This is a genomic window from Micromonospora sp. NPDC005220, from assembly GCF_040607895.1.
Lineage (GTDB): Bacteria > Actinomycetota > Actinomycetes > Mycobacteriales > Micromonosporaceae > Micromonospora.
On the sequence record NZ_JBEXHP010000003.1, the window covers coordinates 119153 to 176514 of the forward strand.

The 57362-nt window shown below is 71.0% G+C and carries 49 protein-coding genes, 1 tRNA gene, 1 other RNA gene and 1 pseudogene (1 of these 52 cut by a window edge); 39 read left to right on the forward strand and 13 right to left on the reverse strand.

Features of this window, described 5'->3' with window-relative positions; genetic code table 11:
* Window positions 1–77 precede the first annotated feature (77 nt).
* Together gabT and ABZU52_RS02515 are read right to left on the reverse strand one after the other, a co-directional pair.
* Entirely contained in the window at window positions 78–1349 is a 1272-nt protein-coding gene (gene gabT, locus ABZU52_RS02510) for a 4-aminobutyrate--2-oxoglutarate transaminase (RefSeq protein ID WP_354969325.1), read from the reverse strand.
* Window positions 1350–1415: 66 nt separating this feature from the next.
* On the reverse strand, window positions 1416–2852 hold the full coding sequence (locus tag ABZU52_RS02515) for a gamma-aminobutyraldehyde dehydrogenase (protein WP_354969326.1): 1437 nt from the start codon (window positions 2850–2852) through the stop codon (window positions 1416–1418).
* 144 nt (window positions 2853–2996) lie between these two features.
* On the opposite strand from ABZU52_RS02515, the gene ABZU52_RS02520 reads away from it, so the two are divergent.
* Complete coding sequence (locus tag ABZU52_RS02520) at window positions 2997–4436, forward strand: aldehyde dehydrogenase family protein (RefSeq protein ID WP_354969327.1); 1440 nt, start codon at window positions 2997–2999, stop codon at window positions 4434–4436.
* Here ABZU52_RS02520 and ABZU52_RS02525 read toward each other — a convergent pair.
* A complete protein-coding gene (locus ABZU52_RS02525) occupies window positions 4433–5680 on the reverse strand; it encodes an SUKH-3 domain-containing protein (protein ID WP_354969328.1) in 1248 nt (415 codons plus the stop codon). The genes ABZU52_RS02520 and ABZU52_RS02525 overlap by 4 nt on opposite strands.
* 80 nt (window positions 5681–5760) lie before the next feature.
* Here ABZU52_RS02525 and ABZU52_RS02530 point away from each other — a divergent pair, with 80 nt between their 5' ends.
* From ABZU52_RS02530 to ahcY, 14 genes and pseudogenes are all read left to right on the forward strand, one after another.
* Complete coding sequence (locus ABZU52_RS02530; protein WP_354969329.1) at window positions 5761–6183, forward strand: YbaB/EbfC family nucleoid-associated protein; 423 nt, start codon at window positions 5761–5763, stop codon at window positions 6181–6183.
* A complete protein-coding gene (locus ABZU52_RS02535) occupies window positions 6180–6512 on the forward strand; it encodes a hypothetical protein (RefSeq protein WP_354969330.1) in 333 nt (110 codons plus the stop codon). Before ABZU52_RS02530 ends, ABZU52_RS02535 begins: the two co-directional genes overlap by 4 nt.
* A gap of 15 nt (window positions 6513–6527) precedes the next feature.
* Window positions 6528–10943 (forward strand): toxin glutamine deamidase domain-containing protein, encoded by a 4416-nt coding sequence (locus ABZU52_RS02540; RefSeq protein WP_354969331.1) that lies wholly within the window; start codon window positions 6528–6530, stop codon window positions 10941–10943.
* The gene (locus ABZU52_RS02545; protein ID WP_354969332.1) at window positions 10943–11377 is read left to right on the forward strand and encodes a hypothetical protein; all 435 of its coding nucleotides are present in this window, start codon (window positions 10943–10945) and stop codon (window positions 11375–11377) included. The genes ABZU52_RS02540 and ABZU52_RS02545 overlap by 1 nt, the downstream gene beginning before the upstream one ends.
* A 120-nt stretch (window positions 11378–11497) precedes the next feature.
* A complete protein-coding gene (locus tag ABZU52_RS02550; protein ID WP_354969333.1) occupies window positions 11498–12073 on the forward strand; it encodes a tetratricopeptide repeat protein in 576 nt (191 codons plus the stop codon).
* 65 nt (window positions 12074–12138) lie between these two features.
* The gene (locus ABZU52_RS02555) at window positions 12139–12387 is read left to right on the forward strand and encodes a hypothetical protein (RefSeq protein ID WP_354969334.1); all 249 of its coding nucleotides are present in this window, start codon (window positions 12139–12141) and stop codon (window positions 12385–12387) included.
* A 128-nt stretch (window positions 12388–12515) separates the two neighbouring features.
* A pseudogene (locus ABZU52_RS02560) lies at window positions 12516–13172 on the forward strand (endonuclease V); the annotation flags it as partial.
* Between the two features lie 248 nt (window positions 13173–13420).
* Window positions 13421–14488: a hypothetical protein gene (locus ABZU52_RS02565; RefSeq protein WP_354969335.1), complete on the forward strand. Its 1068-nt coding sequence runs from the start codon at window positions 13421–13423 to the stop codon at window positions 14486–14488.
* A gap of 70 nt (window positions 14489–14558) precedes the next feature.
* Window positions 14559–15944 (forward strand): phosphomannomutase/phosphoglucomutase, encoded by a 1386-nt coding sequence (locus ABZU52_RS02570; RefSeq protein WP_354969336.1) that lies wholly within the window; start codon window positions 14559–14561, stop codon window positions 15942–15944.
* A 61-nt stretch (window positions 15945–16005) separates the two neighbouring features.
* Window positions 16006–16191 (forward strand): Trm112 family protein, encoded by a 186-nt coding sequence (locus tag ABZU52_RS02575; protein WP_354969337.1) that lies wholly within the window; start codon window positions 16006–16008, stop codon window positions 16189–16191.
* Window positions 16188–17384: an SIS domain-containing protein gene (locus ABZU52_RS02580; protein ID WP_354969338.1), complete on the forward strand. Its 1197-nt coding sequence runs from the start codon at window positions 16188–16190 to the stop codon at window positions 17382–17384. Before ABZU52_RS02575 ends, ABZU52_RS02580 begins: the two co-directional genes overlap by 4 nt.
* A gap of 67 nt (window positions 17385–17451) precedes the next feature.
* Window positions 17452–18459: a cation diffusion facilitator family transporter gene (locus tag ABZU52_RS02585; RefSeq protein WP_354969339.1), complete on the forward strand. Its 1008-nt coding sequence runs from the start codon at window positions 17452–17454 to the stop codon at window positions 18457–18459.
* Window positions 18460–18462: 3 nt separating this feature from the next.
* Window positions 18463–19626 carry a mannose-6-phosphate isomerase, class I gene (gene manA, locus ABZU52_RS02590; RefSeq protein WP_354969340.1) on the forward strand — a complete coding sequence of 388 codons (1164 nt, stop codon included), beginning with the start codon at window positions 18463–18465 and terminating at the stop codon, window positions 19624–19626.
* 280 nt (window positions 19627–19906) lie between these two features.
* Window positions 19907–21406 carry an adenosylhomocysteinase gene (gene ahcY / locus ABZU52_RS02595; protein WP_354969341.1) on the forward strand — a complete coding sequence of 500 codons (1500 nt, stop codon included), beginning with the start codon at window positions 19907–19909 and terminating at the stop codon, window positions 21404–21406.
* 218 nt (window positions 21407–21624) lie between these two features.
* Here the strand turns inward: ahcY and ABZU52_RS02600 are convergent, their stop codons facing one another.
* Window positions 21625–21771: a hypothetical protein gene (locus ABZU52_RS02600; protein ID WP_334497919.1), complete on the reverse strand. Its 147-nt coding sequence runs from the start codon at window positions 21769–21771 to the stop codon at window positions 21625–21627.
* Between the two features lie 137 nt (window positions 21772–21908).
* On the opposite strand from ABZU52_RS02600, the gene efeU reads away from it, so the two are divergent.
* From efeU to raiA, 8 genes are all read left to right on the forward strand, one after another.
* Window positions 21909–22814 carry an iron uptake transporter permease EfeU gene (efeU, locus tag ABZU52_RS02605; RefSeq protein WP_354969342.1) on the forward strand — a complete coding sequence of 302 codons (906 nt, stop codon included), beginning with the start codon at window positions 21909–21911 and terminating at the stop codon, window positions 22812–22814.
* Between the two features lie 22 nt (window positions 22815–22836).
* Complete coding sequence (gene efeO, locus ABZU52_RS02610) at window positions 22837–23970, forward strand: iron uptake system protein EfeO (RefSeq protein WP_354969343.1); 1134 nt, start codon at window positions 22837–22839, stop codon at window positions 23968–23970.
* 25 nt (window positions 23971–23995) lie between these two features.
* A complete protein-coding gene (gene efeB, locus ABZU52_RS02615) occupies window positions 23996–25273 on the forward strand; it encodes an iron uptake transporter deferrochelatase/peroxidase subunit (RefSeq protein ID WP_354969344.1) in 1278 nt (425 codons plus the stop codon).
* Window positions 25274–25499: 226 nt separating this feature from the next.
* Window positions 25500–26189, forward strand: coding sequence for an MtrAB system response regulator MtrA (gene mtrA, locus ABZU52_RS02620; RefSeq protein ID WP_030331519.1), 690 nt, complete (start codon window positions 25500–25502; stop codon window positions 26187–26189).
* A 111-nt stretch (window positions 26190–26300) separates the two neighbouring features.
* Entirely contained in the window at window positions 26301–27959 is a 1659-nt protein-coding gene (mtrB, locus tag ABZU52_RS02625) for an MtrAB system histidine kinase MtrB (RefSeq protein ID WP_354969380.1), read from the forward strand.
* Window positions 27956–29770, forward strand: coding sequence for an LpqB family beta-propeller domain-containing protein (locus ABZU52_RS02630; protein WP_354969345.1), 1815 nt, complete (start codon window positions 27956–27958; stop codon window positions 29768–29770). The genes mtrB and ABZU52_RS02630 overlap by 4 nt, the downstream gene beginning before the upstream one ends.
* A 4-nt stretch (window positions 29771–29774) precedes the next feature.
* Window positions 29775–30482: a ComF family protein gene (locus ABZU52_RS02635; protein ID WP_354969346.1), complete on the forward strand. Its 708-nt coding sequence runs from the start codon at window positions 29775–29777 to the stop codon at window positions 30480–30482.
* A 245-nt stretch (window positions 30483–30727) separates the two neighbouring features.
* Window positions 30728–31363, forward strand: coding sequence for a ribosome-associated translation inhibitor RaiA (gene raiA, locus ABZU52_RS02640; RefSeq protein ID WP_354969347.1), 636 nt, complete (start codon window positions 30728–30730; stop codon window positions 31361–31363).
* Window positions 31364–31419: 56 nt separating this feature from the next.
* Here raiA and ABZU52_RS02645 read toward each other — a convergent pair whose 3' ends face one another.
* Together ABZU52_RS02645 and ABZU52_RS02650 are read right to left on the reverse strand one after the other, a co-directional pair.
* The gene (locus ABZU52_RS02645; protein ID WP_354969348.1) at window positions 31420–32532 is read right to left on the reverse strand and encodes a GNAT family N-acetyltransferase; all 1113 of its coding nucleotides are present in this window, start codon (window positions 32530–32532) and stop codon (window positions 31420–31422) included.
* Window positions 32529–33680 (reverse strand): GNAT family N-acetyltransferase, encoded by a 1152-nt coding sequence (locus ABZU52_RS02650; protein WP_354969349.1) that lies wholly within the window; start codon window positions 33678–33680, stop codon window positions 32529–32531. Before ABZU52_RS02650 ends, ABZU52_RS02645 begins: the two co-directional genes overlap by 4 nt.
* 167 nt (window positions 33681–33847) lie before the next feature.
* On the opposite strand from ABZU52_RS02650, the gene secA reads away from it, so the two are divergent.
* Window positions 33848–36775, forward strand: a complete 2928-nt coding sequence (gene secA / locus ABZU52_RS02655) for a preprotein translocase subunit SecA (protein WP_354969350.1) — start codon at window positions 33848–33850, stop codon at window positions 36773–36775.
* A gap of 147 nt (window positions 36776–36922) precedes the next feature.
* Here secA and ABZU52_RS02660 read toward each other — a convergent pair whose 3' ends face one another.
* Together ABZU52_RS02660 and ABZU52_RS02665 are read right to left on the reverse strand one after the other, a co-directional pair.
* The gene (locus ABZU52_RS02660) at window positions 36923–37513 is read right to left on the reverse strand and encodes an Rv3235 family protein (protein WP_354969351.1); all 591 of its coding nucleotides are present in this window, start codon (window positions 37511–37513) and stop codon (window positions 36923–36925) included.
* Window positions 37514–37814: 301 nt separating this feature from the next.
* The gene (locus tag ABZU52_RS02665; RefSeq protein WP_030490852.1) at window positions 37815–38042 is read right to left on the reverse strand and encodes a helix-turn-helix domain-containing protein; all 228 of its coding nucleotides are present in this window, start codon (window positions 38040–38042) and stop codon (window positions 37815–37817) included.
* 218 nt (window positions 38043–38260) lie between these two features.
* Here ABZU52_RS02665 and ABZU52_RS02670 point away from each other — a divergent pair, with 218 nt between their 5' ends.
* Entirely contained in the window at window positions 38261–38770 is a 510-nt protein-coding gene (locus tag ABZU52_RS02670; RefSeq protein ID WP_354969352.1) for a hypothetical protein, read from the forward strand.
* A 68-nt stretch (window positions 38771–38838) separates the two neighbouring features.
* Here ABZU52_RS02670 and ABZU52_RS02675 read toward each other — a convergent pair whose 3' ends face one another.
* On the reverse strand, window positions 38839–39978 hold the full coding sequence (locus ABZU52_RS02675; RefSeq protein WP_354969353.1) for a hypothetical protein: 1140 nt from the start codon (window positions 39976–39978) through the stop codon (window positions 38839–38841).
* Window positions 39979–40269: 291 nt separating this feature from the next.
* On the opposite strand from ABZU52_RS02675, the gene pruA reads away from it, so the two are divergent.
* From pruA to ABZU52_RS02720, 9 genes are all read left to right on the forward strand, one after another.
* Window positions 40270–41898, forward strand: a complete 1629-nt coding sequence (pruA, locus tag ABZU52_RS02680; protein WP_354969354.1) for an L-glutamate gamma-semialdehyde dehydrogenase — start codon at window positions 40270–40272, stop codon at window positions 41896–41898.
* A 176-nt stretch (window positions 41899–42074) separates the two neighbouring features.
* Complete coding sequence (locus ABZU52_RS02685; RefSeq protein ID WP_354969355.1) at window positions 42075–42590, forward strand: PadR family transcriptional regulator; 516 nt, start codon at window positions 42075–42077, stop codon at window positions 42588–42590.
* Between the two features lie 121 nt (window positions 42591–42711).
* Window positions 42712–43833 carry a peptide chain release factor 2 gene (gene prfB, locus ABZU52_RS02690; RefSeq protein WP_354969356.1) on the forward strand — a complete coding sequence of 374 codons (1122 nt, stop codon included), beginning with the start codon at window positions 42712–42714 and terminating at the stop codon, window positions 43831–43833.
* 118 nt (window positions 43834–43951) lie between these two features.
* Window positions 43952–44632: a cell division ATP-binding protein FtsE gene (ftsE, locus tag ABZU52_RS02695; RefSeq protein WP_030331491.1), complete on the forward strand. Its 681-nt coding sequence runs from the start codon at window positions 43952–43954 to the stop codon at window positions 44630–44632.
* A gap of 67 nt (window positions 44633–44699) precedes the next feature.
* Window positions 44700–45575, forward strand: coding sequence for a permease-like cell division protein FtsX (gene ftsX, locus ABZU52_RS02700; protein WP_354969357.1), 876 nt, complete (start codon window positions 44700–44702; stop codon window positions 45573–45575).
* A 148-nt stretch (window positions 45576–45723) separates the two neighbouring features.
* On the forward strand, window positions 45724–46203 hold the full coding sequence (gene smpB, locus ABZU52_RS02705) for an SsrA-binding protein SmpB (RefSeq protein WP_354969381.1): 480 nt from the start codon (window positions 45724–45726) through the stop codon (window positions 46201–46203).
* 104 nt (window positions 46204–46307) lie between these two features.
* Window positions 46308–46683: a transfer-messenger RNA gene (gene ssrA / locus ABZU52_RS02710) on the forward strand.
* Between the two features lie 280 nt (window positions 46684–46963).
* A complete protein-coding gene (locus ABZU52_RS02715; RefSeq protein ID WP_354969358.1) occupies window positions 46964–47473 on the forward strand; it encodes a hypothetical protein in 510 nt (169 codons plus the stop codon).
* 45 nt (window positions 47474–47518) lie between these two features.
* Window positions 47519–48472, forward strand: a complete 954-nt coding sequence (locus ABZU52_RS02720) for a hypothetical protein (RefSeq protein ID WP_354969359.1) — start codon at window positions 47519–47521, stop codon at window positions 48470–48472.
* A gap of 6 nt (window positions 48473–48478) precedes the next feature.
* On the opposite strand, the gene mdlC is transcribed toward ABZU52_RS02720, so the two are convergent.
* Window positions 48479–50074 (reverse strand): benzoylformate decarboxylase, encoded by a 1596-nt coding sequence (gene mdlC, locus ABZU52_RS02725; protein ID WP_354969360.1) that lies wholly within the window; start codon window positions 50072–50074, stop codon window positions 48479–48481.
* 322 nt (window positions 50075–50396) lie between these two features.
* Between mdlC and ABZU52_RS02730 the strand changes: the two genes are divergently transcribed.
* The gene (locus tag ABZU52_RS02730) at window positions 50397–50987 is read left to right on the forward strand and encodes a YqgE/AlgH family protein (protein WP_354969361.1); all 591 of its coding nucleotides are present in this window, start codon (window positions 50397–50399) and stop codon (window positions 50985–50987) included.
* A gap of 88 nt (window positions 50988–51075) precedes the next feature.
* Window positions 51076–51148, forward strand: a tRNA-Ala gene (locus tag ABZU52_RS02735).
* A 98-nt stretch (window positions 51149–51246) separates the two neighbouring features.
* Here ABZU52_RS02735 and ABZU52_RS02740 read toward each other — a convergent pair.
* Together ABZU52_RS02740 and ABZU52_RS02745 are read right to left on the reverse strand one after the other, a co-directional pair.
* Window positions 51247–53322 (reverse strand): cellulase family glycosylhydrolase, encoded by a 2076-nt coding sequence (locus ABZU52_RS02740; RefSeq protein ID WP_354969362.1) that lies wholly within the window; start codon window positions 53320–53322, stop codon window positions 51247–51249.
* A gap of 409 nt (window positions 53323–53731) precedes the next feature.
* Entirely contained in the window at window positions 53732–53854 is a 123-nt protein-coding gene (locus tag ABZU52_RS02745) for a 50S ribosomal protein L36 (RefSeq protein ID WP_030490864.1), read from the reverse strand.
* Between the two features lie 163 nt (window positions 53855–54017).
* Here ABZU52_RS02745 and ABZU52_RS02750 point away from each other — a divergent pair, with 163 nt between their 5' ends.
* Complete coding sequence (locus ABZU52_RS02750) at window positions 54018–54929, forward strand: lytic polysaccharide monooxygenase (RefSeq protein WP_354969363.1); 912 nt, start codon at window positions 54018–54020, stop codon at window positions 54927–54929.
* A gap of 27 nt (window positions 54930–54956) precedes the next feature.
* On the opposite strand, the gene mgrA is transcribed toward ABZU52_RS02750, so the two are convergent.
* Window positions 54957–55952: an L-glyceraldehyde 3-phosphate reductase gene (gene mgrA / locus ABZU52_RS02755; protein WP_354969364.1), complete on the reverse strand. Its 996-nt coding sequence runs from the start codon at window positions 55950–55952 to the stop codon at window positions 54957–54959.
* Window positions 55953–56022: 70 nt separating this feature from the next.
* Here mgrA and ABZU52_RS02760 point away from each other — a divergent pair, with 70 nt between their 5' ends.
* Both ABZU52_RS02760 and ABZU52_RS02765 read left to right on the forward strand, forming a co-directional pair.
* Window positions 56023–57003 (forward strand): aldo/keto reductase, encoded by a 981-nt coding sequence (locus ABZU52_RS02760; RefSeq protein ID WP_354969365.1) that lies wholly within the window; start codon window positions 56023–56025, stop codon window positions 57001–57003.
* A gap of 5 nt (window positions 57004–57008) precedes the next feature.
* Window positions 57009–57362: the 5' portion of a hemerythrin domain-containing protein gene (locus ABZU52_RS02765; RefSeq protein ID WP_354969366.1), read on the forward strand. 144 nt of this gene lie beyond the right edge of the window; the window shows 354 of its 498 coding nt (coding positions 1–354); its start codon is at window positions 57009–57011; its stop codon lies off the right edge, out of view.

The following is a 57362-nucleotide window of genomic DNA, read 5'->3' on the forward strand; positions in this document are numbered from 1 at the left end:
CCCACCACCCCCCCCCCCGGTTATCGCAACCCGGCGCGTGGGGTGCCCGTGCACCGGGCCCCTCCGCCGCTCAGCACTCAGCCGAAGGCCGCGTCGAGCAGGTCCGCGCCCCGGTTGAGCTGCCCGTCGGAGATCACCAGCGGGGGCAGGAAGCGCAGGACGTTGCCGTACGTGCCGCAGGTCAGGGTGAGCAGACCGGCGGCGTGACAGGCCGCCGAGATCGCCGCGGTGGCGACCGGGTCGGGGGTGAGCGTGCCCGGCCGCACCAACTCCATGGCGAGCATCGCGCCCCGGCCGCGTACCTCGGCGACCCGGGGATCCCGCTCGGCGATGGCCCGTAGCCGCGGGGCCAGCACCGACTCGATCCGACGGGCGGCGCCCGCCAGGTCCAGCTCGTGCATGGTCTCGATGGTGGCCAGCGCGGCGGCGCAGGCGATCGGGTTGCCGCCGTACGTGCCGCCCAGCCCGCCCACGTGCACCGCGTCCATCAGCTCGGCCCGACCGGTCACCGCAGCGAGGGGCAGACCACCGGCGATGCCCTTGGCCAGGGTGACCAGGTCGGGTTCGACGCCCTCGTGCTGACAGGCGAACCAGTCGCCGGTCCGGCAGAAACCGGTCTGGATCTCGTCGGCGACGAAGACCACCCCGGCCGCCGTCGCCCACGCGCGCAGCGCGGGCAGGAAACCCGGCGCGGGTACGACGAAGCCACCCTCGCCCTGGATGGGTTCGATGAGCAGCGCGGCGACGTTCTCCGCGCCGACCTGCTTCTCGATCATCTCGATGGCCCGGCTCGCCGCCTGCTCGCCGGAGAGCCCGCCGTCGCGCAGCGGGTACGACATCGGCACCCGGTAAATCTCCCCGGCGAACGGCCCGAACCGGTGCTTGTACGGCATGTTCTTCGCGGTCAACGCCATGGTCAGGTTGGTCCGGCCGTGGTACGCGTGGTCGAACACCACGACCGCCGGCCGCCCGGTGGCGTGCCGGGCCACCTTCACCGCGTTCTCCACCGCCTCCGCGCCGGAGTTGAACAGCGCCGAGCGCTTTTCGAACCCGCCGGGCGTCAACGCGTTGAGCTGTTCACACACCGCCACGTACGACTCGTACGGCGCGACCATGAAGCAGGTGTGGGTGAACCGCTCCACCTGCGCCCGGACCGCCTCGACGACCCTCGGGGCGGAGTTGCCGACGCTGGTCACCGCGATGCCGGCGGCGAAGTCGATCCACTCCCGGCCGTCGACGTCGGTGATCGTCCCGCCGGACGCGGTGTCCACGTAGGATCCGATGACGCTGCCAACACCCCGGGCGACCGCGGAGCCGCGTCGCTTGTGCAATTCTTCCGACGATGTCATCGCCGCACCGCCCTTCGTTCGCGACTGCGGGGCTCGCAAACCCGGTTCACTCCTCGCGCTCACCGGTCAGCCCTCGATGTTGTGCATGACGTGCTTGATCCGGGTGTAGTCCTCCAGGCTGTAGACCGAGAGGTCCTTGCCGTGCCCGGAGTGCTTGAAGCCACCGTGTGGCATCTCGGAGACGAACGGGATGTGCGTGTTCACCCATACGCAGCCGAAGTCCAGCCGGCGGGTCATCCGCATGGCCCGGCCGTGGTCGCGCGTCCACACCGACGCGGACAGGCCGTAGTCGACGCCGTTGGCCCAGCGCACCGCCTCGTCCTCGTCGGAGAAGCGCTGCACGGTGATGACCGGCCCGAACACCTCGTCCTGGATGATCTCGTCGGCCTGGCGCAGCCCGGAGACCACTGTCGGCGCGTAGAAGTAGCCGCGCTCGCCCTGCCGGGACCCACCGGTCTGGATCTCCGCGTGGTCCGGCAGCCGGTCGACGAAGCCGCTGACCCGGGTGAGCTGGTTGGCGTTGTTCAGCGGACCGTAGAGCACGTCGGCGTCGTCCGGGGCGCCGGTCTTCGTGTTGCGGGCCTGCTCGGCGAGCGCCGCCACGAAGTCGTCGTGGACGCCCGGACCGGCCAGCACCCGGGTGGCAGCCGTGCAGTCCTGCCCGGCGTTGAAGTAGCCACCCAGCGCGATGGCCTCGGCGGCCGCCGCCACGTCCGCGTCGTCGAAGATCACCACGGGGGCCTTGCCGCCCAACTCCAGGTGGGTCCGCTTCAGGTCGGGAGCCGCCGCGGCGGCGACCTCCATGCCCGCGCGGGTCGAGCCGGTGATCGACACCAGCTGTGGGGTCGGGTGCGACACGAGGGTACGACCGGTGTCCCGGTCGCCGCAGACCACGTTGAACACCCCCGGCGGGAAGAACTCGGCGGCGATCTCGGCGAGCAGCAGCGTCGACACCGGCGTGGTGTCCGACGGCTTGAGCACCACCGTGTTGCCGGCGGCGAGCGCCGGGGCGATCTTCCAGACCGCCATCATCAGCGGGTAGTTCCAGGGGGTGACCTGAGCGCAGACACCGATCGGCTCACGCCGCACGTACGAGGTGTGCCCGGCCAGGTACTCCCCGGCGGACCGCCCCTCCAACAGTCGGGCGGCGCCGGCGAAGAACCGGAACTGGTCCACGGCCGGGGGAAGCTCCTCCTCGGCGGTGAGTTGACGGGGCTTGCCGGTGTTGCGTACCTCGGCGTCGACCAGTTCGGCGGCGCGGGCCTCCACGGCGTCGGCGAGCTTGAGCAGTGCCCGCTGCCGTTCGGCGGGGGTGACCTCCCGCCAGCTCTCGAATGCGGTGGCGGCGGCGCTCATCGCCGCGTCCACGTCGGCGGCGCCGGAGACCGGGGCCTGGGCGAACACCTCACCGGTGCAGGGGTCGACCAGATCGGCGTACCCGCCGTCGGCCGGTTCGACGTAGGAGCCGTTGACGAAGTTGCGCAGCTGCTGCTGGTCACTCATGACGGGATCTCTCCGAGGGGGGGCCGGGGATGCGGTGTGCGGAGGTTATCGCAATCTTCCTGCCATCTTCGCTACTGAATTCGCGGCAGACAAGGGTTATCGCGACTGTTTCCGTCGGCTGGTCGCTCGGCTACGCTGCACGGCGTGGAGCCCGCACCCTTCTTCGTCGCCTCCCGTCCCGCCTCCGGCGAGGGCGAGCTGACCGTCCACCACCCGTACGACGGCCGGGCGGTGGGGCGTACCACCTTTGCCACCCGTGACCAGGTCGACGCCGCCGTCGCGGCGGCGGCCGGGGTGGCCGCGCAGGCCGCGGCCCTGCCCGCGCACGCCCGCGCGGCGGCCCTCGACCACGTGTCGCGGCGGCTCGCCGAGCGCGCGGACGAGGTCGCCGCCCTGATCACCGCGGAGAACGGCAAACCGGTCAAGTGGGCCCGCGCCGAGGTCGGGCGGGCCGTGTCGACCTTCCGGTGGGCCGCCGAGGAGGCCCGCCGCTTCTCCGGCGAGCTGCAACGACTCGACACCGACCCGGCCGCCAACGGGCGGATCGCCCTGGTCCGGCGGGTGCCAAGAGGGCCGGTGCTCGGCATCGCGCCGTTCAACTTCCCGCTCAACCTGGTCGCCCACAAGGTGGCGCCGGCCATCGCCGTCGGCGCGCCGATCATCGTCAAACCCGCGCCCGCGACGCCGCTGTCCGCGCTGCTGCTCGGCGAACTGCTGGCCGAGACCGACCTCCCGGCCGGGATGTTCTCGGTGCTGCCGCTGCCCAACGACCGGGCCGCCGAGCTGGTCGCCGACCCCCGGCTGCCGGTGGTGTCGTTCACCGGTTCCGGGCCGGTCGGCGCGGCCATCCGCCGCGCCGCGCCGGAGAAACACGTGACGTTGGAGTTGGGCGGCAACGCGGCGGCGGTGCTCTGTGCGGACTGGACGTCAGACGAGGATCTGGACTTCGCCGCCCAACGCATCGCCACGTTCGCCAACTACCAGGCCGGCCAGTCGTGCATCGCCGTCCAGCGGGTGTACGTGCACCACGCCCGCTACGCCGACTTTCTGCCCCGGCTGGTGGCGGCGGTGCGCGGGCTGCGTACCGGTGACCCCGCGTCCGAGCTGACCGACGTCGGGCCGATGGTGTCCGAGGACGCGGCTCGCCGGGTCGAGACGTGGGTGGCCGAGGCCATCGCCGCCGGCGGCACCGTCGAGGTGGGTGGCCTCCGCGCCGGCGCGACCTACCCCCCGACCGTGCTCACCGGCGTGCCCGCGGACGCCAAGGTCGTGGCCGAGGAGGTGTTCGGGCCGGTGCTGGTGGTCGCCCCGGTCGCCGACGACCAGGCAGCGTTCACCGCGGTCAACGACTCGGCGTACGGCTTGCAGGCCGGTGTCTTCACCCGGCGCCTGGACGTGGCGTTCGCGGCGGCCCGTGCACTGGAGGTGGGCGGGGTGATCGTCGGCGACGTGCCGTCGTACCGCGCCGACCAGATGCCGTACGGCGGGGTGAAGGGCAGCGGCGTCGGCCGGGAGGGGTTGCGCAGCGCGATGGACGACTACACCGAGCCCCGGGTCATGGTGCTCACCGGTCTCGCGCTCTAGCTGGGGTCGGCCGGCCAGGTGCCGTCGTCGCGGACCCGGGCGGGGGCGCGGCCGAGCAGCAGGGTGGTCAGCGCGGCGTCGATGGTGTCACCGAGGAACCACTCGCCGGTCTGATCGAGCGCGAAGACCCGGCCGCGCTCGTCCACCGCCAGGATGCTGTCCTGCTGCTCGGTGCCGATCGGAAAGAGGCGTACGCCGAGCACCGCGCCGAAGTCCGCGAGGGTGTCGGCGGTGTGCGCGATGGTGTGCGGACGGATGTCGAAACGGGAGATCCACACCTGCTCGCCCCGACCACGCCGCGCCCCCACCAGACTGGGAAACGCGGTGAGCGCCTCCACGGCGGCGGGGAAGACCTCGTGCTGGTGGTTGCGCCCCGGCACCGCCGTGACGTCCCGTACGGCGGCGGCGGCCATGATCTGGTCTCCGATGTGGGGCCGCCACCCGGCCGCGACCAACGCGTTGGCGACCTCCGTCGGGAAGCGCCCAGGATCGGGGTCGGGTGCCTCCGGCGCGTTCCAGGTCTCGGTGTAGGCCCGAGCCGACTCCGGCAGCACGTTCGCCCGCACCAGGAAGGAGACGCACGAGTCGCAGGGCCGTTCGGCGGGCCCACCAGCGGGATCACCCGGCTCGCGGATCCGGAAGATCTCGAAACGGGCGCCTTCCAGCAGCGCGGCCGCCTCGGCCCGACCCATCGGCGCGATGCCCTCGGCGGCACGGCGGTGGTCGTACTCGTGCAGGACGTCGGAGACCACGATCAGCTCGGCATGAGCCTCCCCGCCGCGGACCAGCTCGCCGGGGGGCAGCTGATCGAGATAGTCGCGGACCAGCGGGTGATGGTTGAGCGGCACCTCGGCCCTGGTGCCCTGGGCCGTCCAGATCCGCCCGTCGATGGTCAGGTGCGCGGCGGTGTTCGGGGTTGCGCCCCGATGAATTTCCCGCACCAGCAGGCTCGACGGGTCGACAGTCCGGGGAGCGGTCGGCCCCGCGGGCTTGCTGCGCCGGTACAGCTCCGCCACCACAGTGCTCGGCACCCGGGGCCAGGTGGTGACGGTGCCGGTCTGCTTGTCGATGACTGTCGTCGGCAGGTCGCCCGGCACCGTGCGCACCTCGGTGGGCACGACGGAGGTGATGACCCACCCCAGGTCGAACTCGTCGACCATCGCGGTGCACTCGTGGCCGAGGCGCTGCGAGTCACGGCGGGCCCAGATGGCGGCGAGCTGCTCGGCCTGTTGACGGTCGATCACGCATTGAAACTACCGGACTACACGGATCGATGGCGGCCGGTATTGTCTCGCTCTACCGACGGTGACGGGAGGGGGCGGCGGTGGACGAACAGGCGGACCGGGGCGTCAATCGCGAGCTGCGGGCTCGATTCGACGACGTGTACGGGCAGTACCAGCAGCTCAGATCCGGTTTGGACACGCTCCAGGCACGACTCGCCGCGCTGCGGGTGACCCGCCGGTCGGCCGACGGGCAGGTGACCGCGACCGTGGGCGCCCAGGGCCAGGTGGTCGAGGTCGAGCTGACGCCGGCCATCTACCGGGACCGGGACGCCGGCGCGCTCGGCCGAAAGGTCACCGAAACGATCCGGGCCGCCGCGACCGCCGCCGCCGACGCCACCCGCGACCTGGTCGCCGAGACCATGCCAGCCGGCAGCGGAACCACCGACTTCCTCAGGACCGGCGATTACGCCGCGCTGCTCGGCCGGGCCGACGCCGTACTCGGTAAAGGTGAGGCGAAGGCATGACCGACGGGCAGCTCTGGCTTGATCCGTCCCGGGCCCGCCGGGGTGGTGCCGACCTGGCGCTCGCCGGCGAGGCGGTGACGGCCCGTCGCGCGGCGGAGGGGGGCGCGATCGAGGCCGCCAGCGGTGCCCGGCCCTGGGGTCGGGACGACATCGGCGCCGCCTTCGAGCGCAACTACCGTGGGTTCGAGCAGACCGTGCTGCGAGCCTGGGCCGGCGTCGGGCACCGGCTCACCGAGCTGGGCGGCGACGTGGTCGAGGCGGTGGACGCGAGCGTGCAGACCGACGGGGCCAGTGCCGCCCGGGTCGGTCGGGCCGCCGACCGGCGCTGACGGCAGACGATACCCATGAGCGTGCTGCCGAGTCCCGTCCCGCATCCACTGGACTACGCGCCGTGGGACGTGCCCGGCTGGATCTACGAGGCCCTCGACTGGGTGGTCGGCGTGCAGTGGCCGGAGGGCGACGAGCGGGCCGTCTGGGATGTCGCCGACCAGTGGTACGCGGTCGCCTCCGTGCTCGCCGGGCCGCACGCCGACGCCGCCGCGGCCGCCGTCGAGGTGCACAACGGGTACGGCGGTGTCGGGTCGGTCGACGCGGCGTTCGAGGCGGCCTGGCGGGGGATCGCGGAGGGCGCCGACGCCCCGCTGCCGGTGCTGCTCGCGGTCACCGCCGACCTGGGCCGACTGGTCGAGGAGTGCGGTTGCGACATCGAGGGCGCCAAGCTGGAAGTCTGGATCGAGCTGGGCATCCTGGTCATCGAGCTGCTCTCCGTGGCGGTGGCGGCGGTGTTGACCGCCGGAGCCGCCACCCCCGCCGCCGGCGCGGCGATCACCGCGACGCGGTTGCTGGTCCAACAGATCTTCAGGCGGCTGATGGGCCAACTGGCCAGCAAATCCCTCAAACACGGGCTCAAGGAGGCCGGCGAGCGGGCCGCCAAGGAGGTCGCCCGAGGCGGGGCACGCGGGCTCGCCAAGCGGGCCGCCCGCGAAGGGCTGGAGGAGGCCACCGAGGAGGCCGGGGTCACCCTGGCCACCCAGGCGTACCAGAACTCCACCGCGCGGGCACACGGCCTGGACCTGACCGATCTCGGTGCCTCGGCGGTCGGCGGGCTGGCCGGCGGGGCGGTGGCGCCGCTGGCCAGCCTGGGCCGGCGCGCGACCGGGCGAGCGGCCAAGGTCGGGGAGCACCTGGGGCGGGAGATGACCGGCGAGGTGCTCGCCGAGAGCGCGGCGGGCCTGGCCACCGGTCAGGGTCTGACCTCGATGGAGGACGTGGCCCGTGCCGCCGCGTCCGGGGCCACCGGTTCGGCGACCGGCCAGACCGACCACGCGCTACGCGCCCGGCTCGACGCGCAGGCCAACGCCCTCGCCGGAGCGTCGTTCGCCGGGCCGTCCCTTCCGCCCGTGCTGCCTGTCGCGGGGGACCCGGCCGCTGCGGGGGCGTCCTCCTCCCTGGGGGTCCCGTCTGCGGCGGTCCCGTCTACGGCGGTCACGCCTGCGGCGGTCTCGTCTGCGGCGGTCCCGCCTGCGGTGGGGGCTGGATCGGTGGGGGCTGCCGGTGGTGTGGCTTCGGGTGATCTGGTTCCGTCTGCGGGCGTTCCGGCGCAGGCGACGGAGGCCGTCGTCGCGTCGTCGCCGGACCAGCTGGGCGCGCCGGGCATCGAGCAGTCACGGGGAGCCGGTCCGACGTCTCCGGTCGACCCCGACGCGCACACGTCGGCACCGATGCCGGTTGGCGCGGTGTCCGACCTGGACATGGTCGACCATTCGGTACGCCCAGCCGAGGCGACACCGTCGACGGACGGGCCGCTCGGCGAGAGAGCGGCCGCAGCGCAGCCGGTCACGGTCGACCCCACGCTCTCGGCGGCGACCGCCGACCCGGCCACGTCGGCGTTGGGCGCAGATCCGAGCCGGTCGGCGATGGGTGCTGATCCGAGGCTCTCTTCGGCGGCCGTGCCGGTGGCCGGTCCCCTCGAACCGAGCGGCGGGCCGGCCGCCACCGGTGTGCCGCCGGCCCACCCAGGCAGCTCGCCGCACGCCACCAGCTCCGGACCGACCGCCTGGACCCCGGCGACCGGCCCCTCCACACCGACGACCGCCCCCGGCCTGGCGACGCCGGTCACCTACGGCATCCCGACCGCCACCAACGGTTCGCCGCCGGTCGCCCCCACCCCACCGGTGGTGGGTCGATTCGCCGTACCGCCGCGTGTCCCGACGCGGGAGACGCCCGCACCGGTGCGGGCACCCCACCACCCGGCCCGGGGAAGGGCGCCGATCCCGGTCGACGTGGCCGCGTTCGGTGCCCCGCCGGTGCGCGAGCCCGACACCAACGACGCGTACGCGGCACAGTGGGCCGCCGCTGCGGAAGCCGCCGAACGGCGGCGCTACCAGGACCACTACGAATCGCTGCGAAGCGGGCTCGAGACCAACCGCAGGCAGGCCGAGGCCGCCCGACTGCGCACCCGTGCCGTCGAGCACGATCGCCGAGCCGTCGAGTACGCCAGCTACGCCCGGCAGTTGCACCAAGCCGGCAACCGGCAGTGGGCCGACGGCTGGCAGCGCGCCGCGAACGAAGAGGCCCGCGCGTACGCCGAATGGCGTGACCTGGCCGACGCGGTGCTGGCTGGCACCACCGCCCCGCCGGTCGTGGACATCAGCGTCACCTTCGAGCACGCCAACCGGGACGTCGGCGCCCTCGCGCTCGGCGCGGTGGAGACCGCCGGCCCGTCCAGGCTCACCGGTGACGACGATCCGCCGCCGATCGACGACTCCCGGCCGTACGGGCAGCCCGGAGGACTCCGTCCACCGCTCGCCCTGCACCAGGTCGACGTCGAACGGCAGATGCCCCGCGGACCGGACGGCACCGTCACCCGCACCGCCGACCCCCGACAGGGCCGCTGGTTCGGGCTGCTCAACGACGGCGGTCCCGAAGCCGACGCCACCCGGGGCATCAACTGCCTGGACTGCACGCTGTCGCTGTTCGAAACCTGGGTACACGGGCGACCCCGCGTGTCGGCGCCGCGTACCTTCGACGGCTACCTGGACGGTGACATCCGGCGCCCCATCCGCGGCGAGGCAGGCGGCCCGGGTCGGGTGGAGGACGTGACGGGCGGACGTTTCCAGCAACTCCTCGCCCCCGCGCCCGATCACCGTATGGACCCTGCGCAGGCGTGGCAGTCCGCCGACCGGGGCTACCGCAACCTGCACGACCAGCTGCTGCTGGGCGGCCACGGCAGCTACTCGTTCCTGGTCACCGAGTGGGCGCACGGTGGTTCGCACGCCTGGGTGGCGCTCAACCAGTACGGCACGGTGCTCTACGTGGACCCGCAGAACGGCCTGGTCCGGGACCGGCCGCTCTACCCCGACGTGGTCGGCATCGACGCGCTGGTGCTCAGCGGAGACGGCCGACCGATGCCGCTCGGCGGACTACCCCGAGGCCGGTTCAGCGAACGGCCCGACCTGCCGGATCACCCGCCGACGCACGACGACGGCGGCCACGGCGACCCGTACATCAACCGGATGTACCTGCTCCTCGACGGACCGGGCTCGGCCCCCGATGCCGACAGTCCGACGAGTGCTGACCTCGACCAGTCCAGGTCGGGTGGCGGTCCTGGCCGCGCCGTTTCGTCGGCCAACAGCGTGGACGAGGTCTTCGCGGCTGGGGTGACTCCCGTTGAGTTCGCGACGGCCGTCGACCCGCCCACCCTTCGCCGTCTGGTGCCGGACCTGGACGAAGCGTCGGCACGGGATCTTGTACGGCTGTTCGCCGACGACCGGGTCCGGGACATGCTCGACAGCGCTCGGAGAGAGCCGCCCCGGAACGAGCCGGATCTGGCCGAGGGCCTGGTGCGGCAGTTGGTGCGGCATCCGGACCTGGTGCGCATGATCCAGTCGACGCCTGAACTCGCGAAGTCGCTGACGGCCCGTCCGCTGACCCTGTATCACCTGGCCAGCCATCAACAGGCCATCGACGTCCTCGCCGAGGTGCTCGACGACGTCGCCCACCAGGAGGCAGCGGGACCCGGGGTGTTGGGACAGCCGACCGGGACCGGCAAAGATGTGGATCAACCACAGCCAACGCCACTCACAGATGGTCAGCGGCGAATCAGCGCCAGCATTCGGATTCCGGATGATCCACCGACTCAACCGGGATTCGAAAAGCGTCGTCAGTCTGACCCCTCCTATCGGCAGCGTTACCTCGACGATCTCTATGCAGCCGCGGCTGCTGCCCAGGCGGAGCTGAATCAGTTGGCGACCTCCCTGGCCCACGTCGGTGATCGCCGGGTCGGTGAGCCCGGCTGGCGTCCGCAGCCCAAGGATCGTCGTCGGGCCGAGGACAAGGTGGCAAAACACCAGGGCGATGCGTCCAAGCTGCTCGACCTGGCGGCCGCGAAGGTTGAGTTCCGCAACCTCGACGACCTCTACGCCGCACTCGGACGAATACGCGACCATCCTGACGTCGTGATCATGGGTCGTGAGGATCGCTTCGTCTCGCCTAGGGACAGCGGCTACCGGGACGTGCAACTCGTACTGCAGATGAGAAATGGTCATCTTGCTGAGTTTCGACTGCACCTGGCAGCCTTGGACGCGGTCGCGGTTTGGGAGCATGTGCTCTATGAGGTGCGCCGCGACGTGGAAGCCCTTGCCGAGGCGGATGGTCGGGCCTTGACGGCGAGCGAACGAGCGATCACGGCGGGCATCCGCCGTCGTGAGCAGCAGCTTTTCTGGCAGGCTTTGCAGTCAACTTTCGAGGGGAATGCCTGATGTCCGAGGGTCTATCGCTTCCCTCCTATTACCTCTATTACCAGTCCCCAGTCAAGATCGTGGAAACCCCGGACGGAGGTGCCAGGGTCTGGCGCGTGTCCATCGATACAGGCGGTTGGCACGAGAAGAACGACATTTACACGGAGATCACCCTTGGAGTTGGGGGCGATATTTTCCGGCGGACTCCTGAGGACTTTGTGCAGGAGGTCGAGCGTTTCCGGGCTCACTATCTCGAGGGCGAAGGTCCCATCTTCGCTCTCTACGAGACGGTGCAGGCGGTCAGGGACGTGGCGAAGGCCGAGAATCGTCACCTGACTCCGAAGGAGCAGGCGCTCATTCGCGGGATTCGGCAGCGGACGTTCGTCATGTTCGAGGAGCAGCTCCGCGCGGCCGGTGACCCAGGCGCGGACCCCGACATAGCGAGCGCGGCATAGGAAAGGTTCGCGGATGGACAGACGGAGGGGCAGCCAGCGATAACCGAGGGAAGCGACGCTCGGCTGGTCTGGGCGCAGGAGCGGTACGAGCAGGCGGTCTTCGGTGGCGACGCGAAGTCGTTGGACGAGGCGGAGCGGGACCTCACCGCACTAGACGCGGATGTGGCGTTGGCTCGGGGGCGGCTTCTGCACGCCCGTTTCCTGAACACCGGTTTGGAGGACGCGGATGAGCTGCCGCTCTTCGAGCGGGCGGCCGGGCTCTACCGGGAGTTGGGTGATGCCCGTGGTGAGGGCGAGTCGCTTTTCTGGGTGGGCACGGTCCACCAGGTGATTCGGCAGGATCAGGCGACCGCTGACCCGGCCTTTTCCCGGGCGCGCGAGTTGGCTACCGCGGCGGGGGATGAGCTGACGCTGTCGTACGTGCTGCGGCACCTCTGCTTCGGCGAGCAGGCCGCCGGTCGTGTTGATGCGGCGCGGGAGTTGCTGACGGAGTCGACCCGGTTGCGCCGGAAGTTGTCCTTCACCGCGGGAGTCGCCGCGAATCTGATCGGTCTGGCGGATCTGGCCGTGAGCGACGGTGATCGGGAGGCTGCCCGTGAATTGCTCGACGAGGCGGCCGGGCTCGCGGCCGACAGCGGCGCGCATGGGGTTGGCGGGTGGGTCGAGGAGGCCCGTGGCGAGTTGGGGCTTGCCTGACCGTGGGTCGCCGTGTGGTCAACGGTGATCGGTGGGGTCTTGGCGGTGCTGAATAAGATCGACGCATGGCGAGATCTGCTACGCGGAACATCAGGTCCACTGTCTGGGCCTGGTTGGTTGGCCTCCTGGTCGGCCTGGCGATCGGCATTCCGGTGTTCGGGGCGAAGGGTGGCGTCGCCTTCGGTGTCGCCCTGAGCATTGCCTTCGCGCTCGGCCTGGGCGCGATCAGGAGCCGGGCCGACGGTGACCCTGCTCCCGGCGGCCCGGACGGCAGGGGCGCCGGGGAAGCCGCCGACGCCCCAGGCCGAGGGTGATCGACTCCGGTTCATTGAAGTCGGGGCATCCAGGTCGGAGGGATAGCCCGACTTCCGTGATGTCGAGTGGATCATGGCGCGCGGCGGGCACGCCGGGCGTGGGGGCAGCGGGGCCGGGCACGCCGGGCGTGGGGGCAGCGGGGCCGGGCAGTGTTGCCGACGCGGTGGCCGTACAGGAGGAGTTGCGGCCGCTGGTGGACCTGGTCGGGCCGGGGCCGAGCGCGCCCGCGACGGTGGCCGGCCTGGACGTCGCGTACGCCCAGGGTGGTGACCTGCTGGCGGCGGCCGTGACGGTCCTGGATGCCGGCACCCTGGCGGTGGTGGACTCCGCGGTCGGTGTGGGGCGACCCGCGTTCGACTATGTGCCGGGGTTGTTCGCCTTCCGTGAGTTGCCCGCGTTGCTCGCTGCGCTCGAGCGGCTGACCACCATCCCGGACCTGCTGGTCTGCGACGGGCACGGGCTGGCGCACCCGCGCCGGTTCGGGCTGGCGTGCCATCTCGGGGTGGCCACCGGGTTGCCCGCGATCGGGGTGGGGAAGACGCCACTGGTCGGGACGTGGGATCCGCCGTCCGCCGAGCGGGGTTCCTGGTCGCCGTTGCGCGACGGCGGTGACGTCGTCGGTCGCGTGTTGCGGACCCGGGACGGGGTGAAGCCGGTGTTCGTCAGCGTCGGGCATCGGATGAGCCTGGAGAACGCGACCGCGCGGGTGCTCGCGTTGACGCCGCGCTACCGCCTGCCGGAGACCACCCGCACCGCCGACCGACTGTGCCGCGACGCCCTCGCTGACGCCGAACAGATCGCCGCCGGGCAGCAGGCCGGCGCAGAACAGTCCGACGCCGAGCACGCCGCGGGGAAGCAGGTCGCCGCCGGACCGGCCGACCGATCGGCTGGTGAGTCCGACCTACCGCAGGTCGGCGGGCTGGGCCGTAAACCGTAACGCCGCACACGTCCGGGCCGCTCTACGACCGATGGGACAGGTGGGCCGGTAGTAGCCTGGCCCCGGACCCCACCGGGGAGAACGGCGAGGTGATCATGACAGTGCGTCGACGCGTGGCACGGCTCGCGGCGGTCTGCGGTCTGGCGGGCGGCCTGGTGATGCTCGGTGCGTCGCCGGCGCTGGCCGACGAGGACTCGGTCCGGGTGGGCGCGGCCAGCAGCTTCGCCGCCGGTGGTTCCGCGCAGGGGGTGAACGTCGCGGTGCGTAAGCGCACCGACGGTTGCGTCCTGCTGCGTACCGCGCTGGGCTTCAGCCTGGAGGGTCTCCAGGCAGACCAGGTGGCGGTGCAGGTCAACGCGGGCGGGCGCTGGTTCCCGGTCGCCGTCAGCGGTGGCGGTGGCAACGTGTCGACAGCGCAGACGTCACCCGCGAAGCCGAACCTGTGCAAGGGAAAGGGCATCACCGTGCGCTACCGGGTCGCGTTTGCGGCCGGTACCCCGGGCGGCCGGCTCGTCGTCACGGGTGCGGGCATCAGCGCCGACGGCCAGACGCTGGGTCACGGCACCGACGCGGCGCGGCTGACCGGCGCGCGGGTCACCCCGTCGCCGACTCCGTCGCGGTCGAAGACACCGACGCCCACCCCGAGCCCGACCGAGGCCGCGACCGTCGACGAGGCGGTCAACTCGGCGGCGCAGGGCGGCGTCTCCGCCGCGCCGAACACCACGGCGACGGCCGCCGAATCGTCCGGAGGAGGGTCACCCGTGATGTTCTTCGGGATTGTGCTGGTGGCGGTTGGGCTACTGCTGATCGTGCTGCTGATCCGTCGCTCACGGCAGGACCGGAAGCCGATCGACGACGGGCCCGGCGCCCTGCCGGGCAACCCCGGCGGCACCACCTACCGCGCCGGGGGTGGGTTGCCGGCCGCGCCCGGTCGCCCCGGCCAGGTGTACGGGCAGCAGCCGCCGGCCGCCGGTTGGGGTGCGCCGGTGCCGTCCCCGCGTCCCGCCACCGGCGGGGTCTACGGTGCCCGGCCGGACGCCCCTGCCCCGATGCCGGAGGCGACGCAACCGATGCCGGGCCGGCCCGACGCTCGGCCGTCGCCCGGTGACCCGCCCACCGACGGCGGCGGGCACACCGTGTTCATTCCCCGGCTCCCCGGCTGAGCGGAGGGCGACCGGGCTGCTCCGTTAGGCTCAGGATCGGTGTCTAACCTGCGGCCAAGGAGTGGAACACGTGACTGATCTGTCCCAGATTGTGAAGGCGTACGACGTCCGCGGGACGGTGCCGGACCAGTGGGACGAACGGGTCGCCGAGGCACTGGGCGCCGCCTTCACCCAACTGCTCAACTCCACCGACGAGCCGGGTGACGCGGTCGTCGTCGGGTACGACATGCGGGCCACCTCGCCCGGCCTGGCCGCCGCGTTCGCCACCGGCGTACGTGCCGAGGGGCGCTCGGTGATCGAGATCGGCCTCGCCTCGACCGATTTGCTCTACTACGCGTCCGGCTCGCTCGACCTGCCCGGCGCGATGTTCACCGCCAGCCACAACCCCGCCCAGTACAACGGCATCAAGATGTGCCGCTCCGGTGCCCGTCCGATCGGCCAGGAGAGCGGTCTGGCCGAGATCCGGGAGCGGGCCCAGGCGCTTCTGGATTCGGGCGACGCCCGTCCGGCCGGTGCGCCGACGGCGCCCGCCGAGCGGCGCGATCTGCTTCCCGACTACGCCGGCTACCTGCGCAAGCTGGTCGATCTCTCGGGCATCCGGCCGTTGAAGGTGGTCGTCGACGCCGGCAACGGCATGGGTGGCTTCACCGTCCCGACCGTGCTGGGCGACGCGGCCCTGTCGCCGCTGCCGCTGGAGATCGTGCCGCTCTACTTCGAGTTGGACGGCAGCTTCCCCAACCACGAGGCCAACCCACTGGACCCGGCGAACCTGGTCGACCTCCAGCGCGCGGTGGTCGAGCACGGGGCCGACATCGGGTTGGCCTTCGACGGCGATGCCGACCGGTGCTTCGTGGTGGACGAGCGCGGCGAGCCGGTCTCCCCATCGGCGATCACCGCACTCGTCGCCGCCCGTGAGCTGGCCAAGCACCCGGGTTCCACGGTGATCCACGGCCTGATCACCTCCAGCGCGGTCCCGGAGATCATCCGGGAGCACGGTGGAAAGCCGGTCGTCGCCCGGGTCGGGCACTCGTTCATCAAGGCGGAGATGGCCCGCACCAACGCCGTCTTCGGCGGTGAGCACTCCGCGCACTACTACTTCCGGGACTTCTGGTTCGCCGACACCGGGATGCTCGCGGCGATGCACACGTTGGCCGCGCTGGGCGAGCAGTCGCTGCCACTGTCCGTGCTGGCCGGTGAGTACGAGCGCTACATCGCCTCCGGCGAAATCAACTCGACGGTGGCCGACCAGGCGGCCGCGGTGGCCGAGGTGCGCGCCGCGTACCCCGATGCGGTGGCCGACGAGATGGACGGGCTCACCCTGCGTTTCCCCGACGGCGCCTGGTTCAACCTGCGCGCCTCCAACACGGAGCCGCTGCTGCGTCTCAACGTCGAGGCGCCCACCCGGGATCGGATGGTCTCGCTCCGGGACGACGTGCTCGACCGCGTTCGCCGATAAGATCCCCTGCGCCGGTCGGCACCGCCGTCGGTCAAGCCGCACACGTGGAAGGAGCCGTGCCATGGCCCTGGATCCGCAGTTGCTCGAGATCATCGCCTGTCCGGACACGCACCACGCCCCGCTCACCTACGACGCCGAGGCGCAGACGTTGACCTGCACGGAGTGCGGCCGGATCTTCGAGGTCCGCGACGACGTGCCGGTGCTGCTGCTCGACGAGGCGCGTGGCGGCCCCGGGCAGTCGTCATGATCGACGGTACGGCCGGGGTCAGCGGACGTCGTGACGCCGACGAGGCCCTGCTCGACAACCCGCAGGCGTTGGCCGAGGCCGACCCGGGCGGCATGCTCCGGCACACGGCCTCGGCCGGTGCGCAGGTTCGGGAGAGCGCCGCACTGGCGGCCGAGGCGAACCTGGCCGTGCTCGCCGACGACGGGCGGCCCCGAGCCGTCGTGATCGCCGGCATCGGCACGGCGGGGCGTACCGGAGATGTGCTGGCCACGGTCGCCGGGCCGCGCTGCCCGGTCCCGATCATCGGGCACCGTTCCGCTGGCGTACCCGGTTGGGTGGGCGCGGCCGACGTGGTGATCGCGGTGAGCGCGTCCGGTCGGAGCCCGGAGGCGCTCGGCGCCGCCGAGGCGGCCCACCGCCGTGGGGCCCGACTCGTCGCCGTGGGTGCCCCGGACTCGCAGTTGCAGTCGATCGCCGAGCAGGCCCGGGCGCCGTTCATCCCGGTGCCCCGGCGCGCCCCGGCCCGGGCCAGCCTCTGGGCGCTCACCGTGCCGGTCCTGCTCGCCGCCCGTTCCCTCGGACTGGTGAAGGTCAACGAGGCGGACCTGGCGGAGACCGCGGCCCGGCTCGACGCGGACGCCGACCGTTGCCGGTCCGCCGCCGAGTCCTTCGTCAACCCGGCGAAGTCACTGGCCCTGGGTCTGGCCGGCTCGATCCCGATCGTCTGGGGCTCGTCCCCGTTGGCAACGGTGGCCGCCCGTCGGTTCGGCGACACCCTGTCGGCCAACGCCCGCTACCCGGTGGTCACCGGAGCGCTGGGCGAGGCCGGGCGGGGTCGCGTCGGGCTGCTCGACGGAGTCTTCGGCGGCCTGGCCGAGGGGGAGCGGGACATCTTCGCCGACCCGGCCGAGGACGACGGCGAGAGCACCCGGCTGCGGCTGGTGCTGCTGCGCGACGGCGGGCTCAACGCCGAGGACGACACGGACGAGCCGCTCGCCGTCGAGGAGCGCCGCGCGGACGCGGTGCAGACCCTCGCGGAGCGTCGTGGCGTGCGGTGTGACGTGGTGACCGCCGAGGGCGGCTCCGCCCTGGAGCGGCTGGCGTCGTTGATCGCCGTACCCGATTTCGCCTCGATCTACCTTGCGCTGGCCCACGGGCTGGACCCGATGGCCGTTCCGGCCATCACCGAGATGAAGGAGCTGTCGAACCAGTGAACGGATGCAGGGGGCGGCGCGCCATGCGCGGACCGGTCGACTTCGTGCGGCGAAGCGGAGCGGTGGCATGAGCGCCAACGGTGGGACGAAGGCGATTGTCGCCGCCCTGCTGGCCAACGTCGGCATCGCCGTCACCAAGTTCATTGCGTTCCTGCTCTCCGGCTCGTCGTCGATGCTGGCCGAGGCGGTCCACTCGGTCGCCGACTCCGGCAACCAGGGCCTGCTGCTGCTCGGCGGTAAGCGGGCGAAGCGGGAGGCCACCCCGGAACACCCGTTCGGGTACGGCCGGGAGCGCTACATCTACGCGTTCATCGTGTCCATCGTGCTGTTCAGCATCGGTGGTCTGTTCGCGCTCTACGAGGCGTACCACAAGTGGGATCACGCGGAGGGCATCACGTCCTGGCACTGGTTGCCGGTGGTCGTGCTGGTGGCGGCGATCATGATGGAGTCGTTCTCCTTCCGGACGGCCATCAAGGAGTCCAACCACATCCGGGGCAACCAGTCCTGGGTGCGCTTCATCCGCCGGGCCAAGGCGCCGGAGCTGCCGGTGGTGCTCCTGGAGGACTTCGGCGCGCTGGTCGGCCTGGTGTTCGCGCTGTTCGGCGTCGGCATGACGCTGATCACCGGCAACGGCCGGTGGGACGCCGCCGGCACCGCGATGATCGGAATCCTGCTGGTCGTCATCGCCGTGGTGCTGGCCATCGAGACGAAGAGCCTGCTGCTCGGTGAGGGCGCCGAGGCGTCCGAGCTGGCCGCCATCGAGCGGGCCGTCACCGACGGCCCCGAGGTGGAGCGGATCATCCACATGAAGACGCTCTACCTGGGCCCGGAAGAGCTGATGGTGGCCGCGAAGATCGCCGTTCCGAAGTGCGAGAGCGCCCACGACCTGGCGCGTGGCATCAACGCCGTGGAGGCGCGGATCCGCGCCGCGGTGCCGATCGCCCGGGTCATCTATCTGGAGCCGGACGTTTACAGTGCCGCTGCCGCCGAGGCTGGCACCGGTGCCGCTGCCGACACCGCCGTACCGCAGCCGCAGGACGCGTCGGGCGAGGCGGCCGGGCGGCCCGGGGGCTGACGGGTGGAGCCACTGTACGGACCGGTCCGGGACTACGCCTGGGGCTCCCGCTCGGCCATCGCCCTGCTCCGGGGACGGCCGGTGCCCAGCGCGGGTCCGGAGGCGGAGCTGTGGTTGGGGGCCCACCCGGCCGCCCCGGCCCACGTGGATCGCGCCGGTCTGCGGGTGAGCCTCTGTGACCTTGTGCGGGACGAACCGGGGCAGTGGCTCGGCCAGCGGGTGTCGGAGCGGTTCGGTAGTCGGCTGCCGTTCCTGCTCAAGGTGCTCGCGGCCGACGCTCCGCTGAGCCTGCAGGCCCATCCCGACGCCGCGCAGGCGCAGGCCGGCTACGCGGCGGAGGCGGGGCGTCCCGAGGGGCAGCGCAACTACTCCGACCCGCACCACAAGCCGGAGTTGCTGGTCGCGCTCACCCCGTTCGAGGCGCTGTGCGGGTTCCGGGATCCGGTGGAGTCGGCCGAGGCGCTCGCCGCGTTCGGCGTACCGGCGTTGGCGCCGGTGGTCGCCGCGTTGCGGGCCGGGCCGGAGGGACTGCGGACGGCAGTGCGGACGCTGCTCGGCTGGCCGGTCGCCAAGCGTTACGACCTGCTGGCTTCCGTGCTGGCGGCACCGGCCGACGGCCCGGACGCGGAGCTGACCCGCCGGCTGGCCGAGGCGTACCCGGGGGATCCGGGTGCGCTGGTGGCGCTGCTGTTGCACCACGTGCGGCTGGTGCCGGGGGAGGCGATCTGGATGCCCGCCGGCAACCTGCACGCCTACCTGAGCGGCTGCGGAGTGGAGATCATGGCGGCCAGCGACAACGTGCTCCGCGGCGGCCTGACCCCGAAGCGGGTGGACGTCGACGAGTTGTTGCGGGTGCTGCGTTTCGAGGTGCTTGAGGATCCGGTGCGGGCCCCGCAGCCGGTCGGTCCGGGCGTGGACTGGTGGCCCGTGCCGGTGGACGATTTCGCGCTGCACCGGGTGCGGGTCGACGCGGCGGTGCCCTCGGTGACGCTGCCGCTGCCCGGCCCGCGGGTGGTGCTCTGCGCTGGCGGCTCGATCACCGTGGACGACGGTGCCGGCGCGGTGACGCTGGTGTCCGGGGAGGCGGCGATCGGTACGGCGTCCGGGGCGCCGCTGCGGGTCGACGGCGCCGGGGTGGCGTACGTGGCGACGCCCGGGCTGCGCTGATCTCCGCGCTGGCGAACGACGCAAGTCCGACTTTCCCGGAATGGCTTGACGCCGCCTTGCCTGAGTGTGACTCTATGAGTACGCAGCGTTATCGCGACGACGGTCCGAGAACGTGCGGGGGAAACCAAACCGGGGGGATGCGCGGGGCGGGCGGGGCGTGGACGGGAAGGTCCGTCCAGGACCGACCGCCCCGTGCGCTGTCCGTGGACCGTGCCTGATGCCCGTCGCCGACGCGCGTAAGGTGGAGGGTCGGCGCAGACATCGTTCGACAGGAGCTTTCATGACCAGCACCCTCCCGGCGTCCGCTAGCGGCACGCCGTCCGAGGCCCGGCCGAGCACGCTCGCGGCCGGCGACTTCAAGGTGGCGGATCTGTCGCTCGCCGAGTTCGGGCGTAAAGAGATCCAGCTCGCCGAGCACGAGATGCCCGGCCTGATGGCGATCCGCCGGGAGTTCGCCGAGGCGCAGCCGCTGGCCGGCGCGCGGATCACCGGCTCGCTGCACATGACCATCCAGACCGCCGTCCTCATCGAGACGCTGGTCGCGCTCGGCGCGCAGGTGCGCTGGGCGTCCTGCAACATCTTCTCCACCCAGGACCACGCCGCCGCGGCGATCGTCGTCGGCCCGGACGGCACCCCCGAGGCCCCGGCCGGGGTTCCGGTGTACGCCTGGAAGGGCGAGACCCTGCCGGAGTACTGGTGGTGCACCGAGCAGGTGCTCGCCTGGCCGGACGGGCAGGGCCCCAACATGATCCTCGACGACGGCGGCGACGCCACCCTGCTCGTACACAAGGGCACCGAGTTCGAGCGTGCCGGTGCGGTCCCGCCGGTCGAGTCCGCCGACTCCGAGGAGTACGCGGTCATCCTCGAGCTGCTGCACCGCTCGCTCGGCGAGGACCCCCAGCGCTGGACCCGGATCTCCGCCGGCATCAAGGGCGTGACCGAGGAGACCACCACCGGCGTGCACCGGCTCTACGAGATGCACCGGGCGGGCACCCTGCTCTTCCCGGCCATCAACGTCAACGACTCGGTCACCAAGAGCAAGTTCGACAACAAGTACGGCTGCCGGCACTCGCTCATCGACGGCATCAACCGCGCCACCGACGTGCTGATCGGCGGCAAGATGGCGGTCGTCATGGGCTACGGCGACGTGGGCAAGGGCTGCGCCGAGTCGCTGCGCGGCCAGGGCGCCCGGGTCGTGGTGACCGAGGTGGACCCGATCTGCGCGTTGCAGGCCGCGATGGACGGTTACCAGGTCGCCACCCTGGACGACGTTGTCGAGCAGGCCGACATCTTCATCACCGCCACCGGCTGCTTCGACGTCATCACCAACGAGCACATGGCCCGGATGAAGCACCAGGCCATCGTCGGCAACATCGGCCACTTCGACAACGAGATCGACATGGCCGGGCTGGCCAAGCGTTCCGACGTCGAGCGGATCAACATCAAGCCGCAGGTCGACCTGTGGCGCTTCGCCGACGGGCACGCCATCATCGTGCTCTCCGAGGGCCGCCTGCTGAACCTGGGCAACGCGACCGGGCACCCGAGCTTCGTCATGTCGAACTCGTTCTCCAACCAGACGATCGCCCAGATCGAGCTCTTCACCAAGACCGAGGAGTACCCGATCGGCGTCTACGTGCTGCCCAAGCACCTGGACGAGAAGGTGGCCCGGCTGCACCTCGGTGCGCTCGGCGCCAAGCTGAGCACGCTGACCAAGGAGCAGGCCGCCTACCTCGGCGTCTCCCAGGAGGGCCCGTTCAAGCCGGATCACTACCGCTACTGATCGACATCTCCGGACCGGGTCGGCTGTTCACAGCCGACCCGGTCCGTCGTCTGTCGCCCTGCCCCGCCACGGGCCGCTATCGCGCCCCTCCACTCCCGCGATCTTGCAGTTTCGGTTGGAGAAATGCGGCTTTTGATCCGATACGCCGCCGCAGAAAGTGCAAGATCGCGGGGGTGGGCGGGGTGGCGGGGGTGGCACAGGGGTGCGCGGTGGCGGGGTCAGCTGCGGCGGGTGGGGCGGAACCAGGTCCAGATGCACCAGGCCAGCCAGCCGAGCGAGACGAGGGTGGCCAGTGCCCGTAGGCGTAGTGCGCTGAGCAGCAGCACCACGGCCAGCACCGTCAACCACGGTAGGAATCCCCTCACGGCGCGATCTTCGCACAGTGGGGTTCGCCGCAGACAGGGTGAGCTTGTCGTGAACGACTTGACGACAACGCTGGCCAGGTAGGAAGGTATGCCTGCCCTAAGTCAGCCAAGGCGTGCCTAACCTAATCGGAGCTTGGATGTTCGCCACCTATCTGATCGGCCTGCGGGAAGGGCTGGAAGCCACCCTGGTGGTCAGCATCCTGGTCGCCTTCCTGGTGAAGTCGCAGCGTCGGGACCGACTGCCGCAGGTCTGGGCGGGCGTCGGCCTGGCCGTGGCGCTCTCGGTGTTCTTCGGCTGGCTGATCGAGTACACGTCGACCTCGTTGCTGTCCCGTTCCGAGGATCGTGAGTTGTTCGAAGCGATCACCTCGGTCGCCGCCGTGGTCTTCGTGACCTGGATGATCTTCTGGATGCGCCGGGCCGCCCGGACCATCGCCGGCGAGCTGCGGGGCAAGCTCACCGAGGCGCTGGCGGTCGGGTCCCTCGCCGTCGCCGGAATGGCCTTCCTCGCGGTGATCCGCGAGGGCCTGGAGACCGCGCTGATCTTCTACTCGGCCGCCCAGGGCGCGTCCGGCGACAGCGGGCCGCTGCTGGCGTTGATCGGCGGCATCGTCACCGCCGTGGTCCTCGGCGTGCTGCTCTACGCCAGCGCCCTGCGAATCAACCTCAGCAAGTTCTTCACCTGGACCGGCGCGCTGCTGATCCTGGTCGCCGCCGGCATCCTGAAGTACGGCGTGCACGACTTCCAGGAGGCCGGCGTCCTGCCCGGCCTGAACAACCTGGCCTTCGACATCACCAGCGTGCTCGACCCGAGCACCTGGTACGCCACTCTGCTCGCCGGCATGTTCAACGTGACTCCCGCGCCCACCGTGCTGGAGACGATCGCCTGGGTCGGGTACGCCGTGCCGGTGCTCCTGCTCTTCCTGCGACCGGCCCGGCGTAAGCCGGCACCCACCGCGACGACCACCACAGACACCGAGCGCGGGGCCGACACCGGCGCCGAGGCCGAGGCCGAGGCGGCGTCCACGCCGCAGCGTGCCTGACCCACGAGGAGAGACCGCCCAGATGCGTACCAACCAGTTCTTCGCGCTGGCCGCCGCCGGCGTGCTGGCGACGGCCGGTCTGGCCGCCTGCTCCGATTCCGACAAGGGCGACCAGGCCGGGGCCGGCGGCCCGATCGTGGTCAAGGCCAGCGACACCGCCTGTGAGGTCGGCTCGACCGACCTGGATGCCGGCACCGCCACCTTCAAGATCACCAACTCGGGCGCGAAGGTGACCGAGTTCTACGTGTACGCCGACGGCGACCGGGTGATGGGCGAGGTGGAGAACATCGCCCCCGGTCTGAGCCGCGAGCTGCACGTGGAGTTGCCGGCCGGCACGTACGAGACCGCCTGCAAGCCGGGGATGAGTGGCAAGGGCATCCGGGGCGCGCTCAAGGTCAGCGGGTCGGCGCAGCCGCTCACCGCCGACGCCGCGCTGGGTGATGCCACCGACAACTACCAGCGTTACATCAGGAGCCAGACCGCCGCGCTGTTGGACAAGACCGAGGAGTTCGTCGGAGCGGTCAAGGCCGGCGATGTCGCGAAGTCCAAGGCGCTCTACCCGGTCGCCCGCACCTACTGGGAGCGGATCGAGCCGGTTGCCGAGATCTTCGGCGACCTCGACCCCAAAATCGACGGCCGCGAGGAGGTCATCGAGGAGGGGATGGAGTTCACCGGCTTCCACCGGATCGAGAAGGACCTCTGGCAGTCCGGTGACATCAGCAAGGACGGCCCGATCGCCGACCGGCTGCTGGTCGACGTCAAGGAGATCGTGACCAAGGCGAACGCCGAGAAGCTCTCCCCGCTCCAACTCGCCAACGGCGCCAAGGAACTGCTCGACGAGGTCGCCAGCGGCAAGATCACCGGCGAGGAGGAACGCTACTCGCACACCGACCTGTGGGACTTCGCCGCCAACCTGGAAGGTTCCAAGGCCGCCGTGTCCGCCCTCCGCCCCGCGCTGCAAAAGCGCTCGCCGGAGCTGGTCACCCAGCTGGACACCGAGTTCGCCAACGTCGAGGGACTGCTCGGCAAGCACCGCGCCGGCGACGGGTGGAAGCTGCACACCGCGCTGAGCAAGGCCGAGCTCAAGGAGCTCTCCGACGGGATCAACGCGCTCGCCGAGCCGATCAGCAAGGTCGCCGCGGCCGTGGCGAAGTGACCACGAGGCAGAAAGAGTCGAGTCGATGAGCGGAAGCAGGTTGACCCGGCGCCGGGCGATCACCCTGGCCGGCGCCGGGGTGGCCGGGGTCGCCGGGGTGGCGGCCGGCGCGGGGGCACTGCTGAACGGCTCCCACGGCCCGGCCGCGGCGAGCGACCACCCGGCCGGGGCGGTGCCGTTCCACGGTGAGCACCAGGCCGGCATCGTCACCCCGGCGCAGGACCGGCTGCACTTCGTGGCCTTCGACGTGATCACCAAGGACCGGGTCCGGCTGGCCGAACTGCTCGAGGAGTGGTCGGCTGCCGCCGCCCGGATGACCGCGGGGCGCGATGCCGGGGTGCTGGGTGCGGTCGGCGGAATGCCGGAGGCCCCACCGGACGACACCGGCGAAGCGCTCGGCCTGCCTCCCTCGCAGCTCACCCTCACCATCGGCTTCGGGCCGACGTTGTTCCGCGACGCCGACGGGCGGGACCGCTTCGGCCTCGCCGACCGTCGGCCCGCCGCCCTTGCCGAGCTGCCGAAGTTCCCCGGCGACGCGTTGCAGCCGCAGCTCTCCGGCGGCGACCTCTGCGTCCAGGCCTGTGCCAACGACCCGCAGGTGGCGGTGCACGCGATCCGCAACCTGGCCCGGCTCGGCATGGGCGTGGTGAGCGTCCGCTGGTCGCAGCTCGGCTTTGGCCGCACCTCGTCGACGTCCCGGGACCAGGCCACCGCGCGCAACCTCTTCGGGTTCAAGGACGGCACGGCCAACCTCAAGGCCGAGGACACCGACCTGCTGCGCGACCAGTTGTGGGTGCAGCCGGGCGACGGGCCGGACTGGATGGTCGGAGGCTCGTACCTGGTCACCCGCAAGATCCGGATGCTGGTGGAGACCTGGGACCGGACCTCCCTCGCCGAGCAGGAGGAGATCGTCGGCCGGGCCAAGGGCAGCGGCGCGCCACTCGGTCGGAGCGACGAGTTCGACGAGCCCGACTTCGCCGCGCGCGGCGCGGACGGGAAGCCGGTGATCGCCGAGCACGCCCATGTCGCGCTGGCCCACGCGAGCCGGAACGGCGGCGCCCAACTGCTGCGCCGGGGTTACAACTTCGTCGACGGCTCGGACGGCCTCGGCCGGCTCGACGCGGGCCTCTTCTTCATCGCCTACCAGCGCGACCCACGCCGCCAGTTCGTGCCGATCCAGACCCAGCTGGCGCGGCACGACGTGATGAACGAGTACCTGCGACACGTCTCCAGCGGGGTGTTCGCCTGCCCGCCGGGGGTACGCGACGGCGGCGATCACTGGGGGCGTGGGCTGTTCGGCTGAGCGTCGTCCGGATGGCGACAGCCGGATCGGCCCAGCTTGCGGTGGCGCTGGGCGGCGCCGACGGGGGATCATGGTGGCAGCCTGGCCGACGGTTCATCCGTGCGACAGGCACCGCAGCACGTGGCGCCGCCGCCGCGGACCGCGGTCACCCGGTTTGACGGCGGCGTGAAGCGTTGCCGGCGGACGCCGGTCCCACCGAACCGAATGAGGATGCAATATTAATCCCATGAGAGCCCGCGTACTGGTGGTCGACGATGACCCCGCGCTCGCCGAGATGCTCGGCATCGTGCTGCGCAGTGAGGGTTTCCTGCCCTCGTTCGTGGCGGACGGCGAGCGGGCGTTGGCCGCTTTTCGCGATAGTCGTCCCGATATCGTGCTTCTTGACCTGATGCTTCCCGGTATGAGCGGTATAGACGTCGCCCGGTCCATCCGTGCGGAGTCCGGCGTGCCCATCGTCATGCTGACCGCGAAGAGCGACACCGTGGACGTCGTGCTCGGCTTGGAGTCCGGCGCCGACGACTACGTGGTCAAGCCGTTCAAGCCCAAGGAGCTGGTGGCCCGGATGCGGGCCCGACTGCGCCGAGGCGAGGACGTCGCCCCCGAGATGCTCACCATCGGGCCGCCGGACAACCAGATCACCATCGACGTGCCGGCGCACACCGTGAGCCGCAACGACGAGGAGGTGAAGCTGACTCCGCTGGAGTTCGACCTGCTGGTCGCGCTCGCCCGCAAGCCACGTCAGGTCTTCACCCGCGAGGTGCTGCTCGAGCAGGTCTGGGGCTACCGGCACGCGGCCGACACCCGCCTGGTCAACGTGCACGTCCAGCGGTTGCGGGCCAAGATCGAACCGGACCCGGAGCGACCGGAAATCATCCTCACCGTGCGGGGCGTGGGCTACAAGGCAGGGACCGGATAGCCTGGTCGCACTGTGTCGACCTCGCCGCCCCCACCCTCCCCGAGTACGGCTGCCCGCCGGCCCAGCGCCGGCGGGGAGTCCTGGCGTGCGGTGAGCAGTCGGGTCGCCCGGATGGTGGGCCGGGCGCACCAGACCTGGCGCCGCTCGCTCCAGGTCCGGGTCGTGACCATCACGCTTGTCGCGTCCAGCCTGCTGGTCGGCGGGTTCGCGTTCCTGATCGCTGACAAGATCACCACCATCCTGCTCGACAGCGCGCGCAGCGACGTCCGGCAGCGGGTGACCAGCGGTGCCAGTTACGCGGCCAAGCAGGTCTCCTTGTACCGGCAGCCGCAGGAGGCGCAACTCCAGGAGACCATCGACGGCACTGTCAACTACCTGGCCGGCGGCGACCCCCAGCAGACCAGCGGCGTGGTGGTGGCGATCACCGCCGCCGACTATCCCAACGACATCCAGACCCGCACCTCCCCGTCCGCGAACGTCCAGTCGCTGATCAGCCCCGAGCTGCGCGCCGCGATCGCCGACGGCAAGGTGGCCAGCCAGATCCGCACCGGGCGACTCACCGGCGAGACCACCAAGTACCTGGTCTACGGGTCGCCGGTGCCCACCAGCTTCGGCCAGATCGAGCTTTACTATCTGGTGCCGCTGGGCCGGCAGGACGTGACCGCCGCCGACGCCCGGGCCACAGTGGTGGCCACCGGAGTCGCGCTGGTGATCCTGCTCGGGTTGCTCGCGGCGTTGGTCACCCGGCTGGTGGTCAACCCGGTCCGGGTCGCCGCACGGACCGCCCAGCGGCTCTCCGCTGGCCTGCTCGACCAGCGGATGGTGGTCAACGGCGAGGACGACCTCGCGCTGCTCGCCGCGTCGTTCAACCAGATGGCCACCAACCTGCAACGGCAGATCCTGCGGCTGGAAGAGATGTCCCGGTTGCAGCGCCGCTTCACCTCGGACGTCTCGCATGAGCTACGTACGCCGCTGACCACGGTCCGGATGGCCGCTGACCTGATCTTCGCCGAGCGGGACGAGTTCGACCCGGCGGTCGCCCGCAGCGCGGAGCTGCTCCAGGCCGAGCTGGATCGATTCGAGGAACTGCTCACTGACCTGCTGGAGATCAGTCGGTTCGACGCGGGCTTCGCCATGCTGGATTCGGAGCCGACCGACCTGGTGCCGGTGGTGCACCGGGTGGTCGACCGGCTGGCTGGCCTGGCCGAGCGGGTGGGCGTACCGATCGAACTCGACCTGCCCGGCACACCGGTGATCGCCGAGGTCGACCCGCGCCGGGTCGAGCGGGTGTTGCGCAACCTGGTCGGCAACGCTGTCGAGCACGGTGAGGCCCGGCCGGTGCTGATCACCCTCGGCATCGACGAGACCGCCGTGGCGATCACCGTTCGAGACCACGGTGTGGGGCTGAAGGTGGGCGAGGAGAAGTTGGTGTTCAACCGGTTCTGGCGGGCGGACCCGTCCCGGGCTCGGCAGACCGGGGGCACCGGGCTGGGCCTGTCGATCAGCCTGGAGGACGCTCGGCTGCACGGCGGCTGGCTGGAGGCGTGGGGCGCTCCCGGGCAGGGCGCGCAGTTCCGGCTCACCCTGCCGGCCCGTGCGGGCGATCGGCTGACCACCTCGCCGCTGCGGCTGGTGCCGGCCGACGCCGCCCTGCCGTTCGGCGGCCCCCGCGACGGCGGCCCACTGGCCATCGGTCCGGGCACCGGCGGGGCGTTGGCGATCGGCCCGGCTCCGGCCGGGGACGGGCAGCGGACGGAGGTGCGCTCGTGAGACGGCCGACTCTGCTCGGTGCCCTCGGCGTGGTGGTGCTGCTGGGTGCCGGCTGTGGCATCCCGGCGGCGTCCGACGTGCGGGTGGACGGCAAGGGCGGTGCCGCGACCGAGGCCGGTGTGATCAGTCGGGGCAGTGAGCCACCGACGCGGCCGGCCAGCGGCAGCGACAACGGGGCGTTCGTCCGCAACTTCCTGTCCGCCGCGGCCGGCGAGCCGGATCGGGCGTACGAGCGGGTCAAGACGTTCATCGCCCCGGAGGACAAGACCCGCCTACAGGACAAGAAGGGCAGCGAGGTCGCGCTGAACGTGGTCCGGCTGCGCGAGGCGGTCTACACCCCCAACAGCGACCGGACCACGACCGTGAAGATCGCTGTGCAGCAGATCGGCGTGCTGCGTGCCAACGGCACCCTGGCGCCACCGGTGGCGACCGAGACGGAGTACGAGTTCGGTCTGCGCAGCGCGTCCTTCACCGGCGACGTCAACGACGACCGGGCCGGCTTGTACGTCATCAACCCGCCCAACGTGCTGCTGCTCAGCGACACCGCCCTCCAGCAGTATTACCAGAGCGAGACGATCTACTTCTGGAGTTCGGACCGCAGCCGCCTGGTGCCCGACCAGCGCTATCGGCCGCAGGCGGTGCCGGGCGAGCGGCGGGTCAACGAGGTGGTGAAGTGGCTGGTCGGCGGCCCCTCCGACTGGCTGCGCCCGGGTGTCGTCGGGCTGCCGGACCGCACCGAGCTGATCAACAACGCCACCGGCGGAAACGGTCGGTGGGAGGTCAACCTGGACATGTCCGATGACGACCAGAACGGGATCGACCAGTTGATCACGCAGATCGCCTGGTCGTTGGGCGACCTGTCCGGCCAGCTGGAGTTGAAGATCCGCAACAACGCGCAACCCGTGGTGGACCTGGCTGAGCGACGAGAGACCCTGGCGCTCTACCCGCACACCGCCAGCCCACAGCGGTTCGGCGTGTACGACGGCGCGATCCACCCACTCGACTTCGAGGGCGAGCCCAGCGGCACCGTGCCGTTGACACCCGAGGTCAACCGCAACGTCGTCGCCGCCGGCCTCGGGCTGGCCAAGGACCGGCGGATTCTCGCCGCGATGGTGGTCACCGGCAGCACCAAGAACCGGTACCGACTCGCCGTGGGCACGGGCGTCGACCCGGTCTCCGTACTCAGCCGCAGCGGCGCCGAATATTCCTCGATCAGCCGGCCGGTCTGGCTGCGTAGTGTCGACTCCCGCCCCGGCCGCGGCCTGGTGGTGGCCGACGGGCGGCTCTACCGGTTCGACGAGGCCGCCCGGATGTATCCGGTGCCGCTCAACCTGCCCTCCGCCGAGGTCGCCGCGGTGGCTGCCGCGTTGGACGGCCAGCGGGTCGCGCTGATCGCCGGCGGCCGTCTCTACGTCGCCGCGGTCAACCTCGACGGCGGCGGAGTCTCCATCGGCCCGCCCCGAGAGTTGGTCACCTCGCTGACCACCCCCACGGCGGCCGACTGGGGCGGGGAGGACCAGCTGGTGGTGGCGGGGTCGGTCGGCCAGCCGGCGATCTACGAGATCAGTGTCGACGGCGCTTTGGAGACGCCGCTGAAGACCGACCTCGGCGCCAAGGTCAACCATCTGACCGCGTACCCGACCAACCGCAGCGTGCGGGCGCCCAGCGGGGCCTACATGTACGAGGCGAACGGGGTGGCGTACCGCAGCAGCCCGTTCGAACGGATCGAGCCCGGCCGGGTACGCGACATCGCCCCGGTGCCGACCGGCGTGCGGCCGAGCAGCCCGTCGGCGCCGTTCTTCCTCTACTGAGCCGATGAGCGGGCTCTGGGCGGACCTCGCCGACCTGGTGCTGCCCGCCGACTGCGCCGGTTGTCGGGAGCGCCGACCCGGCCTACGGCACGGCGTCTGCCCCACGTGTGTCGCGGCGCTGGGCGAACTGCGGCCACGGGCGGTCCGCCCCACCCCCGCACCGCCGGGCCTGCCGCCCTGCGTCGCACTCGGCCCGTACGCGGGTCCGCTGCGTGAGGTTCTGCTGGCGTACAAGGAACACGGCCGACACGGGCTGGCCCGCCCGCTCGGCGCTCTGCTCGCTGAGGTCGTCGCGGCGGCCGTCGGTGGGGCTCGCCCGCTGGTGGTGGTTCCGGTCCCGGACACCGCCGCGGCGGCCCGGTCCCGTTACGGGGACCACCTCGACCGGCTGGCCCGGCACTGCGCGGCCCGGCTCAACCAGGGCGGTTGGGTGGTGCGGGTGCGCCGTCCGTTGCGGGCGCTACCCCGGCCCGACTCGGTCACCCTGGACAGCGTCGGGCGGGCGGCGGCGGCCGAGGCGGCCTTCCAGCCCCGCTCGACCGGGCCGGTCCCGGATCGTGCCGCGGGCACGGCGCCGGTCGTGGTGCTGCTCGACGACATCGTCACCACCGGGGTGACCCTCGCCGCCGCGAGCAGGGTGCTGACCGCGATGGGATGGGCACCGAGCGTCGCGGCGGTGCTCGCGGCGACCGAGAAAAGACACCAGTCGTAACCGATAGTGTTTCCGTTTCACCCGTTGGTGTATGAGGTGCGAAAAATCCTGGGCCGTCTCGGCAACATGGGGTGACTGCCGGGCAAACAGGAGTTAGCGTTTCGCTGTCAGGGGTAGGAGATCGTTCCAACCGCCCCTGGTGGTGAGAGGAGGCGTAGCCGTAACAACCGGTCGACGCCAGCGGGTCTCCCTACGGCGCGCGGCCGGGCTACCGGATCGAAGACCGTCCGAACAAGGGAGGTCACGTGGACATCGTGGTCAAGGGCCGAAACGTCGAAGTGCCGGACCATTACCGGGTACACGTAGCCGAGAAACTCGCGAAGATCGAACGCTACGATCACAAACTTATTCGTGTCGATGTCGAGCTGTTTCACGAGCGCAATCCGCGCCAGGCCGACCACTGCCAGCGGGTGGAGATCACCTGCGTTTCCCGGGGCCCGGTGATTCGGGCCGAGGCATGCACGAACGACTTCTACAGCGCGCTCGACGCCGCCATCGCGAAGCTCGACACCCGGCTGCGCCGCGCGGCCGACCGCCGCCGCGTACACCGGGGTCGGCACGCGCCGATCTCCGTCGCCGAGGCCACCGCGGGCCTGCCGGTCGCGGACCTGGTGTCCACCGCGCTGAGCGCGCCGGGCGACGGCGCTCGCGCCGGCACCGCGGTCGCGGAGCGGGTCGAAGAGGAGCACGACGACCAGCCGTGGCACATCGCCCGGGAGAAGGTGCACCCGGCGGAGCCGATGACCATCGACGACGCGCTTTTCGAGATGGAACTGGTCGGCCACGACTTCTACCTTTTCCAGGACAAGGAGTCCGGCCGCCCCAGCGTCGTCTATCGGCGACACGCGTACGACTACGGCATCATCTCCCTCGCCATCTGACCGGCAGGTCGTGGGGTTGTGGTGGGGCGCTTCCCACCGCAACCCCACGACACCGGTCAGCGGAGGTCGGCGGGGAGCAGCGCGAAGGTCAGGTCGTCCAGACGGGCACCGGCCAGCCCGGGCAGCCGGCCGCGTTGCAGGCCCTCGCGGTGGAACCCGACCCGCTCCAGCACCCGGTGCGACGCGGTGTTGTCCGGCACCGTGCCGGCCGAGAGCCGGGCGATACCGGCCGGGCCGAACGCCCAGCCCGCGAGCAACCGGACCGCCCGCGTCGCGTACCCCCGGCCGCGCCAGTCGGGCAGCAACGCGTAGCCGACCGACGCCTCGCCGGCGGCCACATCGGTGTACGACAACCCGCAACTGCCCACCGGCTCTCCGCTGGCCACGTCAGTGATCAGCAGCCGGGCGATCTCGCCGGTCAGCCATCCGCTCTGCGCCAGACGACAACGCCGCTCCATCGCCTCGCGCGTCGGCGGCACCGGCGGCGCCTGGTTCGCCACCACCTCGGGTCGGCTGTGCAGCCGGTACATCAGCGCCGCGTCGTCCGGGGCGAGCGGGCGCAGCGCCACCACCTGGTCGGTGAGCACCCCGCCGGGCAGGTCGGGCAGCAGCCGGGCGGCCGGGCCGGGCGGATCATCGGCGACGCGTACCCAGGCCAGCAGATCGCGCCGGCCGGCGTCCCTCGACGCACCGGCCGACCGGCGCAGACCCTCGTAGCGGAAGCCGGCGGCCAGCGCGACCCGCTGGCTCGGCCCGTTCTCCGGTTCGGTGAGCAACTCCAGTCGGGCCGTCCCGGTGGCGAACGTGTGCTCGCTCAGCGCCCGGGTCGCCGCGGTGGCCACCCCGCGCCCGCGCGCTGCCGGCCGCAGCCAGTAGCCGATCTCCACCTGCCCCCGGGCGGGCACCGGGTTGGTCAGCCCCACCGCGCCGAGCAGCCGGTCGGTGGTGGGGTCCGCGACGGCGTACGCCGCGCCGCCGCCGGTCCAGGCCGCCGGGGCGCCGACGTCGATCCACCAGCGGGCATCGGTCTCGGTGTACGGAGTTGGCAGGTTCGACACGAACCGTTGCGTCAGCGGGTCCGCGCAGCCGTCGACCACGTCGGCGCTGTCCTCGGCGCGAAACGGGCGCAGCCGCACCCCGTGCGCCTCGATGACCGGCTGCGGAGTCATGCCAGATCCTTGGCGAGCAGCGCGCCGACCCACACGTCCACCCGCTCGCCCCGGTGCTGCACACCGCCCCGGGCGGTCCCCTCGACCAGGAAGCCCGCCTTCTCCGCCGCGCGGCGGGAGGCGGTGTTGCCCACATTCGCCTTCCACTCGATCCGAGCCAGGCCCAACGTGCTGAAACCCCAGGCGCTCAGCGCGACCAGCGCGGCGGGCAGATGGCCCCGGCCACGGGCCGCCGGGGCGGTCATGAAGCCGACGTCGGCCACCAGCGGGTCGGCGGGGGAGAGCCGCAGGTCGAGGGAGCCCGCGTACCGGTCGTCGGCGTCAGCGATCACGAAGCAGGCGGCGTCCCCCCGAGCCCAGGCGTCCCGGCTGTGGGCCTGGTAGCCCTGCGCGTCTTCGCGCCCGTACGGGTCCGGGACGGTGGTCCAGCGGATCGTCTCCGGGTCCCGGCAGGTCTGCACCACGGCGTCCAGGTCCTGCTCCTCCATGGGCCGCAGCCGCAGCTCGCCGGCCCCGGTGGTGGCGAACAGAACGGGCTGCGGGCGGCCGAAGACGGCGGCCCGCCGGGCGGCGAGGGTGCCCGGTCCGGCCGGACCGGTCGAACCGGCGGCCGGCACCTCGCCGGGCAGCAGCGAACCGATCCAACCGTCCGCGCTGCCGTGCAGCGCCGGGTCGGCCAGCCGCAACCGGCCGTCGACTCGGAAACCGGTCCGGAGGGCCACCAGCCGGGAGGCGTGGTTGCCCACCTCGGCCTGCCAGATGAGCCGGCGAAGCCCGAGGGTGGCGAAGGCCCAGCGGGCCACCGCCCGGGTGGCCCGGACCATCACGCCCCGACCACGGGCCCAGGGAGCCGTCCAGTAGCCGACCTCACCGGTGCCGGTCTGGTCGATCGAGATCAGCCCGCTGGAACCCAGCAGCTCCCCGGTGCTCGGGTCGCACACCGCGAACGGCGCCCCGGTGCCCTCGGCCCAGGCCTTCCGGCTCATCTCGGTGACAAATCCGTGAGCGTGTTCCGGCCGGTACGGGCGCGGTACGGTGGTCCAGCGCTGAATGTCCGGGTCCTGGCAGGCTCGGTGCACGGCCTCGGCATCCGCCTCTCGCCAGGGCCGCAGCAGCACGCCGTCCTCGATGATCTCCACGGGCTCCACTCGTGCATCCTGCCGCAGCGTTCGCCGACGGCGTAACCGGATAACGTTTGGGTGTGCACAGGACGCGAGTTATGTCGGGTTCTGCGGGGTCGAGCACCGCCACCAGTGACCATCGCGCCGATGGAGCGCCTACGATGGTTCGAGACTGTCTAGGGGAGCGTTGATCCGTGTCGATTCTGGAAAAGGTCCTTAATGCGGGCGAAGGCCGCATGGTGCGCCGGCTCAAGGCCATCGCCAATGCTGTCACCTCGATCGAGGACGACTACGTCAACCTCACCGACGAGGAACTGGCCGGCATGACCGAACAGTTCCGGGAGCGGCTCGCCGAGGGTGAGACCCTCGATGACCTGCTGCCGGAGGCGTTCGCGGTGGCCCGCGAGGCGGCCGCCAGGGTGCTGGGCCAGCGCCCGTACGACGTCCAGGTGATGGGCGGCGCGGCGCTGCACTTCGGCAACATCGCCGAGATGAAGACCGGTGAGGGTAAGACGCTGACCTCGGTCATGGCCGTCTACCTCAACGCGCTCTCCGGCAAGGGCGTCCACGTGATCACGGTCAACGACTACCTTGCCCAGCGTGACGCGGCGTGGATGGGCCGGGTGCACGAGTTCCTCGGGCTGACCGTCGGCGTGGTGCTGCCCAACCGGCCGGCCGCCGAGCACAAGGCCGCCTACGAGTGCGACATCACCTACGGCACCAACAACGAGTTCGGCTTCGACTACCTGCGCGACAACATGGCCTGGTCGAAGGACGAGCTGGTGCAGCGCGGGCACAACTTCGCGGTGGTCGACGAGGTCGACTCCATCCTGATCGACGAGGCCCGCACCCCGCTGATCATCTCCGGCCCGGCCGAGCACTCCGCCCGCTGGTACGGCGAGTTCGCCGGCGTGGTGGCCCGCCTCCAGCCCGGCACCGACGGCGAGGGCGACTACGAGGTCGACCACTCCAAGCGCACCATCGCGGTGACCGAGCGGGGTGTCGCCAAGGTCGAGGACCGGCTCGGCATCGACAACCTGTACGAGTCGGTGAACACCCCGCTGGTCGGCTACCTCAACAACGCCATCAAGGCCAAGGAGCTCTACAAGCGCGACAAGGACTACATCGTCAGCGACGGTGAGGTCCTGATCGTCGACGAGTTCACCGGTCGCATCCTGCACGGCCGTCGCTACAACGAGGGCATGCACCAGGCGATCGAGGCCAAGGAGAGGGTGGAGATCAAGCAGGAGAACCAGACCCTGGCCACCATCACCCTCCAGAACTACTTCCGCCTCTACGAGAAGCTGTCCGGGATGACCGGTACGGCGCAGACCGAGGCGAGCGAGTTCAACAAGGTCTACAAGGTCGGCGTCGTGACCATCCCGACCCACCGCCCGATGGTTCGCGAGGACCGGCCGGACGTCATCTACAAGACGGAGAAGGCCAAGTTCAACGCCGTCATCGAGGACATCGCCGAGCGGCACCAGATGGGCCAGCCGGTGCTGGTCGGCACCGTCTCGGTGGAAAACTCCGAGATCCTCTCCCAGCTGCTGCGTCGACGCGGCATCCCGCACAACGTGCTGAACGCCAAGTTCCACGCCCGGGAGGCCGAGATCGTCGCCCAGGCCGGGCGTAAGGGCGCGGTCACCGTGGCCACCAACATGGCCGGCCGCGGCACCGACATCCTGCTCGGCGGCAACGCCGAGTTCCTCGCCGCGAACGAGCTGCGCCAGCGCGGCCTCGACCCGCTGGAGAACGAGGAAGAGTACGCCAAGGCGATGGAGGAGGTCCTTCCCACCTGGAAGCAGGCCTGCGGCGCCGAGGCGGAAGAGGTCTCGGCGGCCGGCGGCCTCTACGTGCTGGGCACCGAGCGGCACGAGTCCCGGCGGATCGACAACCAGCTGCGCGGTCGCGCCGGCCGGCAGGGTGACCCGGGCGAGTCCCGTTTCTACCTGTCCCTGCAGGACGAGCTGATGCGGCGCTTCCGGGCCGGGGCCGTCGAGGCGGTGATGGAGCGCTTCAACATCCCGGAGGACGTGCCCATCGAGTCGAAGATGGTCACCCGGCAGATCAAGAGCGCCCAGGCCCAGATCGAGGGCCAGAACGCCGAGATCCGCAAGAACGTGCTCAAGTACGACGAGGTGCTCAACAAGCAGCGCCAGGTCGTCTACGCCGAGCGGCTCCGGGTGCTCAACGGTGAAGACCTCTCCGACCAGGTCCGCAACATGATCGACGACACCGTCGAGGCGTACGTGCGGGGCGCCACCTCGGACGGCTACGGCGAAGACTGGGACCTTGAGCAGCTCTGGTCCAGCCTCAAGCAGCTCTACCCGGTCGGTGTGACGATCGAGGAGTTGGAGGAGGAGGCCGGCGGCTCCCGGGCCGGCATGGACGCCGACTTCCTGGTCGCCCGTCTCAAGGAGGACGCCAACGCCGGGTACGACAGGCGTGAGGAGCAGCTCGGCACCGAGGGGGTGCGCCAGCTCGAGCGGATGGTGCTGCTCCAGGTGATCGACCGCAAGTGGCGCGAGCACCTCTACGAGATGGACTACCTCCAGGAGGGCATCAACCTGCGGGCGTACGCCCAGCGCGACCCGGTGGTGGAGTACCAGCGCGAGGGCTTCGACATGTTCGCCACCATGATGGACGGCATCAAGGAGGAGACCGTCGGTTTCCTCTACAACATCGACGTCCAGGTGACCGAACCGGAGCCGGAGTCGGGGGCCGACGAGGTCACGCTGCTCGACAAGCCGGTGGAGATCCGGGCCAAGGGCCTCAACCAGGCACCGCGGCGGCAGGGCCTGCAATACTCCGCGCCGACCATCGACGGTGAGGCCAGCCCTGGCGCGGTCGCCGTGGAGCAGGCCGAGCAGCAGGCTCCGGCGCTTGGTGTGGGCCGACCGGCTCCGGGTGCCCCGGCGGCACCGGGGCGGAATGCGCCGTCCGCACCGCAGCGGCCGGCATCCGGGCTGCGCGGCCCGGCCGTTCCGTCGACCGCCGCTCGTCGGCCGGCACCGAACCAGGCGGAGGCGAGCAACGGCCCGTCCCGCAACGCGCCGTGCCCGTGTGGCTCGGGCCGCAAGTACAAGCGCTGCCACGGCGCCCCCAACGGCGGCAACTGACCGACAGCGTCCGCACCGACAGCGTCCGCACCGACAGCGTCCGCACCGACAGCGTCCGCACCGACAGCTTCTGACCGACGGGTCCCGGCCGACCAGGCCGGGGCCCATCGGCGTCTCTGAGCCCTGCCTGCGGCCGGGCAGGTGTGGTCAGAGCACGTGGAGGGCGGTGCAGAGCCAGCGGCCCCGGCGGTGCTCGAGGCGCAGTGCCATCGCCCAGCTTCGGCCGCCCGCGCCGGTGAGGACTGCTGCCGCCTCCACCGCGGCCTCCCGGGGCTCGCAGACTCGCAGGCGTAGCAGTCGGACCAGTGGTCGGCCGGTGCGGCGGCGGGGTGTTCCGGCCCGGCCGGATGCGCGGGCGAGTTCGGTCAGTAGGTCGCTCGCGCGGGCCGGGTCGAGCAGCGCTCGCACCTGGGTTGGCGACCGGTAGCCGTTGACCACCTCCAGGCAGGTGCCGACGAAGCGGTGCGCGGCGCGGGTGGTCTCCGGCGCGGTCGACGGTGGCAACGACGCGACCGGGTGGCTGGTGGTGGACCGGCTGGGCACCGGGCGCAGCGCTGCTCGCCGCTCCGGCCGGACCGGGTTGAGCCGGGTGGCGGCGAACAGGTCGAGGGCCAGTTGACCGTCGGTCGGTGCCGGCCAGTACGACCCGTCGGCCTCGTCGACGTACGGCGGGTCGAAGGGCGGGACGGGGCGCAGCCGCACAGGTGGCCGGGAAGGACCGGGTCGCGCTCCGCTCATCACGCCTCCTAGATCTTGCGTTTGCCTTCGTTTGCCTCCGACAAGCTCGATTCTGTGTGACGGAATGGTCCCGGTCAATGGCTTCAGGACGGCGTTCGCCAAGAAAGCGCGTGATCCACTCGGATTCCTTGATTCCGCGTTATCCCAGCGGGCCCAACACCCCGACTTCCGGAAAGCCGAGTGGATCACGCTCCCGGCAGGCCCCGGCCCGGCAGGCCCCGGCCCGGCAGGCCCCGGCCCGGCAGGCCCCGGCCCGGCAGGCCCCGGCCCGGCAGGGCGGCAGGGACGGGTGGGCTTCTCGCTACTCGGGGTCGCGGTCGACCAGCGGGTTGCTCTGCACCCAGTCGGCAGTTTCATCGTATTTGCGCGCTATGTACTCCTCCAGCCGAGCGCGCTCGACGCGCCACTGGCCGCGCCCGCCAATCTTGATCGCCGGCAGTTCGCCGCTGCGCACCATGTGGTAGACCTGCGAGTCCGACACGTTGAGCTCGGCGGCCACGTCGGAGAGCAGCAGGAACCTCGGCTCCACAGGAAACTCCCCGGGGTTGATGTCGTTTGGCTCAGTTTGCCACCGACAGCCCCGGCCGCCCAGCACCGGCCCGGGTGGGTGGTAGGCGCAACCGTGCGGGACACACCGGCGGGGAACTTCCTCCGGCCGGAGTCGGGGTGTATGACGGTCACGGCGTGCGGCATGATCTGCGCCCGTGCCGGCGGCCGCCGGTGGAGGACGACGCGGGGAGACGACCGGTGACCGACGAGATTGTCCGGGTGTACGTGCCGGCGACCGTACCGATGCTGGCCCGGCTGCGTGAGGAGGGGCTGGCCGCCGATCAGGCGCACGCAGTGACCCCGGCGCTTCGTGAGTGGTACGCCGAGGGCGACGAGGAGGAGTTGGAGTACGTCGCGTTCACCCGGGCCGCCCAGGACGCCCTGCACCTGCTGCGGGCCGACCCGACCGCGCCTCGTCGTCGCGTTGTCGTTTCCGTCGACCTGCCGTCGGGAGCGATCGGGCGCGGCGACGGTGAGCTGGGCTCCAGCACTGTGGCGTTGACCGGTATCGTGCCGGCGGGCGCGGTGGCGGCCATCCACGTGGACGGCGCGGACGCGGTCGAGGAGGTCGGCGCGGCGGCCGACGTGGTGGCCGAGGCGGCGGCTGGTGACCCCGACGCCCAGTTCACCGTTGACGGCGCCGAGGACCACGAGCTGGAGTGGTACGACGTGACGGAGCTGGACCAACTGCTCCGCGCGGCCGACTGAGGCGGACGCCGGACGCCGGACGCCGGACGCCAGACGCCTGACGCCGGACGCCGGGCACGTGTCGGGCGTCAGCGAGCCGGATCCGCCTTCGCCGGGTCCGCGTCGAGCGTCTCAGCCGCGTCGAATGTCTCGGCCGGGTCCGCGTCGAACGCCTTGGCGTAGCCCGGCTTGTCGTCCGCCGGCTCGACCTGGTCCGGGACCTGGTCCGCGACCGGGTGCGGGCCGTCGGCCGGTTCGTCGTCGTCGCTGTGGGCCGGGCCGAGCGTGCGGCCGAACGCGATGAGCGCGGTCAGCGCCCCCACGAAGAGCACCCAGATGCCGTTGTCCACCCGCGAGGTGCCCAGTGAGGTCTGCGCCACCGCGTCCGCCTCACTGAGCGCGCTGGCGAGGTCGAGCAGCGACCGGCCACCGATCCGGATGATCACTTCGGCGAGCAGCAGAAGGAGACCCGGCCCGGCGCCGGCGAGCAGGTACGCCGGCCAGCGCAGCGCCGGGGCCTCGGAGTCGCGGCGGACGGCTCGACGCCGCGCCCAGGTCAGGTAGCCGAAGGCCAGCAGCCCGGCCAGCAGCCCGGCGACGAGCGATTCGGTACGGGACACCCACTTGGCCGCATTGATCAACGATTCCTGGCTGTCGCCGGCACCGAAGAGGTCGAACAGCGGGTCCCGGGCGCGGCTGAACGCGACCACGAAGATCAGCGTGCCCAGCGCGGCGGTGACCACTGCACCGACCGCCGGGGCGGTCCGGGCGCCGGCCAGTGCGCCCCCGATGATCGCTGCGGCGGCGGTGGTACCGGCGATCACGTTGGTGGTTGACGTGTCGAAGTAGGTGAGGTTGATCGCCACCGCGGCGGCGAGCCCGACCAGCATCCCGCCGCCGATCGCTCCGGCGAAGCGCAGCGTGGCCCAGTCGCCGTACCGGCGGGCCAGCAGGTTGCCACCGGCCAGCGCGACGGCCGCCCCGGCCACCAGCGCGGCGGAGATCACGCCGGGCAGGGCGAACGCGGAGAGGCTGATCGCGGTGACCCCGGCCGCCGCCGAGGTGATGGCCTCCCGGGTGGACCACAGCATGGCGGCCAGCCACCCGAGCGCCAGCAACGCGAGCACTGCGGCGCCGGGCGCGGGCAGCGGCCGACTGCCGGCGCTTGTCGCGTCGACCGCCGGCTCGTCCGACTCAGCGGCCGGGACGCGGCCGGGCTGCTTGGTCATCGTCTCCCCTTCGAGGCGGCAGGTCACCGACCATTCAGGGTACGCGGGCCCGCTGGGCTGGCTGTCGCCCCGGGACAGCGGGACGGATCGAGGCCGGTAGGTAAGGGGAGGAGGGGTGGGGCGGTCCTTGGCGCAGGGCGATGGCCGAGGCGGGGCGTGCGGCCCGTCGTGGGAGAATCACGGGAGGTCCCGCCGCTGCTCGGCCCCCCGTGCGGCGTCCGGTGTCCGACCGTCCGGTCGGTGCCTGCGGGTCCGGTTTCGCCACTGCTGTCGAGATCGCCAGGAGCCTTGATGGATGCCGTGTTCTCCGTTCCCGAGCCGCGCAACGAGCCGGTTCGCAACTACGAGCCGGGCAGTCCCGACCGGGACCGGCTCCAGCGGCGGCTGACCGAGCTCGCCGCCGAGCGCATCGACCTGCCGATGACCATCGGCGGTGAGCAGCGGATGGCCGGCGGTGACCCGATCAACGTGGTGCAGCCGCACAAGCACGCCCACGTGCTGGGCGTGACCGCGCACGCCACCCACGACGACGCGCGTGCCGCTACCAAGGCGGCCAAGGACGCCGCGCCGATGTGGCGTGCGTTGCCCTTCGAGGAGCGCGCCGCGATCTTCCTGCGCGCCGCCGAGCTGCTCGCCGGTCCGTGGCGCGACACCCTCAACGCCGCCACCATGCTCGGCCAGTCGAAGACCGCGATCCAGGCGGAGATCGACGCGGCCTGCGAGTTCATCGACTTCCTGCGGTTCAACGTGCACTTCGCGCGTCGCCTGCTCGAGGAGCAGCCGGCGTCCTCGCCCGGCGTCTGGAACCGCTTCGACCACCGCCCGCTGGAGGGCTTCGTCTACGCGGTCACCCCGTTCAACTTCACCGCCATCGCCGGCAACCTGCCGTCGGCGCCGGCGCTGCTGGGCAACACCGTGGTCTGGAAGCCGGGCCCGACTCAGCAGTTCGCCGCGCACTTCACCATGCGGCTGTTCGAGGCCGCCGGCCTGCCGCCTGGCGTGATCAACATGGTCACCGGCCGAGGCGAGGAGGTCTCCGACGTCGTGCTCGCCGACCCGGATCTGGCCGGCATCCACTTCACCGGTTCGACAAAGGTCTTCCAGCAGTTGTGGCGGACCGTGGGCGACAACATCGCCCGTTACCGGGGCTACCCCCGGCTGGTCGGCGAGACCGGCGGCAAGGACTTCGTCGTCGCGCACAGCAGCGCCGACGTGGACGCCCTGCACACCGCGCTGATCCGGGGCGCGTACGAGTACCAGGGCCAGAAGTGCTCGGCCGCCTCCCGGGCGTACGTGCCGCGCTCGATCTGGGAGGGTGGCCTGCGCGACCGCCTGGCCGCGACCACCGACTCGCTGACGTACGGCGACGTCACCGACTTCCGCAACTTCGGCGGCGCCGTGATCGACGACAAGGCGTTCGCCCGGCACACCGCCGCGCTGGAGCTGATCGCTGGCGACGACAGCTGCCGGGTGCTGGCCGGTGGCACCGCCGACGACTCGGTCGGCTACTTCGTGCGACCCACGCTCTTCGAGTGCGGCGACGCCACCCACGAGACCTTCACCACCGAGTACTTCGGTCCGATCCTGGGTGTGCACGTGTTCGACGACGCCCGTTTCGACGAGGTCGTGGCGCAGGCCGAGTCGATCGCCCCGTACGCGCTGACCGGCTCGGTGTTCGCCAACGACCGCCGGGTGGTCGAGTCCGTCGGCGAGCGCATGCGGTACGCGGCCGGCAACTTCTACATCAACGACAAGCCGACCGGCGCGGTGGTCGGGCAGCAGCCCTTCGGCGGCGCCCGCGCCAGCGGCACCAACGACAAGGCGGGCTCCTGGCTCAACCTGGTCCGCTGGATCTCCCCGCGGACGATCAAGGAGACCTTCGTGCCGCCGACCGACCACACGTACCCCCACATGGGCTGACCGGCGACGATCCGCCGGCGGCGCGCGTGGCGCCGCCGGCGGACGCCCGGAATGCCGCAATCCATCGATAGTCCTCAACGGACAGTCTGCCGCCGACAGTGCACTTAGGAAGTCCTGTTGGGTGGCAAACCGGCAAATCCTGGACGCCGCGTGCACAAAGTGGCAGCGTAGTGGGCATGGCGGATTCCGGAGTCAACCCTACGGCGGCGGCCCTGCTCGGCCTCCTCCACGAGGGCCCGATGACAGGCGGTCAGCTGATGGCCGCCGCTGAGCGCCGTCTGGCGCCGTACTGGTCGATGACCCGCAGTCAGGTGTACCGCGAGTTGCCGGTGCTGGCTGAGCGGGGTTTCGTGCGGCTCGGCAGGCCGGGTCCGCGAATGAGCCAGCCGTACGCACTCACCGCCAGCGGAAAACGGACGTTTTCCCGCTGGCTCGCGGAGAACCCGGGGCGGGACACCATCCGCAACCCGATCGCGCTGCGGATGGCCTTCGGCAACCTGCACTCCGCCAGCCAGCTCAAGGGCCTGTACGCCTCGGCCAACGAATACCACACCGAGGCCCTCGCCCAGGTCCGGGAGCAGGTCAAAAACGCCAAACGGGACGGCGACACGTACGACGCCAGCGCGCTGGAGTTCGCCGTCGCCTACCACAAGGCTGCCCTGTCGTGGTTGAAGTCCGCCCCCGTCGGGTGATCTCCGGCAGATTCGCCGACAGCAGACGAGCTGCGCAGCCTGCACTGGCGCAGGGCCGATTTGGCGCGGACCTGTGGGGCTCGCAAGCTCACTCCTCGTCCGCGCAGTACGCTTGTCTGTCGTGACCGCTGCCGATTACGCCGAACAGCTCAAGGAACTCGACGCGACCCTGCGAAACATCGAGGCCGTCCTCAACATTGACCGGCTCCACGAGGACAAGGCCCGCCTTGAGCAGGAGGCCTCCGCCCCCGACCTCTGGGACGACCAGGCCAAGGCCCAGCAGGTGACCTCGCAGCTGTCGTACGTCAACGGCGAGATCAGCAAGCTGGGCAGCCTGCGGTCCGGCCTCGACGACGCCCAGGTGCTGCTGGAGCTGGCCGAGGCCGAGGCCGACCCGGGCGTGCTGACCGAGGTCGAGTCGGAGATCACCGGGCTGACCAAGGCCATCCAGGAGATGGAGGTCCGCACCCTGCTCTCCGGCGAGTACGACTCGCGGGAGGCGCTGGTCGCCATCCGGGCCGGCGCGGGTGGCGTGGACGCCGCGGACTTCGCCGAGATGCTGCTGCGGATGTACCTGCGCTGGGCGGAGCGGCACGGCTACCCGACCGAGGTCTACGAGACCTCGTACGCCGAGGAGGCGGGCCTGAAGTCGGCCACCTTCGCGGTCAAGGTGCCGTACGCGTACGGCACGCTCAGTGTCGAGTCGGGCACGCACCGGCTGGTCCGGATCAGCCCGTTCGACAACCAGGGTCGTCGGCAGACCAGCTTCGCGGGTGTCGAGGTCCTGCCGGTCACCGAGCAGACCGACCACATCGACATCCCGGAGAACGAGGTACGGGTCGACGTCTACCGCTCCTCCGGCCCGGGTGGGCAGAGCGTCAACACCACCGACTCGGCGGTGCGACTGACCCACATCCCGACCGGCATCGTGGTGACCTGCCAGAACGAGAAGTCCCAACTGCAGAACAAGGCCTCCGCGCTGCGGGTGCTCCAGGCCCGGCTGCTGGAGCGTAAGCGCCAGGAGGAGCAGGCCAAGCTCGAAGGTCTCAAGGAGAACGCGGCCGGCTCGTGGGGCGACCAGATGCGGTCCTACGTCCTGCACCCGTATCAGATGGTGAAGGATCTCCGAACTGAGCAGGAGACCGGCAATCCGAGCGGGGTCTTCGACGGCGACCTGGACGGTTTCATCGAGGCGGGCATCCGTTGGCGCAAGCGGCGGCAACTCGCCGGCGACGGTGCGTGACGGCCCGCGGGCGGAGCGCGTCATCGATCTCCAGGTAGGAGCCTGATTCGACGACTCGTGCCGGATCGGCGGGGCGTGGGGCTTGGCTCAGTTGTTACACCGCGTAGACTCACCACCCGTGATTCAGCTTGAGCAAGTGACGAAGACGTACCCGAAGGCGTCCCGGCCTTCGCTCGACAACGTGTCCGTCTCGATCGAGAAGGGCGAGTTCGTCTTCTTCATCGGTCCATCCGGCTCCGGCAAGTCCACGATCATCAAGATGCTGCTGCACGAGGTGGCCCCCAACAAGGGGCGCGTCGTCGTCAACGGCAAGGACGTCACGTCGATGCGTTCCTGGAAGCGACCTCACTTCCGGCGCTCGATCGGCTGTGTCTTCCAGGACTTCCGGCTGCTGCCCAACCGCACCGCCTACGAGAACGTGGCGTTCGCCCTCGAGGTGATCGGCAAGACCAAGGCGGTTGCCCGCCGGGTCGTGCCGGAGGTGCTGGAGCTGGTCGGGCTCGGTGGCAAGGAGCACCGCTACCCGCATGAGCTCTCCGGTGGTGAGCAGCAGCGGGTCGCCGTCGCCCGGGCGTTCGTGAACCGTCCGCTGATCCTGTTGGCGGACGAGCCCACCGGAAACCTGGACCCGGACACCTCGATCGAGATCATGCGCCTGCTGGACCGGATCAACCGCACCGGCACGACCGTCGTGATGGTCACCCACGACTCCAACATCGTGAACCAGATGCGCCGCCGCGTCGTTGAGATTGAGAGCGGTCGCATCGTGCGTGACCAGGCCCGCGGCGTCTACGGGTGAGTCGGCGCTCCACCCCTGCGCAGCCTGACGACGAACACTTCATGCCGGAGACCCGGAGGAAATCCCGATGCGCGTGAAATACGTCCTGTCCGAGGTACTGGTCGGACTGTGGCGCAACGTGACCATGTCCATCGCGATGATCATCACGATGGCGGTTTCGCTGACCATGCTCGGCGCCAGCGGTCTGATGTACCGCCAGGTCGACGACATGAAGGACCTCTACTACAAGAACATCGAAGTCTCGATCTTCTTGACTCAGGAGGTGACCGAGCAGGAACGCACTGACCTGCAGACCAAGCTCGACAGCGACCCCCTGGTCAAGGATGTCCTCTACGTCAACAAGGACGAGGCGTACAAGCGCTTCAAGGAGATGTACCAGGACGCACCGGACCTGGTGAACGCGGTCAAGCCGGACCAGTTGCCCGAGGCGTTCCGGCTCAAGCTGAACAACCCGGAGCAGTACAAGGACGTCTACGACCAGTACAAGGACACGGCCGGCGTCGAGGAGATCATCGACCAGAGCCGACTGCTCGACAAGATCTTCAACATCCTCACCTCGATCCAGAACATCGCCCTGGCGGCTGCCATCGTGATGGCGATCGCCGCCCTGCTGCTGGTCGCGAACACCATTCAGGTGGCCGCGTACAGCAAGCGGCGTGAGGTGGCGGTCATGAAGCTGGTCGGCGCGTCCAACTGGTTCATCCAGGCGCCGTTCGTGCTGGAGGCCGTGGTGGCCGGCCTGATCGGTTCACTGCTCGGTCTGGTCGCCCTGGTCGCGGCGAAGTATCTGCTCTTCGACGGGTCGTTGAGCGCGTTGCAGGGTCTGCTCTCGCCGATCACCTGGGGCGACCTCCTGTTCATCTTCCCGTTGATGGCTGGCGTCGGTGTTCTGGTCAGCGCGGGCACCGCCTGGGTCACCCTGCGCTTCTACCTGCGGGTCTAGGCACCGTACGGGTCGTCCCGTCGTCTCCCGAGGACCCTCCCGCAGCCGGAAATAAACGGCGCGGGAGGGTCCTTGTGATTCGGGTAGCATGATCGGTTGTCCGGCCGGGGTGAGCCCGGCCGCGGACGGAGGAGAGGGGGTGGCACCGATGCCACGGGAAAAGGGGCGCAAGGTGGTCGCCTCCAACAAGAAGGCGCGCCACGACTACGCGATCCTCGACACGTACGAGGCGGGCATGGCGCTGACCGGCACCGAGGTCAAGTCGCTGCGGGCCGGGCGAGCGTCGCTGGTCGACGCGTTCGCGCAGGAACGTGACGGCGAGTTGTACCTGCACTCGATGCACATCCCCGAGTACACCCAGGGCACCTGGACCAACCATGAGCCCAGGCGCACCCGTAAGTTGCTGCTCAATCGGGGTGAGATCGACAAGCTGCTCGGCAAGACCCGCGAGGGCGGTTTCACCATCGTTCCGTTGCAGGTCTACTTCTCGGACGGTTGGGCCAAGGTCGAGATCGCCCTGGCCAAGGGCAAGAAGTCGTACGACAAGCGTCAGGACCTCGCCAAGCGCGACGCGGACCGGGAAATCGCCCGGGTGTCCGGTCGACGCGGCAAGGGAATGGACGACTAGTTCATCCTGTTTGTCCGGGTCGGCGTGCCGGCCCGGGGCTCGGGATGAAAGCTGTTGCGCCAGGCGTTAGTCTTGTCAGTGCCGCCACATCGGCGGCCTGTCGAGGGGGTGACTGGTTTCGACTTCGTACGCAGCGACAGGGGAAGCGAGCCGAGGAAGCCGACGTCGTCTCGAGAATCGGTCGTCGGAAACTTATAAGCGCCAAGAACAATCGCGCTGACTTCGCTCTCGCCGCCTGAGGCGAGTAGCTAAGTCTGTCGGCCTGGGAACGCCTTCGTCCCAGTAGCCGGCATCAGCTAGGAGGCTGGCCAATCGGACCCGGTCGCGGGGTCCGTGCGGCGAGATTAATCAGCGACTGGGCCCGTCACACCAACTTGCTCGCGTGAGCGGTGGGGCCGAGTAGAGGCACAGCGAGCTGCGCTCGGAGAAGCCCTGACAAACCGGCGAAGGACCCGGGTTCGATTCCCGGCACCTCCACCACCTCGAACGAAGCGCCCCGGCCCACCAGCCGGGGCGCTTCGTTGTGTGGACAGGGTCCTCGCTGCCCCCTGTGACCACCCAGGAGCCGGCCGGCGGACCGCGGGTGCTGAGACCGGCGTACGTCCCACCGGGTCCGTACGGCGCACAGGGCCGGGACGGGTGTGGCTGGTGGTGTCGCTGCGTCCAACGGGGCAGATGAGCCGATCCAGGGCCCTGGACAGGGTAGGTCGGGCAGGCTCACCATCGCGGTATGGGATAGCAGCGCCGCGCGGGAGGTGCCATGGTCACCGGTCCGGTCCAGCAGCCGTCACTCGTCGCCCGACCGCCTGCCGCGCATCCGGCGGGGCTGTCCGCCGAACCCCATCCCGTCGGTCTCCCCGGTGAGCCACGCCCGGCCGGCCTCGCCGGTGACGTGCACGCCCTCGGCCGGGCCGTCGCCGGCACCACCACCGGGCCGCGTTGGCGCGACGACGTCCTCCTCCGGCTACGTCCGGTGCGCCAGGGCTTCGCCGAGCACGTCCGGGTCACCGAGGGCCCCAGTGGCCTCTACCGGGAATTGCTCACCCAGTCGCCGCGACTGGACCACGGCGTGCGGCTGCTGACCCGGGAGCACGCGGCGATCGTCGCCGCGATCCTGGCGGTCCAGCAGATCGCCGAACGGCCGGAGACGCACCCGGACGAGCTGAGGCACCGGGCCGGGCACCTGCTGCGGACGTTGGCCCGGCATCGGCGCCGCGGCGCCGACCTGCTCTGGGAGGCGTACCAGATGGATCTGGGTGGCGAGACCTGAGCGCGGGTCGGGAACCGGCCGGTCGACGGGGGCGTCGAACCGTACATGAATCGGCCTGCCCTGCTGCTCGTGCTCCCCTTACTCCTGAGCGCGGGCTGTGCCGCGACCGGCGTCGGTCCGGTCGACGCCGTCCGCAGCCCCGAGGGCCGCGTCGAGGCGTTCGACCAGCGGGCCGCCCAGGTTGCCGAGGCGTGGCGGCCCGGCCCCGACTGGCGCACGGGGTACGTGCCGTTGGAGGGGCCGACGCTGCTCACCGGTGACCCGGGCTTCACCCCCGACACCGAGGCGGCCTTCCGGTCCGGCTGGTACCGGGAGGAGGTTCCGATACCGCCGACCCGGGTCGGCGGCGAGATCCGATTCACGGACGGCCGGCTGACACTGCCGTTGGTCAGCGCCGCTGAGGCGTACCGGCAGCTCGACCAGGGTGACCCGTTGCCGTGCCCGGGGCGGCCGAAGCGGCCCGGCCGGCCCACCCCCGGCGGCCCCACAGTCGAGCCAGGGCCCGACGGGTGGGCCACCAGCACCACCCAGACCGCCTGTCTCCCGCTCACCGTCACCGGTGTGACGTTCGGTGCCGTGCCGGTCCGTACCAGCCGGGGTGTGGCGCAGGTTCCGGCCTGGCTCTTCACCATCAGGGAGCTGGCCACTCCGGTGGCCCGGCTCGCCGTCGCGCCGACGGCGGTAGCGGCTGTCCCCGAGCCCACCGCGCCGGCCCGGCCGCTGCCGGACGGCCTGGTGGCGGCCCAGGACCTGGCCGCCGTCGACGACGCCCGGTTGACCGTGCGGCTCGGCGTCGGCGCGTGCGACACCGGGATCACGCCGTTGGTGTGGGAACGGCCGGACGTCGTGGTGGTCGGTGGCGGTGTCACCCGGGCCACCGGCGAGTGCGTCGCCATGCTGAAACTGGAGCCGGTCACCGTCACCCTCGCCGCGCCGCTGGGCGCTCGGCCGGTGCTGGACGTCTTCACCGGCGCCCCGCTGTCGATCGCACCGCGCTGACTCGGCTCAGAGGATGCTGGGCACGTCGGTGCTGATCGGCACCGCCAACACCGTGGGACGGTCGGCGGGCAGCCCGGCGGCGAGCGCCGCGCCGAGCTGATCGGGGGTCTCCACCACCTCGCTGGCACAGCCGTAACCGGCCGCGACCGCGAGGATGTCCAGACCTGGCAGGTCCAGGCCGGGCACCCCGGGAGTGTGCTTCAGCTCGGCGAACGCCTTGAGGATCGCGTACTGCTGGTTGACCGGGACGACGACCACCACCGGCAGGGCCAGGCGCGCGGCCGTCCAGAGCGCCTGCACCGAGTAGTGGAACGAGCCGTCGCCGACCACCGCCACCACCGGGCGACCGCGCCCGGCGTCCCGCTCGGCCAGGGCGACGCCGATCGCCGCCGGCAGGCCGTAGCCGAGGCCGCCGCTGGCCATGGTGAAGTACGACGCCGGGCGGGTGATCCGTAGCTGACGACGCAGCGCGGACAGATTGGATGGTGACTCCTGGACCAGCACGCCGTCGGTCGGCCAGTGCGCGGCCAGCGCGGCGAACAGGGCGTCGGCGCTCAGTGGGATGCCGACCTCGGGCGGTGGTGGCGCGTCCCGTCCCGTGGGTGCCGGCCGGTCGCTCGGCGGCACCCGTTCGACAAGCGCGGCCAGGGCCAGCCCCGGGTCACTGAGCAGACTGTCACCGACCGGGGCTCGCGCCGCCTCGTCCGGGTCGTCCGTGATGTGCAGCAGCCGGGCGCCGTCGGGCAGGTAACCGCCCGGAACGTACGGGTAGTAGCGGAACACCGGGGCGCCGATGACCAGCACCGTGTCGTGTCCGCGCAGCGCCTCGGCGAGGGGGCCGATCGCGTACGGCAGCACGCCCCGGAAGTGCGGATGGTCCTCGGGGAACACGGCCCGCTCGGGGGCGGGGGCCGACCAGACCGGGGCGGCGAGCCGCTCGGCCAGCGTCACCGCGGCCGGCCAGCTCGCGGAGCGGTCCACCCCCGGCCCGTACACGAGCACCGGGTTGCGGCTACCGGCCAGCACCCGGACGAACTCGTCCAGCCGCTGCGGGTCCGGTGCGAACCGGGTGGCCACCGTTCGCGGCGCGGGCGGTGGGTCGGCTGGCTGGGCCCAGTCGTCCATCGGCAGGGAGAGGTAGACCGGCCCGGCCGGTGGCTGCACCGCCGTCGCGTACGCCCGCAGCATCGCCGCGGGGATGTCCTGCGCCCGGGGCGGCTCGTACGCCCATTTCACGTAGGGCTGCGGAAGCTCGGTGGATCGGCGGTTGGTCAGCCGGGGTTCGAGGAGCAGCATCTCCCGGGTCTGCTGGCCGGCGGTGACGATCAGCGGGGTCTTGTTGTGCCAGGCGGTGACCAGATTGCCCAGGCCGTTGCCGGTGCCCGGGGCGGTGTGCAGGTTGACGTGGGCGACCACGCCGCTGGCCTGGGCGTAGCCGTCGGCCATCGCCACGGCCGTCGCCTCCTGCAGCGCGTGGACGTAGTGGAAGTCGGAGGGGAAGTCCTGGAGGAACGGCTCCTCGGTGGAGCCGGGGTTGCCGAAGACAGTGGTGATCCCAAGGGTGCGGAGCACGTCGTACGTCGCGTCCCGGACAGTTGCCATCGCCACCCGCCTCCGTGTCGCGGGCAGGGGCAACCGCGGTCGCCCTCCCGATCAGCCGAATCTATCGGGATGTGACGGACCTTTCGGGCGTTTCTCGGCCGTCGGTGGTCCTGACCCGTCGATCACCGCGAGGTCTGCCGTCGGGTGCGTCGGCCCTTCGTCTCAACTGTCCGATCACCCGCCGGTCAGACCTTAGCCAGCGCCCGGGACGCAGGCTATGGTGCCAGGCATGGCGTTGACAGCGCGGCTGAACCCGATGCGCCGGGTGGATCCGGTCGATGACCGGCCCCCGGCGCGGGCTCACGGTTGACGGGTGTGTGGCATGCAGGGAGAGGGCCAGGCGATCGGCGGACGAGCGATGGAGTCGATGACCGGGCGGCTGCTGGTCGCGACTCCGGCGCTCAAGGACCCCAACTTCGACCGTACGGTGGTGCTGCTGGTCGCCCACGAGCCGGGCGGCGCGCTCGGCGTGGTGCTGAACCGGGCCACCGAGGTGCCGGTGGCCGAGGTGCTCGGTGACTGGAGCGACCTGGCCCGCCACCCGGCGGTGCTCTTCGAGGGCGGCCCGGTGCAGCCCGACTCGGCCATCTGCCTCGCCCGGATGCGGCACCCGATGCGCCGGCTGAAGGGCTTCCACCAGGTCTCCGGGGCGGTCGGCACGATCGACCTCTCGATCGACCCGGAGCGGCTGCGGGAGAGCATCGGCGGCATCCGGGTCTTCGCCGGCTACTCCGGCTGGGGCAGCGGTCAGTTGGAGCAGGAGATCGCCGACGGGTCCTGGTTCGTGCTGGATGGGCTGCCCGGGGACGCCTTCGTCGACCGGCCCGACGACCTGTGGCCGATGGTGCTGCGCCGGCAGGGCGGGATGATGGCCGCCGTCGCGCACTTCCCGCCGGACGTGGCGCTCAACTGAGCCGGTTCGGCGGGGACCCCCGCGAGATGACCATGCGGGCCGGTCTGTGTATAGTTTCCCAGTGCCCGGGCGACCGGGACAACAGCAAGGGGCCGTGGCGCAGCTGGTAGCGCACCACACTGGCAGTGTGGGGGTCAGGGGTTCGAGTCCCCTCGGCTCCACCTTGCGAACGCGGTTCAGCGGCCCGGTTGATGATCATCAACCGGGCCGCTGACTGTCGTCCTGATCCATCCCCGGGGTCCGGGTTCGTGCTACGGCGTCAGGCGGGACTTCCGGTGACCGACGTCCCGGTCTTCGTCACGCGGTACGTGACCTGTGTGCCGCTCCAGAAGTGGAACGTGAGAGTGACGGCCGCGCCGTCGTTGACCTCGGCGAAGAACTCCGGCTTCAGCAGGATGGTGTTCGCGCTGTAGTCGGGTTGGAAGTTGCTCCAGAACTCCTTGTACGAGGTCCAGTTGGCCGGGCCGGCGGGGCTGCCGTCGGCGTACTTGGCCTCCATGGTGGCGAGCTGGTCACCGCGGAACTGGGTGGGGATGACGAAGGAGCTGGTCGTCCCGTTCGCCGCGGTCTGCGTCGGCGGGTCGTAGGAGATGATGCTGATGGGCCACGGCACGCCCTGCGAGAAGGTCGCCTCGAGGTTGGCGTTGACGCCCGGGGCGCGGTTGCCGACCAGGCGGGTCAGCGCGACGTTGGTCAGGGTCAGCGTGTTGCCGGAGACGGTGTAGTCGCTGCCGCTGGCCAGGACGGTGCTGCCCTGTCGCAGGCTGCGGAACGAGGCGCCGTTGAGGTTCAGGGTGAGCGACTTGCTGGTGATGGTGCCGGTGCGGCGGACGTAGATCTGGTCCGACGACGCCGTAGCCGAGCGGGTGGTCCAGCTCGCCTTCATGAGCGCGTACAGGCCGGGGTCCCGCCACTGCAGGTCGTTGCGGTTGAGGAACGAGCCGGCGTCCCAGAGGACGGTGGTGAGCTTTCGGATCCGCGCCTGGTAGCCGACGGCCTCGAAGAACTTGAGCAGCTCACCGCGCTCGATGATGCCGGGTCGGGTGTAGTCGTAGCTGAGCAGGGCCCACTCGCCGACGATCACCGGGATGCCCTTGGCGACGAAGGTGTTGTGCACCCGGTCGAAGCCGTCGATCATGTCCTGCTCGACGTTGGAGTCGTAGCGGGTGCCGCCGGCGATGTTGACGCTGAACGGCCACCATCCGTAGAAGTGGACGGTCGCCGCGATGTTCCTGTCGCCCAGCTGGGCGATCGTGGTCGCCAACGCGTCGAGCTGGGCCTGGTTGGAGTTGGTGTTGAGGGTGGGCAGCACGAGTAGTCGGGTGGCGTTGTTGCCGCCGGACTGGCGCAGGAGGCGGACGAACGCGACGTTGAGTTCGCGCAGCACCTCGTCACTCTGGGCGTCGCCCGAGGTGCCGGCGAACTGCGGCTCGTTGATGCTCTCGAAGACGAGCTTCGACGAGTGGCTGCGGAACGAGGTGGCGATCTGGGTCCACAGCGCGGTGTACCGGTTCATGACGGTCGTACGGTCACCGGGGTAGGTGTTGATCCACTGCCAGGAGTCGTGATGCAGGTTGACCATCACGTACAGGCCCTCCGCCAGTGCCCAGTCGACGATCTGGCGGACGCGACTCAACCAGACGGCGTCGATCGTGTACGTCGGGGCGGGGCCGTGGTGGTTGCTCCAGGTCACCGGGATGCGGATGCTGTTGTAGCCCTGCGACTTCACCTGGTGCAACAGGGCCTGGGTGACCAGCGGGTTGCCCCAGGCGGTCTCGTCGGGGATGGCGTCGAGGGTGTTGCCGAGGTTCCAGCCGGGCTGCATCGCCGCGACCGTCGCCATCGCGTCGCCGCCCGACGGCGGGGGATCGGTGGGGGTGGGTGTCGGAGTCGGGGTCGGCGTGCCCACGGTCCCCGTGCACGTCACCCCGTTGAGGGCGAACGACGTCGGTGCGATGTTGCCGCCCGACCAGGATCCGTTGAAGCCGAAGGAGACCGTCGCGTTCGTGGCGATGGCCGCGTTGTAGCTCATGTTCTGCGCGGTGACCTGGTTGCCCGACGACGTGACCGTCGCGTTCCACGCCTGGGTGACCCGCTGGCCGGACGGGAACGTCCAGGTCAGACTCCAGCCGTTGACCGCGTCGCCGAGGTTGGTGACCTTCACGTCCGCGGTGAAGCCACCCTGCCACTGCGACGGCACGGTGTACGCCACCTGGCAGCCGGCCGCCGCCTGGGCGTTGCCGGCGACCATCAGGCCCGCTGTCAGCAGCATGACCACTGCGCCGACGACGAGGGCGACCCGTCGGCGTGCCGTTCGGATGTACTGCGAATTCATCAGGAGGACTCCTCGCCATGATGGCGCCTGGTGGTGATCCGGGCCTCCCGGCGGCGTGCGCCGGCGTGCCGGATCTGGAGAGATGTGCGGAGTTCGGCTCCCGGTGAATCGGGCGGTCAGCCTGACCCGGTGGCGTGCGAGTGCCGACCGGGACGCCCGGAGTGACCTGCCTTGTTGCCCGTGGGCCGCGTCAGCGGCCGGCGCGGGTCGAGTCGAAGCGTAAAAGCGTGCCCTTCGCTTCTGGGGCGACGGTAGCTGTGATCGCTAACATGTACAAGCCATAGATGTACGTGACTAAGCGCAGGTGCGCCCCTGCCGCCCCCGGACGAAGATCGGTCAGACGCGAAACGCCCCGACCGGAGGTGACCCGGTCGGGGCGTTGACGACTGTATGTCCGGTAAAGGCGGAATCAGCCCTGGCGGCTCTTCCACTGCGGGTTCGCGCGGTTCACCACGACCACCCGGCCACGACGGCGGACCACCACCGAACCCGGCTTCTGCTTCAGTGCACGCAACGAGCTACGTACCTTCATGTCTGCCTCCTCGGTTCACGCGGTTCCGAGTATCGAAACGCCGCACCCACCCGCCGGATTCCCGCTCGGCGCCCCGGCGACCAGGCTCGGCCGAGCCGAGCGGGACGGTGAGCGTCGAACCTTTGCCGCTTCCCGGCCGTACCAGTGGGCGGAGGTCGTCCTCATGCCCGTACGCCGGCTCCTCGCCACGGTGCTGGTCGCTGCCGCGACCGTGCCGCTGGCCGCCACGCCCGCCGCCGCCCACGGCGCCCCGACCGACCCGATCAGTCGCGCGGCGGCCTGTGGCCCCGAGGGCCGGTACGCGGCCACCGCCGCCTGTAAGGCCGCTGTCCAGGCGGGTGCTGCTGTGCGTGAGTGGGACAACGTGCGAGTTTCCACGATCAACGGGCGAGATCGGGAACGGATCCCGGACGGTGAGCTGTGCAGCGGTGGGCTGTCCGCGTACCGGGGGCTGGACCTGCCCCGCACCGACTGGCCGAGCACCGCGCTGACCGCCGGCGCGACGTTCACCTTCAAGTACCGGACCACCATCCAGCACCGGGGCACCTTCCGGCTCTACGTCACCACGCCCGACTACGACCCGCGCAAGAAGCTGACCTGGGCGGATCTGGAGTCGCGCCCGTTTCTGACGCTTACCGACCCGCCGGTACGGGCCGGGTCGTACCAGCTGGCGGGTCGGCTGCCGGCGGGCCGCAGCGGTCGACACCTGATCTACACGATCTGGCAGAACTCCAACACCCCGGACACCTACTACTCCTGCTCGGACGTGGTGTTCCGTGGTGCCAAGGCCAGCCCCACCCCGGCGAAGGGCGCCGCGCCGAAGAGCCCGCCGCGTACCGCAGTGAGTGCGCCGGCCGCCACCGAGCCGGTGGCGGCGGCGGCGGCCGACCCGGGCGTGCCGGTGGCGTCGGTGACCGACCTCGGTCGCCGGTGGCCGGTGCTGGCTGGCGCCGCCGCCGTGCTGGTCCTGGCGCTGCTGATCGGTGCCGGACGGCGACGTCGCAGCGCCGTCGCACCGGTGGGCCGGCAGTGCGAGGTCCGCAACCACCGGGCCGGGCGGCGCCGGATCTGGTGACCCGACCCGCCCGGTGCCCGGAGGTGGTCAGCCCAGGTGTCGCTCGATCTCGGCCAACTCCTCGGCGGTGAAGTCGAGGTTGTCCAGCGCGGCGATGTTCGTCTCCAACTGCTCGACGCTGCTCGCCCCGATGATCAGGCTGGTCATCCGCGGGTCACGCAGCGCCCAGGCCAACGCGAGTTGCGCGAGGGACTGGCCGCGCCGCTCGGCGACCGCGCCGAGCCCACGGATCGTGGCCATCTTCTCCTCGCTGAGGTCGCTCTCGTTGAGGAAGACGCTGGTGCGAACCCGCGAGTCGGCCGGGATGCCGCCCAGGTAACGGTCGGTCAGCAGGCCCTGGGCCAACGGGCTGTACGCGATGCAGCCCGCGCCCACCTGCTCCAGCGTGTCGAGCAGGCCGTCGGACTCGGTCCAGCGGTTGAGCATCGAGTACGACGGCTGGTTGATCAGCAGCGGCGTACCCAGCTCGCGCAGGATCTCGGCAGCCCTCCTGGTCTGCTCCGAGTTGTAGTTCGAGATGCCGACGTAGAGCGCCTTGCCGGAGCGGACGACGGCGTCGAGCGCGCCCATCGTCTCTTCGAGGGGGGTCTCCGGGTCGAACCGGTGCGAGTAGAAGATGTCGACGTAGTCCAGCCCCATCCGGCCCAGCGACTGGTCCAGCGACGAGATCAGGTTCTTGCGGGAGCCCCACTCGCCGTACGGGCCGGGCCACATGAGGTACCCGGCCTTGCTGGAGATGACCAGCTCGTCCCGGTAGGGCTTCAGGTCGGTGGCGAGCATCCGGCCGAAGTTCTCCTCCGCCGAACCGGGCGGCGGGCCGTAGTTGTTGGCCAGGTCGAAGTGGGTGACACCCAGGTCGAAGGCGCGCCGGACGATGTCGCGCTGCCGTTCGAACGGGCGGTCCGGACCAAAGTTGTGCCACAGCCCGAGTGAGACGGCCGGCAGCCGCAGGCCACTGCGTCCGCTGCGCCGGTAGGTCATGGTGTCGTAGCGGTCATCCGCGGCGAGGTAGGTCACGATCATGAGCCTAACTCCGGCCCAGCATGTTGCGGATCGGGCGTGGAAACCGGGACATCGGGGTAGTTTCGACGCCATGCGTTTCATTGCGCTCGACACCCCCAAACCGCTGTCCAAGATCGGTTTGGGCACCTGGCAGTTCGGCTCCCGGGAATGGGGGTACGGCCGGGACTTCGAGCGGCAGGCGGCGCAGATCGTCCGGCGGGCCGTCGAGCTGGGCGTGACGGTCTTCGACAGCGCGGAGGTCTACGGCTTCGGGCGCAGCGAACGCATCCTCGGCGCGGCGCTCGGCGACGACCGGCCCAAGGTCGTGGTCGCCAGCAAGATCTTGCCCGTGCTGCCGGTGGCCGCGGTGGTGCAGCAGCGGGCGGTCGCCTCGGCGGCTCGGCTCGGCGTCACCAGCATCGACCTCTACCAGGTGCACCAGCCCAACCCGCTGGTCGCCGACCACACCACCATGCGCGGCATGCGGACCCTGCAGGACGTCGGGCTGGTCACCGAGGTCGGCGTCAGCAACTACGGGCTGCGCCGCTGGCAGGTCGCCGAAGCGGCGCTCGGCCGGCGGGTGCTCAGCAACCAGGTCCGCTACAGCATGCTCGACCGCGCCCCCGAGCAGGACCTGCTGCCGTACGCGCGGCAGGCCGGTCGAGTGGTCATCGCGTACAGCCCGCTGGCGCAGGGCTTCCTTTCCGGCCGCTACGACGCGAAGCACCCGCCGACTGGCGCGGTCCGGCGCGCCAACCCGTACTTCCTGCCGGAGAACCTGGAACGCGGCGCCGCGCTGATCGACACCCTGCGCCAGGTCGCCGACGCCCACGACGCCACCCCCAGCCAGATCGCGCTGGCCTATCTGCTGCGCCACCCGAACGTCCTCGCCATCCCCGGCGCCTCCGGGGTCGAGCAGATGGAACGCAACGCCGCCGCGGCCGACATCGACCTCGCCGACGACGAGTACGCGGCGCTGGCCGAGGCCGCGAAACGCTTCCGGCCGGTCACCGGGCTCGCCGCGATGCCGGCGATGCTGCGTGCCCGGTTCGCCAGCCCAACCGGAAAGTGAGCACAGTGGACGACATCACCGCACTGATCCTGGACGACCACGCCGCCTTCCGGCGTGGCTTCGCCCGCCTCGACGACGCCCGCGACGAGCAGGAGATGCTCGCCGTCTGGGACGCCCTCGCCCTGCACCTGGACATCCACGCTGAGGCGGAGGAGGCGATCCTCTACCCGCACCTCGTCAAGCACGGCGACGACGGGGAGGACGAGACCGCCGACGCCATCGGCGACCACAACAAGATCCGCGATGCCATCGCCGAGGCGAAGCTGCACCCGGTCGGCTCGGACCAGTGGTGGGCGGCGGTCGGCACCGCCCGCCGGGAGAACAGCGAGCACCTGGCCGAGGAGGAGGACGAGGCGCTT

Excerpts from the sequence above, each read along its gene's own strand:
- gabT (WP_354969325.1), bottom strand. The coding sequence starts at position 1,349 with ATGACATCGTCGGAAGAATTGCACAAGCGACGCGGCTCCGCGGTCGCC.
- ABZU52_RS02515 (WP_354969326.1), bottom strand. The coding sequence starts at position 2,852 with ATGAGTGACCAGCAGCAGCTGCGCAACTTCGTCAACGGCTCCTACGTC.
- ABZU52_RS02535 (WP_354969330.1), top strand. The coding sequence starts at position 6,180 with ATGACCGACGGGCAGCTCTGGCTTGATCCGTCCCGGGCCCGCCGGGGT.
- ABZU52_RS02540 (WP_354969331.1), top strand. The coding sequence starts at position 6,528 with ATGAGCGTGCTGCCGAGTCCCGTCCCGCATCCACTGGACTACGCGCCG.
- ABZU52_RS02545 (WP_354969332.1), top strand. The coding sequence starts at position 10,943 with ATGTCCGAGGGTCTATCGCTTCCCTCCTATTACCTCTATTACCAGTCC.
- ABZU52_RS02555 (WP_354969334.1), top strand. The coding sequence starts at position 12,139 with ATGGCGAGATCTGCTACGCGGAACATCAGGTCCACTGTCTGGGCCTGG.
- ABZU52_RS02565 (WP_354969335.1), top strand. The coding sequence starts at position 13,421 with ATGACAGTGCGTCGACGCGTGGCACGGCTCGCGGCGGTCTGCGGTCTG.
- ABZU52_RS02575 (WP_354969337.1), top strand. The coding sequence starts at position 16,006 with ATGGCCCTGGATCCGCAGTTGCTCGAGATCATCGCCTGTCCGGACACG.
- ABZU52_RS02580 (WP_354969338.1), top strand. The coding sequence starts at position 16,188 with ATGATCGACGGTACGGCCGGGGTCAGCGGACGTCGTGACGCCGACGAG.
- ABZU52_RS02585 (WP_354969339.1), top strand. The coding sequence starts at position 17,452 with ATGAGCGCCAACGGTGGGACGAAGGCGATTGTCGCCGCCCTGCTGGCC.
- ahcY (WP_354969341.1), top strand. The coding sequence starts at position 19,907 with ATGACCAGCACCCTCCCGGCGTCCGCTAGCGGCACGCCGTCCGAGGCC.
- efeU (WP_354969342.1), top strand. The coding sequence starts at position 21,909 with ATGTTCGCCACCTATCTGATCGGCCTGCGGGAAGGGCTGGAAGCCACC.
- efeO (WP_354969343.1), top strand. The coding sequence starts at position 22,837 with ATGCGTACCAACCAGTTCTTCGCGCTGGCCGCCGCCGGCGTGCTGGCG.
- efeB (WP_354969344.1), top strand. The coding sequence starts at position 23,996 with ATGAGCGGAAGCAGGTTGACCCGGCGCCGGGCGATCACCCTGGCCGGC.
- mtrA (WP_030331519.1), top strand. The coding sequence starts at position 25,500 with ATGAGAGCCCGCGTACTGGTGGTCGACGATGACCCCGCGCTCGCCGAG.
- mtrB (WP_354969380.1), top strand. The coding sequence starts at position 26,301 with ATGGTGGGCCGGGCGCACCAGACCTGGCGCCGCTCGCTCCAGGTCCGG.
- ABZU52_RS02635 (WP_354969346.1), top strand. The coding sequence starts at position 29,775 with ATGAGCGGGCTCTGGGCGGACCTCGCCGACCTGGTGCTGCCCGCCGAC.
- ABZU52_RS02645 (WP_354969348.1), bottom strand. The coding sequence starts at position 32,532 with ATGACTCCGCAGCCGGTCATCGAGGCGCACGGGGTGCGGCTGCGCCCG.
- ABZU52_RS02660 (WP_354969351.1), bottom strand. The coding sequence starts at position 37,513 with ATGAGCGGAGCGCGACCCGGTCCTTCCCGGCCACCTGTGCGGCTGCGC.
- ABZU52_RS02675 (WP_354969353.1), bottom strand. The coding sequence starts at position 39,978 with ATGACCAAGCAGCCCGGCCGCGTCCCGGCCGCTGAGTCGGACGAGCCG.
- pruA (WP_354969354.1), top strand. The coding sequence starts at position 40,270 with ATGGATGCCGTGTTCTCCGTTCCCGAGCCGCGCAACGAGCCGGTTCGC.
- ABZU52_RS02685 (WP_354969355.1), top strand. The coding sequence starts at position 42,075 with ATGGCGGATTCCGGAGTCAACCCTACGGCGGCGGCCCTGCTCGGCCTC.
- ftsX (WP_354969357.1), top strand. The coding sequence starts at position 44,700 with ATGCGCGTGAAATACGTCCTGTCCGAGGTACTGGTCGGACTGTGGCGC.
- smpB (WP_354969381.1), top strand. The coding sequence starts at position 45,724 with ATGCCACGGGAAAAGGGGCGCAAGGTGGTCGCCTCCAACAAGAAGGCG.
- ABZU52_RS02715 (WP_354969358.1), top strand. The coding sequence starts at position 46,964 with ATGGTCACCGGTCCGGTCCAGCAGCCGTCACTCGTCGCCCGACCGCCT.
- ABZU52_RS02720 (WP_354969359.1), top strand. The coding sequence starts at position 47,519 with ATGAATCGGCCTGCCCTGCTGCTCGTGCTCCCCTTACTCCTGAGCGCG.
- mdlC (WP_354969360.1), bottom strand. The coding sequence starts at position 50,074 with ATGGCAACTGTCCGGGACGCGACGTACGACGTGCTCCGCACCCTTGGG.
- ABZU52_RS02730 (WP_354969361.1), top strand. The coding sequence starts at position 50,397 with ATGCAGGGAGAGGGCCAGGCGATCGGCGGACGAGCGATGGAGTCGATG.
- ABZU52_RS02740 (WP_354969362.1), bottom strand. The coding sequence starts at position 53,322 with ATGAATTCGCAGTACATCCGAACGGCACGCCGACGGGTCGCCCTCGTC.
- ABZU52_RS02745 (WP_030490864.1), bottom strand. The coding sequence starts at position 53,854 with ATGAAGGTACGTAGCTCGTTGCGTGCACTGAAGCAGAAGCCGGGTTCG.
- ABZU52_RS02750 (WP_354969363.1), top strand. The coding sequence starts at position 54,018 with ATGCCCGTACGCCGGCTCCTCGCCACGGTGCTGGTCGCTGCCGCGACC.
- mgrA (WP_354969364.1), bottom strand. The coding sequence starts at position 55,952 with ATGATCGTGACCTACCTCGCCGCGGATGACCGCTACGACACCATGACC.
- ABZU52_RS02760 (WP_354969365.1), top strand. The coding sequence starts at position 56,023 with ATGCGTTTCATTGCGCTCGACACCCCCAAACCGCTGTCCAAGATCGGT.